Here is a 49,652-nt window from a genome sequence, read left to right as displayed (position 1 = left end):
ACCGTGAATCCAGATGGATCGATCACGACCAGTAACATTGGTGGAACAGGTAAGAACAACATCAATGATGCGATTGGTGCAGTGGGTAAAGCAGCACAAGCTGCGAAAACTACGGTAAGCAAGGCTGATGGTGATGAGAATGTCACTGTTACAAGCCGTCAAAATGCAGATGGCAGTACGGATTATGAAGTTGGCTTATCGAAGGACGTTAAAGTCGATAGCGTGACTGCGGGTGATACGGTCATCAATGGCGATGGTTTAACTATTGCTGGTGGTCCAAGCGTGACTAAAGACGGCATTGATGCAGGTGATAACAAAGTCACGGGTGTCGCCGATGGTACGGTTGCCGCAGGCTCGAAAGAGGCGGTCAATGGTGGTCAATTATACGGTGTTGCAGACAGCGTGAAAAATGTTGTTGGAGGTAATGCCACCGTGAATCCAGATGGCTCAATTACGACCAGTAATGTGGGTGGAACGGGTGAAAACAACATTGATGATGCGATCAACTCAGTCCGAGGTGCGGCTGCTGCAGCCAAATCATCGGTGAGTAACAAAGATGGCAATATTTCAGTCATTCCAACCACCAAAAACGATGGTAGTAAGGACTATGAAGTCGGCCTAGCCAAAGATATTCGAGTGGATAGTGTGACGGCTGCCAATCAGGTCAATGTGGGTGGTGCTGAAGGAACCACGATTGCAGCAGATGGTGTGCGTATCGTAGATGGGCCAAGCATGACCAAGGGTGGCATCAATGCCGGCGACAAGAAAGTCACAGGTGTTGCTGATGGTGCGATTGCAGCAGAGTCAAAAGATGCAATTAACGGTAGCCAACTGCACAAATCTTATGAAAATGTAGGCAATGCCTTAGGTGGTGGTGCGGGCTATGACCCAAGCACTGGCTGGAAGGGGCCAAGCTATGAGGTTGCAGGTGGCACGCATAATAATGTTGGTGATGCGCTCAATGCTTTAAATAGTGCTGATCAGGCATTAGGTGATCGAATCACCAATCTTGGTGACCAAATGCAACAGGCATTCTATGACACCAATCAGCGTATTGATGATGTCAAAAAAATGGCCAATGCAAGTGTTGCAGCAGCAATGGCACTGGAAACTGCGCCGTATATTTCAGGTAAATATACCTATGCGGTTGGGGCTGCTTACCATGGTGGTGAAAATGCCGTGGGGGTTACACTTCGTAAGACAGCGGATAATGGACGTTGGTCGCTTACAACAGGTGTGGCCGCAGCGTCACAGGGTGATCCAAGCTTCCGTGTCGGTCTCAGCGGTGTATTTGACTGATTCTTTATTTAATTTGGGGAGAACCGTTCTGGTTCTCCTTGGTTTAAACAATAATAAAGTGAGAATAGAGATGAAAAAGATCCAGACTTTTATGAGCATGCTTCTGTTCGGTGTTGTATTACAGAGCCAAACACATAGTAAAACAGAAGTTACACAGGCACAGGACGTTACTTTCCCAGACGTCGACAAGAGTTATCTTAAATTGGTTAAACGTTATGAATTAAACGATGTTGCACGCTTAGATGTGGGGATGAATAAAGATCAGTTCCGCCATATTTTGGGAAATCCACATTTCAATGAAGGCTTGATGTTGGTCAAAACATGGAATTATGTTCTGGACATTCGTGTACCCAATACGCAGAACTATAAGCGTTGCCAGTTACGCATTGATTTTGATCAAAAATATAGAGCAGAGCGTTTATTGTGGAAAGGAGATGAATGTCAGAATGGAATTGTTTAAAACGAATTAATGTCATTTTATTATGAAACTGATATGACGGAGTTCTGGCTTGAATTTAAATTAAACAAACAGGAAGATCTTTACCTGTTTGTTTAATTTTCCTAAAGTGGTTATTTAAAAGATATAAAGTGTTAAAAAAATAAGACCAAGGTTTGATAAGCTCTAAAGAATTGAAATATGAGATGGAGAATATGTTTCATACTTTTTCACATTGTGAAAAAAATATAAGACTGCATATTATTGAAGTCGGCAATAAAGATCTAAAGCACGCGGTAATTTTTTTTCTTCTAGAAATTGATAAGTTTTTTTCTTTAATTAATAGTTTGTCTTTGGATCACTTCCGAATTGTTCTGATCTATCGGTGTGAAATATTAGGACAGGACTTTTCGAGTCAGGAGTTGTTAAATGGATTTAAATGCTTAACAGATCACTTAAATATAGAGAATACCCACTTTATATTTGAACCTAGTTTAGAGGATGTCTATAAATATTCTTTATATGCCAGTGATTTATTTGATTCGGTCACAATTTGCAAGAATTTTGATGAGCTTTGTATGCAAGCTTTCTTTGCATCTTGTCCCCGTAAGAGTGAAGCAACGGTAGACTTCATTGAAAAAGTGAAAATTCAAATCAGTAATACCTTATCTGAAGGAGAGCCTTACTTAATCAAAGTCGCAAAAAAAATGAGGTTAACACCACGTGTATTATCCAAAAAAATAAGAAATGAAGGTGAAGAATTTAAACGATTAGTCAAACAAAAAAGACATGAAAAAGCGTTGTTTTTATTAAAAAATGAAGATGTGAGTTTGTCTGATATCGCATATACATTGGGTTATACGGAACATAGTGCTTTTACACGCGCATTTAGAGGATGGACTGGATGTTCGCCTTGCCAGTTTAGAAAGTATTTAAAGTAATTCGATCTGAGGTATAAAGTTTTGGATATTAGGGATTTAAAAACTTTTATATATGTTGCTGATCATCAGTCTATTACTGTCGCTTCTGAAAAATTAGGCGTGAACCAGTCAACTGTGACCAAACGTATTTTTAATATGGAAGAAATTGTTAAAGGTGTTTTATTTAATCGCGGTACTCGACCATTACAATTAACCAAGCTAGGTAAAAAGGTTTATTTTAAAAGCTGTTTTATTTTAAAGCAGTTAGAGTCATTGAGAAACTTTCATAGTGAAGGCCCTGAGGGCGTTAAAAAAAATATTAAGATTGGTATTGCACAGGCATTGATTGATGACTTATTAGATGCTGTGATGAATGAAGCAAAAAAAATTTACCCACACTACGAAATTGATATTTATAGCGGATGGGGCTGTAGTCTGATTCAACAGGTCAATGACGGAGAAATCGATCTCGCTGCACTGATGATCCCATCAAATCTGAGTTTCAGGAATAATATTTCTTTTTTGGAAGTTGGAACACTGCCTTTTGTGATTGTTGCTCGAAAAGGGGACGCATATAAATATAGCAGTTTAGAGAAATGTAGTAAGAGAGGATGGGTACTGCATCCTGAAAGTTGCTGTTTTCGCGAAAGCTTAGCTAAGCTGTTGTATGAAAGAAAGTTAGGCTTTTATCTCAATAAAGAGATTTTCGGACTGGAACTCCAATTACAAAGTATATTAAAGGGTGAGGGCTTGGGTGTTTATCCAAAGTCTTTCTTGGATAAATTTATGTTAGAACATGAGGGACTAGAAATCGTTGAATTAAAAGATTTTCCACTTCATCTGCATGTCGGTGTAGTCAAATCTCAACAAATGAGTATTGAAGATAGCGACGCGTTTATCGAGATCGTAAAAAATCATTATTTTAGTGATTGAGTTTTATGGTTTTGATGCATCTAAGATCGCAAAGCCCTTATTGAAGATAAGGGCTTTTCTCATAGACTTTAGTTTCAGCTTGGACTTCCAATGCCCGTTAATCTTGAAATTTTTAAGCTTCTTTTTGATATTCATTAATCACTTCTAGCGCTGCCCGGAAGGCTTCCTGTGTTGCAGGCGCGCCACAATATGGCAGACTATGCAATAACACCTCTTGGATTTCCTCAACCGTTGCGCCATTATTCAAGGCACCACGAATATGCCCTTTAAGCTCGGTTGGACTTTTCAGCGCTGTTAAAAAAGCAATAGTCACCAGAGAGCGATATTTACGGGGTAACACACCTTCACGTTGCCATGTCGATCCCCAAGCATGTTCGTTGATCCAGTCTTGTAATGGCTGTGTAAAAGGCACTGTATTGTCTTGCGCGCGTTTTACAAAAGATTCACCCATCACTTCGGTGCGAACTTTTAATCCATTTTCATAATCTTGTTGTGACATATTTTGACTCTTATAGCAGTAACAAAAGGTGGGATAGTTTCTTAAATTGTTCTCATAGTAACTAAATAATGATTTTAGCTAAAGCAGTTGATTCTGACATTGAAATTTTTAATTAAGAGCGTACATGTTGTAGTGATGAGCTAATATTCAGCACATTTTTACTTTAGAAAATACCAATATAACTTGCTCATAATGAAAATGGATCATAAAGCGACTTCAATGCTACTGGATGTTCTAGGTTGGATGGTTTTTGATCTTGTTTTTTTTGTGTTGAAGATGACTATGAATTATATTTTTTAATTCTAATATTTTGATAAATAATTATAATTTTTATTGTATTTTACTATTCGGTAAAAAAATAAAAAAAATTTTTAAAAAAAAGGCTACAATTTTAATCCTCTATATTGATGAATTCAGCTAGAATAAAAATAAGGATCAATCTCATTTGTAACGATAAATCTGTCTGTCGTGCTTAATCTTGGAGTTTACATGGGCAAAGACGCATTAGCTCTAACTGTTTCAGAAGACTTGTTGCTGTCTCACGACACTGAAACGACACTAGAGCATGTTGTCAGTATTATGCCTCAGTTGATTCATTGGCTGATAAAGTCAGGGATTGGTTATAGCGAATTTAGTATTGCATTAAAAGCACTGTTTTATAATGAAGCAATCAAAGAATTAGATGCAATCAAGCAAAAGAAAACAGATTCTGCTATCAGCTTACTATCAGGGTTAAATCGCCGTGATGTGCGCAGTTTTTGCCAGACGCATGGTGAATATGTTCCAGTAGATCAATTCAATTTACAATTACCGATCAGCGTACCAGCACGTGTCGTCGGCATGTGGCTTAATCAGAAGCTGCCTCTGCAAATTCCATTTCAGGGCGAGGAAAATAGTTTTGAAAGTATCGTCAAACAAATTTCTTTAGAAAAACACCCGAAATCTATTTTACTGGAATTAAAGCGTCTAGGTATTGTTGCTGAACAGCAAGACCAGGTCATTTTACAAAACTCAAGCTTTACGCCAAACCCTCAAGCAGATGAAAGTAAACAATTATTCACGCAAAATATTTCCGATCATCTTTCAGCTGGGATTAGCAATTTAACCAAGAATAAAAATTTTCTAGAGCAGGCAATTTTTGCGGATGAGTTGACGCAAGAATCTGTTGATAAATTAAATCAATTGAGTATTGATTTATGGAATATGATGTCAAAAGCCATCGTCTCAGCCGCAATCGATTATTGTAAAAATGATGAACAGTCATCCGCTGCAAATAAAAGATTCCGCCTGGGAATTTATCAGTATGATGAATAACAACTGATCACATAAAAATGCACTTTATAGCTTTTTCTCTTTTTTAAGACAGCCGATTTTATTGAGCCCTCTCCATAGAACTGAATAGGAAACGCTATAACCAAATCTTTGTTCAAAAGGTTCAATTAGATCCCGAATCTGATTGAACTTTGTCGTTTTTATAAATTCCTCAAAACTTTCCATATCCTTAATCGAGAAGGGGCGTCCGTGGCGAATTGCGGGTAAAGGAATTAATGCCTGAGTTTTTTTCTCAAGCATAATCCATTTATCCAAGGTAGATCTTGCAATATCAAACTCCTTACAAACCTTGGATTTATGCTCTGTTTGACGATAAGCAGCCATCACTTTTTCACGAAGATCTAATGAATATGCTCGCATAAATTTAGCGCAAGCTCCTTTGCTATTTTTGGGGGATGTTGGATCGATGTGCTTAGAACAAGCTATCCATGTTGGCTTGCATAATAAAAAGATCACGATGCTGAGAAATTTATCATCAAAAATAAAATATGTACATATTGAACATATTTTTTTAAATCATTTTTAATGTATATCCCTTTAAAAATTATTGGTAATATTTATTTGTTTATAAAAATCATAAAATTATATTAATTTTTTCATTATTTATCAGAATTCCATCACCTATTGCACCTCGCTTAAGTCTATGTTAGTTTTTTAAATATGTGCATATTACACATATAAGTTGATTTTATTGAATTGCTTTGCTTAATTGTGAGTTTAAATAAAATCTTCATTAAAACTTATACTTATCAATAAGATATAGATTATTTAGAAGGGAACGTGTAATGAAAAAAACTTTTCAATTATCGGTAATCGCAGCTTCATTATTGGCCGCGAATGTCTACGCAGCCCAAACAAATATCGGGACAGGCAATACGGCAACAGGGGCAGATACAACGGTTGTCGGTACAAATAATGCGGCAGCGAATACAACTGTCGTTGGTACAGACAATACTGGAACGGGTAATGAAGGTTTCACTGGTGGTACAGGAAACACCGTAAATGGACATTGGTCTGCTGTCATCGGAAATGGTAACAGTACAACTGGCATTCGCTCTACGGTGCTTGGAAGTGGTAACACCACAGATAAAGATTATGCTACGGCAGTCGGTAGTGATATTACTGTAAATGGACAAGCATCGCAGGCGGTTGGAAATAAAATCACCATTGCAGATAATAATGGTACGGCAGTCGGTGGCAATATTGATGTTAAAGGGGATCAGGCGAGCGCATTTGGTGATTCTGTCACCGTTAATGGAGATGGTGCGACCGCTGTAGGTTCGACATCACAAGCGATCGGTAAAAAAGCCACTGCTTTAGGATATGGGACACAAGCGACCGCAGAAAATGCGATTGCAACAGGGAGTGGTGCAGCAGCGAGCGGTATTAATTCGATAGCGATTGGTAATGCTACAGAAGCAAGTGCCGAAGGTGCGATTGCTTTAGGAAATGGTGCAAAAGCGACAGCAATGGGTGCAGTCGCAATCGGTGCTGGTACGGTTAATAATGAAGCAAATACTGTTGCACTCGGCAATTCAGGCAGCGAACGTCGAATGACTTGGATGGCAGATGGTATTGGCGATAATGATGCAGTAAACGTGCAACAGTTAAAATCAGAGCTTGCTAAAATTAATAATGCACCTGCACAAGCAGATTTAGATGCAATTAATACGAAGATTGATACTGAAAAAGCGGATCGTATCGCAGGTGATACACTTTTAAACGGTAAAATTGCACAAGAGGCAACAGACCGTACCACGGCAGTGAATAATGAAAAAGCTGCTCGTATCGCAGGTGATGATGCTTTACAAGCGAAGATTGATAATGAAGCAACCTTACGTGCCGATGCGGATACTGCAGAGAAAAATGCTCGTATTGCAGGTGATGCAGCCGAAAAAGCAGAACGTACCGCAGCGATTAATACGGAAAGAGATGCTCGTATCTTAGCAATCAATAATGAAGCAACACTTCGTGCCAATGCAGATGCACAAGAAACAGCCGATCGTATTGCAGGGGATACTGCAGAGAAAAATGCTCGTATTGCAGCAATTACGAATGAAGCAACCTTACGTGCTGATGCGGATACTGCAGAGAGAAATGCTCGTATTGCAGGTGATGCAGCCGAAAAAGCAGAACGTACTGCAGCGATTAATACTGAAAAAACTGAACGTATTGCAGGTGATACGGCATTAGGTAATCGTATTGATGTAGAAACGGCAACCCGTGTCACAGAAGTCAAACGCCTAGATGGTCGTATAGATCAGTTAAATACCCGTTTAGATCATGTTGAAACTACAGCAAATCGTGGTATTGCCATTTCATTGGCAGCTTCACAAGCAATTCCAAGCCTTCAACCAGGTCAAGTTGCCGTGTTTGGTGGCGTTGGTTATTACGAGGGTGAAGCAGCAGGCGCATTGGGTGCTGTGACTTCATTTAGTGACCGTTTCTCAGGCAGTGGAGCATTTGGTGTTGCTGATGGTGGAAAAGTGGGTGGTCGTGCTGGCGTAGCGTATGTCATCGGAGGGAACTAAGTCGTACTTGGTGATACAGACTGGGTGAGATTTAGTCATAATATAAGGATGATGTAATGAAGAAAACTTTTCAATTATCAATAATAGCTACTGCCTTGATGGTAAGCCATGCATATGCAGCACCTGTATGGGAAGGGCCAACAGGAACAGGCTCTGGTTTGAGTAATGCAATAGGTGGGCAAACGAATTATGCCAATGTTCCTTCTACAGCCAACGGTATTATCTTGGGTCAACTCAATGATGTAGATAATACCAGTATTGGTATGGGGTATAACAGTAATGCCATGGGGCAAAATGGTTTTGCTGCGGGTACAAACAATGAAGCCACGGGTGATTCATCTATCGCCATAAGTGCTGAGGCCCATGCCAGAGGTGAAAGTAGTATTGCAGTTGGTTCATGGATCAATGCAAATGATACTCAGAGTACCGCTGTTGGTACGGGAATTAATGTAAACAAAGCAAATAGCGTTGCTGTAGGTAATAGCCAGAATGTCTATGACGAAAATGCGACTGCGGTTGGTGGGCATAGTGAAGTCCGTGGTAACCAATCGAGTTCTTTTGGTGATTGGGCATGGGCGAGTGGTGGTAATGGTGCAACTGCGGTTGGCAGCCAAACATGGGCAAATGCTGAAAATGCAACCACAATTGGTTATAACGCAGAGACAGGTGGTCAAAATGCAGTACGTATGGGGGCTGAATCTGCGGGTTCTGGCTTAAATTCTGTGGTGATTGGCAGTCATGCGACAGGCACTGCTGAGAATGTCGTACAGTTGGGATCTGGCAGTGGCGGCGCAGTTGGTGCAACAGCCGGTGTTCCAGGAACTTCGATTGCGGATGATAAAAATTCTGTAGCGATTGGTTATGGCTCTGATACACAAGGTCAAGGTGCAAGTAGTGAGAATACGGTTAGTGTTGGCGGTTTATTAGGTGGTGCGATTCGTCGTATTACCCAAGTGGCGGATGGTGTAGACAACATGGATGCAATTAACGTCTCACAGCTTAAACGTGAAATTGCTAAAATTGGTGTAGGTGCACAACTGATTGATCATGCAGATACTTTGCTGACGACTGAAAAAACTGAACGAATTGCAGGCGATAAAGATTTAGCCGATAAACTGGCGGTTGAAATTGCAGCACGTCAGCAAGCAGTTGATGATGAAGCTAAAGAGCGTGCTAATGCAGATATTGCCCTTTCAACTGCGATTGGCAATGAAGCAAAACTTCGTGCAGCAGCAGATGATGCCGAAAAAGATGCACGTATTGCAGGCGATGCAGCGACTAAAGCAGAACGTATAGAAGCCGTTAACGCTGAAAGAGATGCTCGTATCTTAGCAATCAATAATGAAGCAACGCTTCGTGCCAATGCCGATGCACAAGAAACAGCAGATCGTATTGCAGGGGATACTGCAGAGAGAGATGCTCGTATTGCAGCGATTACGAATGAAGCAACCTTACGTGCCGATGCGGATACTGCAGAGAAAAATGCTCGTATTGCGGGTGATGCAATGACCAAAGCTGAACGTATTGCAGCGGTCAATGCTGAACGAGATGCACGTATTGCAGGTGATACGGCATTAGCTCAACGTATTGATGCAGAAGCAGCAACGCGTAAAGCAGAAGTCAACCGTCTGGATGGTCGTCTCAATCAAGCAAGTCGTCGTTTGGATGATATTGAGAAGAGTGCTTATCGTGGTGTAGCGATTGCATTGGCTGCTCAACAAGCAGTACCAAACATTCGTTCTGGACAAGTCGCTGTATTTGCAGGGGTAGGTCATTTTGAAGGGGAAACTGCGGGTTCCGTTGGTCTAGTCACTTCATTCTTTGCAAGTCGTGTTTCACTGAGTGGTTCTGTTGGCTATGCGGGTGGAAATGAAGTTGGTAGTCGTATTGGTTTGAGCTATGCCTTTTAACTGATCGCTATAGATAACATGGTAGACAAATAAAAATAATAAAGTAAAGAGAAGCTAAGTTTTCTTGATTGGCAAAACTTCAACTTAGATTCTCTTGTATAGATGTTCCTCTTGGGTTGTTCTTTATCAGCATGGAGACAGCCCTTTTTTTATGAAAAATGACTTAAATAATAGTGGTTTGGAGTAATTAAAATATATTATCTATTTGGGTATCTGTTAAAATATTAAGGCGACAAGAGAACAGGTAATAGGATGTTATTTGTCAAAGATTCATAATAAATTTTAATGAGAAACGTTTATGGGACACGTAAATTTAAAACCTTCCTTAATCTTGGTTGGGGTTTTGATTTTAACAGGGTGCAAAGATGAGAATGGTAATTTTAGTGTAGGGGTGAGTTTGGGGGGGACTGGAACGGGGTCTGGAGGCCTGTCTGTTGGAACTGAAAATCCTGTACCAAAACCTCAGTCAGATGTTAAACCTGATCGTATGGAAGAAGATGGCTTGTTGTATGCGGTTGCATATCCAAACCCGATTACTCAAAACTGCGGTGGAATAGAGCGAACCATTCAGTTTGTACGTCATTATAGTCCACATATTCCCATGGTGATGGGAGATCGGATGGATCTTTTTGCAATGAATGATTCAATCCCTGTACGTTTAAAGCTCCAGGTTATAGTCAAAAATAAGACCTCGTTTCCAATTTATGAATATACCAATAGTTGTAAGGCAGCTTTTCAACTTACGGGTACAAAAACTGTTAAAACAACACAAACAGATTACTGTCTAAATGACGAAACAGTAAATGTGTATCAGCCAAATGAGTCACGAACATATTTCTACACCTTCAATTTGCCGAATATTTTACAGAATTGGACAGCAAGTTATCATGCACAATACGCTAAAAAATTCTATGCAGAGGATCAGGGTGCAAGTTATGACGAGGAAAGTATAAAAGATAGAACGCAATGTGATCCTCTCAGTACAATTTTGTTGTTGGATGAATATCCCTCAACCAGAGATGGCGCCCCACCTACTTCCAATCATGGAACTGAGAACGGCTCGGATTCAGGACAGACTGAAACTGCATCTTCCGAACCACCGATTTTTGGAGGATTTGATTTGGGAGGAGAAGATACAAATTCTCCTTTATTTGGGGGTTTTGGTTTAGGGGATGAGCTTTAAATCCATCAATCATAAAGAAGCCATCTGATGATGGTTTTTTTATTGGAGGGACTTAACAAGAGCCGAAGTTGCGGGGATTAATAGATAAAGTGTTAGGGGAAATGAAGACATATCAACAATCGATAAATCTGCTACAATTGCGCCAATTTTAAATTCTTTCGCATGCCATTCGTTCATGTCTTCGTTTACAGATACGAAATGGGTGCACTAGTGTAGATTTTTCTCATGTTTAAAGATGAATTAGCGGCACAGGTTGCCCAACGTCGCACCTTTGCGATTATTTCCCACCCCGATGCGGGTAAGACCACCATGACAGAAAAACTGTTGTTATGGGGTAAGGCGATTCAAGTTGCAGGTATGGTCAAAAGCCGTAAGTCTGACCGTTCTGCAACGTCGGACTGGATGGAAATGGAAAAAGAACGTGGTATCTCGATTACCACGTCGGTGATGCAGTTCCCTTATAAAAAGCACACCATTAACTTACTCGATACACCGGGACATGAAGACTTTTCGGAAGATACCTATCGTACCTTGACTGCAGTGGATTCTGCCTTAATGGTCATCGATGGCGCAAAAGGTGTCGAGGAACGTACCATTAAACTAATGGAAGTGTGTCGTATGCGCGACACACCAATCATTTCGTTTGTGAACAAAATGGACCGTGAAATTCGTGAGCCTCTAGAGTTGCTCGACGAAATTGAAAATGTCCTGAATATCCGTTGTGTGCCCATTACTTGGCCTTTAGGCATGGGGCGTGATTTTGCGGGTGTTTACAATCTGCTTGAAAACAAACTGTATGTTTATAAAGCAGGTTTTGGTTCAACCATTACCGATATTGAAGTGCGTGATGGTTATGATCATGCTGATATTCGTGAAAAAGTCGGTGAGTTGGCATGGTCATCATTTGAGGAATCACTTGAATTGGTGCAAATGGCCAATGAGCCATTAGACCGTGAGTTATTCTTGCAAGGTAAACAAACCCCTGTATTGTTCGGTACCGCGTTGGGTAACTTTGCGGTTGACCATGTGTTGGATACCTTTATTAATTGGGCGCCAGAGCCGAAAGCACATCCAACACAAGAACGTATTGTTGAAGCCAATGAAGAAGGTTTCACAGGCTTCGTATTTAAAATTCAAGCCAATATGGATCCGAAACACCGTGACCGTATTGCCTTTATGCGTATTTGCTCAGGTAAATATGAAAAAGGTTTGAAAATGAATCATGTACGTATCGGTAAAGATGTGCGTATCAGTGATGCATTAACCTTCCTTGCAGGTGAGCGTGAGCATCTAGAAGAAGCTTGGCCGGGTGATATCATTGGTTTGCATAACCACGGGACCATTCAGATTGGCGATACTTTTACCAGTGGTGAAGATCTGCATTTCACCGGGATTCCACACTTCGCACCTGAAATGTTCCGCCGTGTTCGCTTAAAAGATCCTTTGAAATCGAAGCAGCTACAAAAAGGTCTGAAAGAGTTATCGGAAGAAGGTGCAACTCAGGTCTTCATGCCACAGATCAGTAACGACCTGATTGTGGGTGCAGTTGGTGTGTTACAGTTTGATGTGGTGGCTTACCGCTTAAAAGAAGAATATAAGGTCGATTGTCTTTATGAACCAGTCAGTGTACATACCGTGCGCTGGGTACATTGTGATGATGACAAAATTCTGAATGAATTTAAGAAAAAAGCACATGACCAGCTTTCAGTGGATGGCGGTGGTCATCTGACTTATCTGGCACCAAGTCGTGTAAACTTGCAGTTAATGCAAGAACGCTGGCCAGACATTCAGTTCCGTAACACACGAGAACACTAGAATCTCCCTAAGTCTCTCTTTATGTAAGAGAGACTTTTTCACGAGTTCTATAACTATTTAGATTCGTGATGCTCCTCCCTTTTATAAAGTGAGGTTGGGAGGGATTAAAATAAAGGATGATGCGATGAACACTTTAAAACCACTTTTAGCTATCAGTATGATGATTGGCATGATGGCTTTAACCGCATGTGATCATCCGAATAAAAATGAAAGCACTGCAGAGCAGACCAAAGAACAGGCGGCTTCATCGGTCGAAAAAGCTGATGTTCTTCCTTACTTAAATATGAAAGAAGCCAAGGCCGATTATGCCTTGCCATTCTGTGAAAAAAAGAATTGTATTGATGTCGATATTCAGACCGTCAAAACCCAAGATGAATGGCTGAATGCGTGGATTGCCAAGAATCAGGCCAATGTGATTCAGCAACAAATTGAACAGAATAAGAATCTGACCTTACAGCAAGCCATTAATGCCTATGTGAAAAAGTCAGATGAATGGCAGGATAAATATTCCAAGAATAAAGCCTATGCGCTGCATCTCAGCACGCGTATTGCCTCACAGCGTAATCAATATGTGTTGTTGCAGATCGGGGTGGATACGCAACAAGAAGATATTGCGGTGAAAGATCGCTTCTACTTTTTTGTGGCAGATCGTAAGTTGCAAAAAAGTGTTAGCATTTTGGATGTGATTCAGAAAAATCAGCAAAATGCTTTAAACCAGATTATTCAAAGCCACTATCAAACATGGGTAGACAAGCAATCGGCAGAAGTCAAAAAGCAAGTGCCGAAAAAACTGTATTGGGGACAGGCTGATTGGTTCTTTGATGGAGAAGGCATTGGAGTACATTATCGTGCTAATGAAATCAGTAAAGATGCGCCACAACTAGATATTTATTTGACCACTGAACAAAGCAAGCAGATGCTACAAGCTGAAATTTACCAACAAATGTTCTAATAGAGTCAGAAATTGTTATTCTAAGTTTCGTATAGAAATTGCATGTGCCTGTAGCGGTTTTGCTTTAACTTCGATAGCATTTAAAAATCTTGTGTAATAACAATACTGATAGGTTTTAAATGAAAACAATTTCTAAATTTAGCGTCCTCGCATGTGCAATTCTGCTTGCCGCTTGCCAGCCGAAATCAGAGCCTAAAGAATCACAGGATAAACCGACCGATCCACCAGCGGTACAGCAAACTGCTGAGCCGATTTTGCGTGGTGAAACGGTGAAGCTACAGGTGACTTTACCTGAATGTAAAGGTAATGCCTGTCCAGATTTTACCGTTGAACGATTACAAAGTAATTTCCCATTTATTGACCAGTTACTGGATCAGCAAATTCTTGAGCAATTGGGCAAAATTTTAGATGTGGTTGATGCAGATGCTTCTGCTGCCTCGACACCTAAGACTGCCGAGAATAAATCGAGTTTGGATACTCAGGCACAAGCCTATGCCAACGCCTTTGTAAAAATTGACGAAGAGTTAAAAGCACTCAGTAGTAGTCATCAGATCAGCTTGATGATTAAGCCTAAAATTTTGCAACCTAAAGGAACATTGGCAACCGTGGTATTGAATAGCAGCAGTTATTTGGGGGGAGCGCATGGTTCAACCTCTCAACGTTACTATAACTTTGATTTAGCGAACCAAAAACAGATTCAGTTGCATGACCTATTATTGCCGAAGCAAAAAGCCACTTTAGATAAGTTGGCGCATGAAGCATTTAAAACATGGATTGTCGATTCAAAACTTGCAACTGATCCGAAAGAATATGAACAGGCTTGGCCTTTCCAAGTCACCGATAATTTCCTCTTGGGTGAGCAGGGTTTAATCCTGCAATATGGCGAATACGAGATTGGTCCATATGTGGTCGGGCTACCGCGTTTAGTGATTCCATTTAATGAGTTGCAGGGTGTATTAAAACCTGAATATTTACCAAAAATAGATACAGCGGCAGCGTCTACACCTGCTGCAAGTACGCCTAGTCAAAGTTAATGCAACTGTTTGATACCCATACCCATTTTGATGTTGCCGACTTTGATCATGATCGGCAACATCTGGCTGAACAAGCAAAACAGGTCGGGGTCGAGGCGTTGGTGTTAATCGGTTTTGTTGAGTCACGATTTGATGAACTGATCCACATCTATCAACAATTACACGCTTGGGACAAGGTGCCAATTTCTTATCTGGCACCTGGCTTGCATCCTTTTTATATCGAACAACATCAGCCAGAACATTTACAGCGGCTTGAGCAAGTCTTACAGCAGCAGGATTGTGTGGCAGTAGGTGAAATTGGTTTAGATACTTTTTTAAAACAACATAAACAACCCGAACTGTTTGCCAAGCAACAGCATTATTTTATTGAGCAATTGACATTGGCAACGCAGTATCAAAAACCAGTGTTATTACATATCCGTAAAGCACATGCAGAAAGTATTGCCATTTTAAAAGCACAAAAATTCAAATTAGGCGGAATTGCTCATGCGTTTAGCGGTGGGGTAGAAGAAGCCAAAGCCTTGGTTAAACTGGGCTTCAAAATCGGGGTGACAGGACAAATCACCAATCCAAATGCCAAAAAACTGCATCAAGTGGTGCAGGTGATTGGCAGCGAAAACTTGGTGATCGAAACCGATTGTCCAGATATGACACCGTTGTGTTGCCAAACTTCGACCGAGCACCGCACTCGTAATACCCCAGTCAACCTACCTTATGTTCTGGAAAGTTTGGCTCTGACCCTTGACCAGCCTGAGTTACAGCTGGCTGCACAATTATGGCAAAACTCATTGGCTGCATTGCGGCTCAAATTTTAAGAGAATAAGCAAATAATCTCGTTAAAAATAAGATACTAAAAGGGAACACATGCTTTTCTAAACAGAGGTACATTAAAAGAACAATTTGATAATAAACAAACCAGCCAATACTGGGAGGGCGACCTTATGGCCAGATATAGCAAAATCAATAGTTTCAATGCATTACAAACACTCAGCGTCGGTTCGAGATCCTATCAAATTTTTAGCTTGACGCGAGCAGCTCAAACCCTCGGTAATATTGAACGATTACCGAAGTCTTTAAAGGTTTTGCTAGAAAATTTACTCCGTTTTGAAGATCAAAAAAGTGTAAAAGTGGAGCATATTCAAGCGCTGGTCGATTGGCAAAAAAGCAAACGTTCAGATCAAGAAATTCAATATAGACCCGCACGGGTATTAATGCAGGATTTCACCGGTGTCCCTGCAGTGGTGGATCTGGCGGCGATGCGTGCTGCGATGGCACAGGCAGGCGGTGATCCTAATCTGATTAATCCTTTGTCACCCGTCGATTTAGTCATTGACCATTCGGTGATGGTGGATCATTTTGCTGATGAAAATGCCTTTGCCGAGAACGTTGAAATAGAAATGCAGCGTAATGGTGAGCGTTATCAATTCCTACGTTGGGGCCAATCTGCGTTTAATAATTTTAGTGTGGTGCCACCTGGTACCGGGATTTGTCACCAAGTCAACTTAGAATATTTAGCGCAAGCCGTTTGGTTAGGCGATGATGAAGGTCAGGTGTTTGCCTTTCCAGATACCTTGGTGGGAACAGACTCACATACCACCATGATCAATGGACTGGGAGTTTTAGGTTGGGGTGTGGGGGGGATTGAAGCCGAAGCAGCCATGCTCGGCCAGCCCGTATCGATGCTGATTCCAGAAGTCATCGGTTTTAAACTCACAGGCAAATTGAATGAAGGCATTACTGCAACTGATTTGGTGCTTACCATTACCCAAATGCTGCGTCAAAAAGGCGTGGTGGGTAAATTCGTTGAATTTTATGGCGATGGTTTGGCTGATTTACCATTGGCTGATCGCGCGACCATTGCCAATATGGCACCTGAATATGGGGCAACCTGTGGTTTCTTCCCGATTGATGATGTGACATTGGGATATTTAGCCCTGACGGGACGCAAACAAGAACGTATAGATTTAGTAGAAGCTTATAGTAAGGAGCAAGGGCTATGGCGTCATACAGGGGATGAACCTGTATTTACCGATACCTTGAGTCTGGATATGAGTACCGTACAAGCCAGTCTGGCGGGGCCAAAGCGCCCACAAGATCGGGTTTTGTTGGGCGATGTTCCGAAAACGTTTAATGCGTTGATGGAACTGAATCTCAAACCAGCCAAAGAAGCCAAAGAACGTTTGGAGAATGAAGGTGGTGGAGGTACTGCTGTTGAAGCCAAGAAAGCGAATTTAGCGCATGAAGAACCCTCTTGCATCATTGAAGGTAAATCTTATCCATTGAATCATGGTGATGTGGTGATTTCCGCAATTACCTCTTGTACCAATACCTCGAATCCAAGTGTCATGCTGGCAGCAGGTTTGCTGGCGAAAAAAGCCATTGAAAAAGGCCTGCAACGCAAACCATGGGTGAAAAGTTCATTGGCACCAGGTTCTAAAGTGGTGACTGATTATCTGGATGCGGCAGGTTTAACGCCGTACTTGGATGAGTTGGGCTATAACTTGGTGGGTTATGGTTGTACTACCTGTATTGGTAACTCAGGGCCTTTACCTGAACCGATTGAAGAAGCAATCCAATGCCATGATCTGAATGTGGCTTCGGTGCTTTCAGGTAACCGTAACTTTGAGGGGCGTGTTCATCCTTTAGTGAAAACCAACTGGTTGGCTTCACCGCCACTGGTGGTGGCTTATGGTCTAGCGGGGAATATCCGTACCGATTTAACCACCCAGCCGATTGGGCAAGACCAAAATGGAAAAGATGTCTATTTGAAAGATATTTGGCCGAGTCAGATTGAAATTGATCAGGTCTTGCAAAAAGTGAATACCGACATGTTCCATAAAGAATATGCAGCAGTATTTGATGGTGATGCAACTTGGCAGGCGATTCAGATTCCACAAAGCCAAACCTATGCTTGGCAAGATAACTCGACTTACATTCGCCATCCGCCATTTTTTGAAGAAATTAATCAACCACCCAAAGCCATTAGTAATATTGAACAGGCACGGATCTTGGCAGTATTGGGAGACTCGGTTACAACAGATCATATTTCTCCAGCAGGAAATATCAAGAAAGACAGCCCCGCAGGACGCTATTTACAGCAGCAGGGGGTTGAGCCAAAAGACTTCAACTCCTACGGTTCTCGACGCGGTAACCATGAAGTGATGATGCGCGGGACTTTTGCCAATATCCGAATCAAGAATGAAATGCTGGGTGGTGAAGAAGGTGGCAATACTATCTTTATTCCAACGGGTGAAAAGCAGGCCATCTATGATGCATCCATGCTGTACCAGCAACAGCAAACTCCATTGGTGATTATTGCAGGTAAGGAGTATGGAACGGGTTCGTCACGAGACTGGGCTGCAAAAGGGACCAATCTCTTAGGCGTTAAAGCGGTCATTGCTGAAAGTTTCGAACGGATTCATCGTTCGAATCTGGTCGGGATGGGCGTATTACCTTTGCAGTTTGTAGATGGGCAAACCCGTCAATCCTTGAACCTCACTGGTCGTGAAGTACTGTCGATTCATGGATTATCTGATGATATCCAACCGCATCAAACTTTAGATATTCAGGTACAGCGAGAAGATGGCAGTCAAGAGCAGTTTAAAGTGTTATGCCGCATTGATACCTTGAATGAGGTGGAATACTTTAAAGCAGGTGGTATCTTGCATTATGTATTACGCAATCTGATTGCCGCATAACGGAACACCCATTTAAATCAAAGATGAAAGCTGGTCTTTCATCTTTTTTATTTGAATTTCAAGCATTCAGCGTTAAGGTAGTCAGGCCCGATTAAATTGGATAAAGGCTTTGAATCAGTTACCTCGCTATGTTTATTATCTTTTGGTTGCACAGGCCTTTAACCTCATTGCCGCAGTGTTGTCGGTGACGGTATCTGCAATCGTTGGCTTGAAATTAGCGCCTACTCAGGCACTGGCTACAGTCCCTTATGGTTTACAGTTTTTAGCGATGTTACTGACCACCTTTATTTTTTCATTTTTGATGAAAAAGCTCGGGCGGCATTTGGTATTTCAATTTGGTTGTGTCTGTCTTTTCTTTGCTGGTGTTCTCGGTTATTTAGCCCTACAGCAGCAACAATTTTACTTATTGTGCCTGAGCCATTTTTCACTGGGTTTATTTATTTCTACCGCTAATTTTTATCGCTTTGCTGCCTCTGATCGGCTGGCAACAGATTTAATTTCGAAAGCTACCGCGATGGTGATTTCGGGTGGTGTGATCGCTGCGGTGATTGCACCGATGTTGGCAATTCAATTTCAACAGGTAGCAGGTTTCCCCGATTTCACTGCGATCTATTTCATCTTTAGTGTCTTGGCCTTGTTGCTCTCTCCGATCTTGTATCTATGGAACAAAAAATTCCAACGCCAGCAGATACAGCAAGTGCTGATTGAACCAATTCAGCGTGCCAAATTGCCGAGCACTTTGATTATCGCTGCGGTGATCAGCGGTGCATTTGCCTACTATATTATGAATGTCATGATGATTATGTCCTCCTTGCATCTCAAGGAACATCACTCATTTCATTATGCTTCGATCTCGATTCAGCTACATGTATTGGCGATGTTTATTCCATCCTTCTTTGTCTCTAAACTGATTCAAAAATGGGGCACATACACCACGATTTATCTGGGCTTTGCTTTGCTGATGCTATCGTCCCTGATCCCAATGTTTGGCCAAGTTGGAATCTATATTAATGCTGCCTTGATCGTTCTGGGCGTGGGCTGGAATTTTGCTTATTCAGGCGCATCAACGTTACTAGCTGGTCTTAACGAGCAGCAAAAACATCGTGTCCAAGGCATTAATGAAACAGGAATTGCCTTATTTGCGACCTTAGGGGCATTTTTACCTGCACCGATTTTGAGTAGCCTTGGATGGATCAATGCAAACTTGTTGGCTTTATGCATGAGCCTAATCGTTTTTATCTTGTTGGTGATTTTAATCCGCCGAGATCAGCCATCAAGTAAAGTTTCACTGGGCTAACCTAAAACCAGTTAAACACGTTAAAATAGTGCTTTGAATGAAAAGATAGACCTCGACTGTGATGACCGATGTTCCTGTAAATGATGAATATGAGCGCCGTTTTGCTGGTGTTGCCAAAATTTATGGAGAAAATGCCTTTTCGCATTATGAACATAGTCATGTCATGGTGATTGGGATTGGTGGGGTTGGGAGTTGGGCGGTTGAAGCACTGGCACGTACCGGGATTGGTGAGCTGACCTTAGTCGATATGGATGTGGTGGCTGCATCGAATATTAACCGTCAATTGCCTGCGATGAGTTCGACACTCGGTCAAGAAAAAATCGAAGTGATGGCGGAACGTTGTCGCCAGATCAATCCACGCATGAAAGTGAATGTGATTGATGACTATCTGACGCCTGATAATGTCAAAGAAATTTTAAATCCAGTACCAAGCATTGTTCTGGATTGTATCGATGATGTCAAAGCTAAACTTGCCTTGATGTTGCATTGTCGTTTTAACAAAATCCCGCTGATTGTTTCAGGTGGTGCGGGTGGCAAACTTGACCCACTGAAAATTCGTGTCGCAGATTTGTCCAAGACCGAACAAGATCCCATGTTGGCAAAGTTACGTACCCAACTGCGTTCTATGGGGATTTGCAAAAAGCCAAAAGAGAAATTTGGCATCACTTGCGTGTATTCGATTGATAACCCATTTTCCAGTGCGGATGTTTGTCCAAGTGCGGGTCTGCGCTGCGGAGGATATGGTTCGGCGGTGGTGGTGACTTCTAGTTTTGCCATGGTCGCCGTTGCAGAAGTCCTAAAAAAGCTGGATAAAAAATCAGGGCTGAAATAATTGCCCCAATAAATTAAGCCTGTGGATATTGCGGCGCTAAGCGGTAATAGGTATACGTCACATTTGGGTCTTTATATACGTCATAACTGCTTTGCTTAAAATCAGAAACCCATTGTGAACCTGTAAAGCCAGCAATGTGCCCATAGCGATGCTTTTTAGTGCGGTGGATAATGTAAATATCACCAGGCTGTGGGTTGTTAAATTCAGGTGTAATTTGCTGATAACCAATCTGTTGTAGAGTACGACCCCAGTCTGACGCAGCCACTGGATGCTGAACAATATTCGCACCTGCTGACTGTAGGGCGATTCTGACAAATTTAGCGCATTGTGATGAACTACGATAAGACGCTCTTTTTGCCAATTTCTGAGAGAATTTATCAACATCAATTGCTGGTACTGATGCAGGCTTCGGCATTTCTCGATAAGGAATAACCACCTGTTGCGAGGGTGGGTGAATCATACTGTGATCGACTGAAGGTACATCATAAATCATTGTGCATCTCTACCGCATTTTCAAAACAACTGAACGTGTGCCAGAATTTATTACGGCGCCCATAGTAAGCGATAAATCTTAAAAAAACTAAAATGTAACGTAATAATATAACATTTGAGCGGATATAAAGATCACTTAGCGAAATTGCTATTTAAGAATCTTTTTCATTATCAGTAAGTTGTTGGTTGATTAGTTTAGATAAAATGATTTGTAAGATTATATTTCATTTTTGGTTAAAAAATAGGCATATTGGTGTGGGTATTTGATTTGCTTTGATGCTTGGTTTTTTATGTAAACTAATGTTTTACATCATGATATGTGGTAAATTGTTTGAAGTGATTTGTCCTGCGCAATCTTCTAATCTTCATCAACATAGGGCAATGAATTCAGTGATATATCAAAGATTTTGTTTTGAATAGCTGAGTGTTTAAAATATTCAGTTCAATATTGCGATGCTTAATGGTGAATACTTCAGTATAAATCTTCTTATTTTGAATAAAATCAGAGCCATTTCCTAAGACTGCTTTTTGCATAAAATCTAAAAATATTCCTTTGGCTGACATCCGTATTGCCGCACTTGCTATGACATCATCCCTGAACGTATAGTGATGCGCTGTGTTGTGTTGAAGCTGCGCTGAATGTTAAATATTGAGTTTGAGGGAAATCGTATATGAAAAGGACATTACTGACTTCCTTTGTTTTTGCCAGTATCAGTTTGGGATGTTCACAGTCGAATGAGGCAAAAAATCAAAGCAATACGCAAGCACAAACGCCAGATGTACACTCAAATAAGCAATATTTCGTCAATCATCCTGAGCTTAAGGCATGGGTCGGGCATTATTCTGGTGTGGTTCCATGTGCGACTTGCGTAACCAGTTGTGATGGCTGTTTGGGTACAGGAATTGATCTTAAAATCAAGGTAGATCAAACCTTTGTCTTGGAACAACGCAATAATAATGATAATAGCCCAGCTAAAATTTATGCAGGACAATTTAAGTTTCTGGATAATGATCAATTAAAGATTCAGCTACAAGGTGTTCCCACCCGCAATATGATTATGTTAGGTGATGAACTGACTGAAATCATTGATACAAAAACACAGCTGCCTTTTGATTCTTATGAAGAGTTTCAGTTAGCTAAAAAAGCTTAACTTTGGTTGTTTTTATATTGAAAGGGTGTCTGCATATCGACACTGCACATATTTACATTTTGTAGATCGAAAGAACCTGCCCTCAAGGGACATCAATTTTGGTTGCTTCTGGAAGATGCAATTGCGAAATTACACTTGAGCATAACCATGAGTTTTAGTGATTAAGCTCAAGGGATTGATGAGACCTTTGAATTGATCGCACAGCGATGGTGGAACATAGGGGATTACGCTATGTTCCTATGCAGAAAAGTGATGTTTAGCAGATCAGATTAGTTCTGATGTTCTTTTATATAATCTTCGGTACGTTGCATTGCAGCCTGAATATTTTGAATAGCATTCTCAATATCGGCGATGGTTTTGGCATTCCCACCACTCAGTGCCTGACGCCATTTACGGGCACCTGGTAGGTTTTGAAATAAGCCCAAAATATGACGGGTAATGATTGAAAGCGGTGCACCTTCGGCCACACGTTGATGAATATAAGGCATCATTTGCTGCATGATCTCAAAACGATCAGGTGCTTCCAAATTCCAGAGTTGGCCCATCTCTGCCAATAGATACGGATTGTGATAAGCCTCACGACCAATCATGACCCCATCAACATGCTGTAAATGTTGCTGTGTTTCTTCAAAGGTTTTAATACCGCCATTAATCTCAATGGTGAGGTGCGGGCGTTCTTGTTTAAGGCGATAAACATCGTCATAACGTAAGGGTGGGACTTCACGGTTCTCTTTGGGAGATAAGCCCTGCAAGATGGCAATACGCGCATGCACGATAAAATGGGTACAGCCTGTTGCCGCCACAGTATCAACAAAATGCAACATCTCTTCATAAGACTGCATGTCATCAATCCCGATACGATGTTTCACCGTCACCGGAATTGAAACAGCTTTTTGCATACTGTGAATACATTCGGCAACGAGGTTGGGCTCAGCCATTAGGCATGCACCAATTTTATTATTTTGTACACGATCACTTGGGCAGCCTACGTTTAAATTGACTTCGTTATAACCCCAGTCTTCAGCCATTTTGGTACAGGTGGCCAACTCTTGTGGATTAGAACCACCGAGTTGCAGCACAATGGGCTGTTCTTGTTGATTGAAGTCGAGATGACGATTGGCACCGCCATAAATAATTGCACCCGTGGTCACCATTTCGGTATAGAGCACCACATTCGGATTAAAAAGACGTGCAAAGAAACGATAGTCTTTTGTTGTCCAATCCATCATCGGTGCCACACTGATTCTTGGATTACTAATGGTTTCAAGGTTTTTGTTAATAGTCATTTAAAATCATACCCTTAAATATAGTATTTGAATCTGCGCGAACGCATGGTAACACCAGTGAATGTAGGTTTTGCTGTTTGCATTTACACCAAATTTTACACCATAATGGAAAAAATAGTTCATGGTGTAAATTATGGGGTCTGTTACAGCTAGAAAAGGTGCAGAGGGTAGTGTGACTTACCGTGCTGCTATCCGTATCAATCGAAAGGGATATCCTACCTATTCTGAGAGCAAAACGTTCCATTCGAAGAAAATGGCCGAAAACTGGCTTAAGAAAAGAGAAGTTGAGATTCAAGAAAATCCAGATATTTTGTTAGGTAAAGAACAGCTTATAGACCTAACCTTGGCAGATGCCATTGATAAATATTTGGAAGAAGTTGGGAGCGAGTACGGAAGGACGAAACGCTATTCTCTACTCTTAATTAAGAAATTTCCGATAGCGCGCAATATTATCACAAAAATAAAATCAGTACATTTGGCTGATCATGTCGCATTAAGAAAAGCTGGGATTCCTCACTTGGATTTAGATCCAATTGCAACAAGTACACAGCAACATGAGCTGCTTCATATTCGTGGTGTCTTAGCTCATGCCGCTGTGATGTGGGACATGGATATTGATTTAAATAGTTTTGATAAAGCCACCGCGCAGCTAAGAAAAACCCGCCAAATCTCTTCTAGTAAGAAGAGGGATAGGTTGCCAACCAATGCGGAATTAATAGCTTTAACAAGGTATTTTGTCGAGCGCTGGAAAATTAATAGGTATGGGACGAAGTACCCGATGCATTTAGTTATCTGGTTTGCCATCTTTTCTTGTAGACGTGAAGCAGAATTAACCCGTTTAAGTTTAGATGATTATGATCAGCATCATTCATCTTGGAAAGTTCATGATTTGAAAAATCCTAATGGCTCAAAAGGAAACCACAAGACATTTGATGTCTTAGAACCCTGCAGAACGATGATTGACCGTTTAATGGATCATGAGGTTCGTAGCAGAATGCTTCAATTAGGTCACAATGAAAATTTACTTTTACCTCTGAATGCCAAGAGTTTGGGTAAAGAGTTTAGAGAGGCTTGCAAAATGCTAGGGATTGAAGATCTGCGCTTTCATGATTTAAGACATGAAGGATGTACTAGACTTGCAGAACAAAGCTTTACGATTCCTGAAATTCAAAAAGTAAGTTTGCATGATTCTTGGAGTAGTTTGCAGCGTTATGTTTCCGTAAAGGCAAGAAGAAATGTAATGCAGTTGGAAGAGGTGCTACGCCTCATTGATGAAACGTAGCAAAGTCTTTTGAGGCTTCTGAATATTGTTTATCTAAAACATCAGCAAGATCTTTGACGTGCACGAGAAAAGGTGCACGCTTGCTTTTATCTATTTTGAACACTGAGAAAGGAAATTCACAGTTATTTGCTTTTCTCAAGGCTTCTGCCTTACTCAAATGTGGATAGTAGTCTGAGACAACTGTCATTAGATCAACTGTCATAGAGCGATATTTCATGAATAAGTAGTCAACTGTTTCTAACTTAATTACAGCTCCCATATTTACTATTCCTTCAGCTTTGATTGGTAGAAGTTGCCTGTGTAACTCTTCCAGTCAAAACATATGCCATTTGCTTTATAGCTGTAAAACTCCAAGTGAGTGTGCAGCAAATCGAGTTTCTTCTTCCATTCTTTCAAAGCTAAGCCATTACCCATATAACAGTTTAGTGATGTGATACTTGGCTCGGGATAAAAGCTAGAATTTAAAAGTTCAACTTTGGCCATATCGACCCAAAGTGTTTTTAAATAAGTTTGATAGTCTTCTTCAGTTTTAACCAAATAAACCAAAATTTGTCCAGTTATCTTTCCGTGAATGCTTTTTATTACACGCCACTGTATATCACACAGCTTTTGATGGAAGACAGGCGCTGCATGGATATTTCTTAGGTATGCTTTTAGAGCCTTAATAGCATTTTTTTCATTAGAACTTACAGGCTCCGTGCTGAGTAAAGTGGGGTAGGTCCAAAGCGGTAACTCAAGCTGATAGCAGGCCAGTTCTTGATTCTTGTTCAATAATTGGCTGAAATACTTTTTCTGTTGGTTGGTTTGTTCTCTGATTGGGGTAACTCTTTTAACTAGTCTTAGAGCACATTTGTTGTACGTAAGGGCAAATTTAATGCGAGTAACAGTGTTCAGAAAATATTCAGGACCTAAAAATATGTAATTTCCACAGAGAAATTGTTCATGCACAGGATTGGATACTTCTTCAAAAATTACTTGAATATAATGATTGAATTCCAATGACTGATCGATACTTAAGCGTAGCTGAGCGATAGAAGGTAGTAAATTGAAAAATGCTATACATTCTGGGCTTAGTTTCGTCTGTTTCTTATCCGTAAATGTCTTAAAAGAATCTTGTTCCATGCGGATGAGAGCTTTCTGCACTGAGGTTAAAACTTCAACTTCAGTCTGATCAACTGAGTGATAAAAAGGGCTTAGTTTCAACTGTGGTATGTTGGACCAATTATTAGGTAAAAGAGTAATAGCTTGATTCATTGTGTATTCCTAGAGTATTCGTGAAGTTTAAATTTTGACTGGACGTCCAAGTTTTTTACGGGTACTACGTGTACGGCCTGTATCAAAAGTTTTTTTGTTCAAAATACTTTTATGCACAATAAACTGATCTTTTTTACAGAAATACCTCACAACTACATTCAATAAACGATCATATTTAGTATGGTCATTCCGTTCTAACCGACCAACTACAATGTCTTTGTAGTGCTTCAAATGCTTTGTAGAGTGGCAATTGAAGTAACAGTTCTTACCTCCAATCGTTTTATCCCACATTTCACCGATCATTTGAGCAAGCTTGATGTCATGACTGTGCTTTCTGCCACATAAAAATATGATCAAATGATAGTGGAATGATTTTGCAAAACCATATTCAAGCTTCCAGATATAACCATTGAGTTTCAATAATCTACTTCTTCTCATTTTCTGTGTGAAGCGATCAAAGCAAGACTTCAACTCAGGAACATCTATATTCTTGAGTTCCGGTGAAAGACATAAATCCAAGCGGATAACGACTAAACGTCCGTTATCCTGCCTTAATTCAGAAAGGTATTTTTTAGCACTTTCAAAGTGATTGGCGGCACGCCTAACCCGTATACGAATAGCTTCTTTGAAAACAGGGCCATTAATATTTTTATATACGTCAAAATTTATTTGATTAAGGATGTCGGCAACAGTAACTTGTTTGAAACATCCGTTCTCGTCTTGGAGTGCAATCTTTGCAGATGGTGCATTCCATAGATTGATTAGATCAAATTGGTATGGCCAGAACTTGTTTACAGCTTCCATAACACAATTGTAATGTTCGCTTTTGTAGTCACCTTCACTGATATCTTCAGACATGAAAATTTGCTTATAGTGACTAAGGAGTATTGAATCCGTAACAAAGAATCGTTGTGATGATAAAGAAGATTCGTGTTTGGTATACAAAAAACACTCATCATGACTGCTAACTCTTTGTGTGATCCAATAACAGAAAAAATGTAGAAGCATATGCTTATCCTCAGGTAGCACTAGAGGAGAGCGCTTTTCTTGGTCATGTGTGAACAAGCTATCCGCTAAGGTTAAGGTGTGATGCTTGTCCAAGACATTTGAGGCATTACCATGATTAGCCTCAAAAATGTCTAGATCATCGTCTAAAGACACAATATTGGGTCTTTTCCATGGAGTAATTGGTTTTCTTACTCGAGGATGAGTTGGATGGGCTAATACTCCCATGTATGGTCTCCTTGTATATCTAATATTATTCAGATATAACTCATAGTTAATTGGTGGTTGTAGTTGTAAAATATTGATTAATATTGTTAATTGTATAAGTACCACACAGAGAGACACCCCATTTCAGAACACTTTTAGTAGCGGCGTATGTGTATATACGGGTAAAATTTGCTAGATGGTGTTCAAAAATCATTGAAATGATATTGCCGAAATTTTGGCTTATGGCTAGCGACCAATGTGATAATTTTTTAAGTTGGAGCATCGTACTGTCCTCAAAACTAGAAGTGGGTTGGTTGGTATGAGTTAGTTTGTTGTTTTGATGGTAAAAAATGTATCCATCCAGATTTTTATGTTTTAGTTATTGATTTATATGGGGTTAAAATTGGCTACTGAAAAAACATATACTCATGCAGTTTTTTCTATTGCTGATCCAGTTGTGAAAAGCCATATTGAGCAAGCAATTTATGCCTGTAAATTTAGGATCAGATTTCCTGCTTTTTATTACTTTTTAGTTAATGCAAGAACTGTAATTAAGAATCAGTTGTTTATGGCGGTGGCAGAGAAATATGAGCTTTATAAACCTGAGATTACTGATGAAAATCTTGAACTCGATGTTGAAGCTATTTTGGAAGAAAGAAGGCTCTTGGACAATGCTATTGGTTTCATCCAAACGGGTAATCTCTTATTACCTGATATTTTTCTTGTTTCAAACGAGATCATGACTATAGAAGAAATACGACAGTTATTTTATGAAGTTTCTATGGGCTTCTGGAATGCTGTAGAAATGATTCTTTACCCTGATTCAGGAAGTTTGGGGCGACAAAAGATTTTATCTTATCTGAATGAAAATGGCTTTTATCTTCCGAATCTATTTCCACAGCTTAATATTGAAGATCTTTTTTTGAACTTTTTACCAATCCATTTGTCTTACAGTAAGTTCAATAGTAGTAAGGATCCACACAATCTTACTGGGCTGCCTAGTACTCAAGAATGTAATGAAATTCTACGGCCTTTATTCTCTCACGCGTCGCCATTGTACTTTGATTCTTCATCATATTTGGATTACGAAACTGGAGTAAATCAAAAACTAACATCGACCCACTTTGTACTTCAAATGAGCTTGAATGAAAACCCTGATAATTTGCCTTATATACTGAGAGATTTCTTAATTGGTTATCAGTCAAGACGTTTTGACTTTATGAGAGGTGGAACTAACAATGAATATGATGTTGCTGATATTGATGAAATAAATAATCTAACTGCGGTAGCGAATGAGGTTTTATCCATTTTAGATAAATTTTCAAATCAGCGAATTGGAAATCGTAAAGAAATCTATTCTCTCGGCTACGATGCAGTTCTAAATGCTATCCTTGCTCTCTGTTTTATTAACTATCATTTTGACCTGATTTTTGAAGATCATGACTTAACTGTTATTGATCTTCAAGATACTGTCAGTTTGGTCAATGAGACCTCAGGCGAGAGGCAGAAAGATGACCACTTGAACAATGAGTGCCTTCATGGTGAACCTTTAGCTTTTGGTAAAAGCTATGAGTCATTCATTAATAAATTAGAGAAAGATTTTCTAGATTTAGAAACATGTCACGTATCGGTTTCACCTCCCAATAGAGGTAAGCGTAAGATATCGGGTATTCAAATTACGCTTAAAGAAAGTATTTCGCCCTCTTTAAAATCCTCTAAAAAAAGAAAACCTGTGCCCATAGATTTAAACATCAATAGTCTGAAAAAGACAATACGTGAATTTTTAAAGAAAAGAGTTCCAGAGGTTGAAAAATACATACAGTTCTAGGCTTCGGAGTCATATTTTCAACTGCCTCGCACCTAGTGAAGATGTCAATTTTGACCTCAATTGGTGATGTGTAATTCCTTACAGCACTACACATCGTATGTAGAAATTAACCTATACGAAAAGCATAAGTACCATTGGCAGTACTGATACTGACCTCACGAATATACTCAGCCTTACAGCGTGGGTAGGCGAGTGCTACCGAGCCATAACGCATGTTGCTATAGTCGTACATTCTGGTTATCCCGCAATTACCACGATTGACTTGAATGCCTGTGATGGTCGTCGGAGCATCATTAAGTGAGATGATGTCAATTTTGTCAATATAACCAGTCATTGAACCTTGAGATTCAGCACGATAGACCTTGATGTCGAATTCTTCCAGTACTGGTCGATTCTCTGCAATCGGTTCAAGGGTAGGATCATTATATTCTTGTTCATTGGTTTCTGCTTGAGGCACACTGACCTCTAACTCACTGAGATCAGTCTCAAGGATACGTTTGGTTTCTGGATCAACTTCAGTTTGTTCTTGTTGAGCTGATTTGGCTTGTTCCGATTTGTGGGAAGGGCTACATCCATTCAATAAGGATATCAATACAGCTGAAAGTAAAAAGGGCTTCATGTTCGGCATGACAACCTCCTAAAAAGTTTTCTGCTCTTTAATCCAAAGGAACTTTGATATTTTGCGCTGATCAAGATGCTGGATCGAAGAGCAGAAGTTTAAGCGTAATGGGATTGACCTTTATCGAGCTGACTTATTCTCGAGATAGAGTAAAACAGCCATACCTTCTGCATAGATGCGCTCATCTGCCTTAGAGCTATCACCGCCTTTGAAAAAAACTGCATCACCTGCATTTGCTAAAGCAATGGCGCGATTAGAATTCAACGTAAAACCTTTCCAGAGACCATAACCATCGCCATCTTTGGCATAAGATTTGACATTGATACCATCAAGCTTGAAGTTATTTGGGATAGATTGCCAATCTTTTGCTAGGGCATAAAAGGCATTGCATTTAGTATTGCCTTTACAGCGCTGTACTTGGGGTGCTGATTCAGGTTTGTTGTAGACTTTGCTCATACTCCCCACATCTGCATAACTCAGTGTTGCACTGAACAGACCGATGACGAGTGTCCCACCTTGTAAAAAATGATTGATACGTTTGTTCATAAAAAAGAATCCTGATTATTGTTGTTGAATCGGTTATTGCTTTATTACGGTTAATTAAACATTGAGATCGGCCAGACAATGGCTTTACCTAGGTTATAGGCATAACTACGATCTGCTGTAGCACTGCAACCTTTTAAGTAGGCTGAGAACAACAGGGTAATCACGATATAAATTCCAATGAGATAATGTTTGATTTGCATGCTGTACTCCTAGCGTGACTGGCAGGTTTGAGCAGCACGAAGCATTTGCTCCGTAAAGTCACGTGGTAGATCGAGTTGGCTCACATTCTGTTGACCCAACTTTTCCATTACTTCAGGTGAATAATGTGCTTCCAACTTGTCATAGACACAGGAGCAAGTTGAACGGTCTGTGCCGCCAGACTGACAGCCGGCATTAAAGTCACGTTTGGATTTGCTTTCACAGCCTGTCATAGCAACAGCCGTCAGCAATACAACACCCATAAAGGGCAGATGATAAAAAAGAGACATGATGATTCTCGTCATTAAAGAGGATGATCGATGCCTGACATTAATAGGTGTAACTATGGATTGACTGGTTTATTGCGGTGGTTGTTTATTCCAACCGGCTAATGCCATCAATATATAGAACAGGATCACTAAGGCCACAAAACCCAGAAAAGCAGGGCCAAGCCAGATCACGACACCAATAATTAAAATCAGACGTGCAAAAATCTTCACAGCCGAAGCAAAGGAATGCCTGACGACTTGAATGAACGAGATGAAATTGGAATAAAGCTAAACGCTAAAAAAGAAACAGTCATGATTGACTCCTATATGCATAAGAAGTTCTACCGAATCACTGTCAATTGATTATGGTGGCAGAACGAAAAGGGGTTGACAGACTGGGCATATAGAACCAGCACGCGCGGACGCGTCCCCCTCCCGTTCTACCGCAAAGGGGGACGAGAAGGTTTCACATAGGACTTACCCTCAGAGAGAATAAGTCTGATGCGCTATATACCACGGCCTGTCAAAACCGACTGACCATGAGGGTCAGCAAGTCCATCATAATCATAACGATTTAACAGGTCAATTCGATTTGTCCTGATGTTTTGTATGACTCAGTAAAAAATGAACAAGCATACGATTCCAAATTATTTCAAATACATATTACTGAAATGAAGTAACGCCAAGCAGTGTCCTAATGAGGTCTGCAACGGCGTTTTAAACAGTCATTTCAAACATTGGAGAAACACCATGTCGTATCTGGATAACGAGGAAGAAATCTATAACCCACGCTTTCGTGAAGCCCAACCTCTGCAACTGAGCCTTGCTAGTGCGCCCACAAATTTGGCAGTGCTAGGCATGAGCTTAGCCAAGTCGATGGGATTCTCACCACTGATTGGTGGAGTTGCAGGTGCTGCTCTGGGGGGCGTGATTTTAGTGCTGGCAGATCAAACCCGATCCAACATCAGCACAGCTAAATACTGAGTACGCAATTAACAACAGAATTAAAGGACATATCTTATGGCACATTTAGTTGAAACATTGGCATTCACAGGACAAACCCCTTGGCATGGTTTAGGTAATCAACTGACACCAAACCAACCGCTAGAGGTGTGGGCACAGCAGGCAGGCATGGACTGGCAGATTGAATCTTCTGATGTCAGTTATATGGCACAGAACCATCGAGGGCAGAGCATCATTATGCCTTTTGAAGAACAGCGCGTTTTATACCGTTCCGATACCCATGCACCTTTATCTGTGGTGAGCCAGCGCTTTCAGGAAGTCCAGCCGATGGAGATTTTAGAATTCTATAGAGACCTCACTGAACAATCTGGCTTTGAACTGGAAACAGCGGGGGTACTCAAAGGTGGTAAGAAATTCTGGGCACTGGCGAAGACTGGACAAAGTTCAGCACTCAAGGGTAAGGATGTCAGTAATGGCTATATTCTCTTAGCAACAGCCTGTGACGGCACATTGGCAACCACAGCTCAGTTCACATCCATTCGAGTAGTGTGTAACAACACTTTGGCCATCGCTTTACGTGGACAGCAAGGGAATACGGGTGTGGTCAAGGTTCCGCACAGTACTCGTTTTGATGCTGAGAAAGTGAAACAGCAACTTGGGATTTCAGTGCGTACATGGGATGAGCACATGTACGAAATGAAGCAACTGAGTCAGCGTAAGGTGACTCAACAAGAAGCCGCTGCTTATTTTGATGCTGTGTTTAACAATACCTCTTTGAGCATTGCGGAACAGGATGAAAGTATCATTCAGTTCTATCGGAATGCTGCTATGCCGAATCAAACAAACTTATCTCGATCAGACAATAAGACTGAGCCGAATGGACGTGCCATGTCTAAAGTCATGACCATGTTTAACGGACATGGACGTGGGGCAGAGCTGAGTTCAGCCAAGGACACTGCCTATGGTTTGCTGTGCTCTATAACGGAATTTGTCGATCATGAGCGACGAGCCATGAGTACAGATCATCGACTCGATTCAGCATGGTTTGGTATGGGAGCAGCAATCAAGCAACGAGGTCTTGAACAAGCTTTAAGAATGGTGGCTTAAGTCAAGGCATCTATTCAGCTTGAATTAAGCTTAACGTCCTAATCAAAAACTACGGTAACAACCGTAGCAAGCAAAGCAATACCCTTTTGGCCACATCCTCAGATGTGGCTTTTTTTATGCCCGAAATTCAGCTTTTACAATTTTACCGATACAGGAATATTCTCTATGAATAGTCATACCCAAATTCAGAACACCCTAAATCATCCACCTTTACAACCGTATCCCATCAAGATTGAAACTGAACATAAGGTTGAGGTGGGTACAAGAAGTAAGAAAACACCAAAGAAAACCAGTCAACTACCTTCAGCAAAACGCCTTGCCAACACCAAAAAACTGAATTACCAACAATGGTTGGAAGTCCGAAAGCAGGGCATTGGCAGCAGTGATGCAGCAACGGCATGTGGACTCAATCCCTATATGTCGATGCTAGAATTATGGATGATCAAGACGGGTCGAATGCAGCAAAATATTGAAGACGAAAGTGCAGGCTATGCACCTTTATATTGGGGTAAGCAGCTTGAGCCTTTGGTGGCACAATACTACAGCATGCATACCAATCACAAAGTCCGTCGCGTCAATGCAGTACTACAGCACCCAGACGAAGACAAACATTTCATGTTGGCTAATTTAGACTATGCCGTGGTCGGCCATGAAGAAGTCCAAATCTTAGAATGTAAAACAGTAGGTGAGTACGGTTCAAAGCTATGGCGGGATGGTGTGCCGCTTTATGTTTTATGTCAGGTACAACATCAACTGGCAGTCACAGGCAAACAGGCCGCTCATATTTGTGCTTTGATCTGTGGACATGAAACCAGAATCTTTAAAGTAACGCGCAGTGAAACGGTGATCAAATACATTGTGGATGCAGAACGTTACTTCTGGGAATGTGTGGAAAAAGATGTACCACCTGATGTCGATGCATCAGAGTCAGCAGCTAAAGCACTACAACTTTTATATCCTGCATATATCCCCCTGAGTACTACTGATCTGTCTGAGGATGTCACAGCCAATCAGTATTTTGAGCAATTACTGCAACAACGTCATTTGCTGGAACAACACCAGACCAGTTTTGATCAACTGAAGCATCGAATCCAAATCAAGATGCAGGACTCAGAAAGAGCCATATTTAAGGCAGGTTCTGTCACGTGGAAGAAATCGAAAGATTCAGTTAGTTTAGACAGTAAAACCTTACTGCAACAGCATCCCGAGTTTCTACAACAGTTCCCACAAAACAAACAGGGTACACGTCGTTTCCAGATTTACACCAATGATGATTAGGCCAAGTTAATTAGCCTAAGCGGTTTCTATCTAATTTCCCTATCACTTCTCAAATACATTTCACCAAAAAAGCGCAAAACAGCCCCCGTCGCCAGCAAGTACCGTGAAGTACTTACTGACGACTAAATGGACTGTTCTGCGCTGAATTTATGCATTTAAAAAATGTTTGCTTCTTACACATATCAAAGGGGCAATCGTCAAAAATTACCGCAGAGGAAAACATAATGATTAAAGGTTTAGCAATCACGCCACCCGTATTAGGACGTATCAGTATTGGTAAGATCGTCGAGAAAAATGGCAAGCGTATCCCTGAAAAGGATGACCAATTTACCATTACCAGTCAAATCCAGAATAAAGATGGCTGGGTGAAACATCCACTCGATGAACAACTCCGAGCCACGACCCAAAACCAAAAACTCAGAATTATTCCTGTTCGGATGATCTTTAATGATCCTGAACTGAACCTACGAGCTGAGTACACCTTGTTTGACCGACAAACAGGCCGACCAATCTGCACCGGTAATGGTGAAATCTGTCAGCGGCTTGGACAAAACGGGGTTGAACAACATCCATGTCCATCACCTGATTTATGCCCTTTGGCTCAAGGTGGGCTTTGCAAACCTTATGGACGACTTTATGTCAATCTGGACGAATCGGATGAGTTGGGTACTTTCATCTTTAGAACCACAGGCTTTAACAGCATCCGTACTTTGGCAGCAAGGTTGCGTTATTACCATGCCGCTTCAGGTGACTTACTCTCATGTCTGCCATTGCAACTGACCTTACGTGGGAAAAGCACGACGCAAAGTTATCGAACACCAATTTACTATGTGGACTTAACCTTACGTGATGGTGTGAATTTGCAAGAAGCGATTACCTCTGCCAAGCAAATTGATGAACGAAGTAAGGCAGCAGGTTTTTATCAGGAGGCTTTAGATCATGTGGCAAGGCAAGGTTATGGCAACGCCAGTTTTGAGATAGGAGCAGAGGAAGGGCTAGATATTGTTGAAGAGTTTTATAATTCAAATGAGAAAGAGGAGCCTCACCAATGCGGCACTTTATCGTGTGTAACGACAATGAGACAAGAGTTAGCTCGTAATGTTAAAGCACTAAATTAAAAGCTAAGGGAACTTTTAAGTTCCCTTAGCTATAAATAGCTCAAGCTAAATTTTTTAATACGCCACATTTATCAGCAGTACATAAACCGTCACAGGTTTTCCGAATTTCTAACAACTGCTCAATGAGTTTCTGTTGGTTTCTAATACTATCTTGTACATCTCTGATATGAGAATCAATAAGTTCGTTTACTTCAGAACAATTTTGGGCAGGAGTATCTTTATAAGTTAATAATTTCTTGATTTCACTAAGATTCATGTTCAATGTTCGACAATTGACAATAAATTTTAGTCTATCAATATAGTTTTCAGAATACAGTCGATAGTTACCCTGATTTCTTTCAGGTGGTGGGATTAAACCTTCTTTTTCATAGAACCTGATTGTTAATACTGAACAAGAGGTCTTCTCAGATAACTCACCTATTTTTAAGAACATGGTAATCAACAAAAACTAGCTTGACTCTATAGTAGCTATAGGGATTTTAATATGCAATAAGTAAAGATATGACTATAGGCACATCAATGAGTGGTTGCGGTTGTAATAAAGAAAGTTCTTGTGACGATACCAAGCAAAAACAAAATGAATCAGAAACAGATTCTTGTAAAGGTAAAGATTCAGCTACTGAAGTAACTAAAAGCTCTTGTTGTGGTAATGAGTTACAGCAAGGTGCTAACTCTGATGAAAAAGATACTTGCGGTAGTAACCAGCCGTGTTCTACGCAGTCGAGTTTATGTTGTGGTTCGGATTCGATAACTTCACCTGAAACGATTCGGGGGAGTAAAGATACAGCGACTTTCATCAGTGACTATAACATCCCGAAAATGGATTGCTCCGCAGAGGAACAAATGGTTCGGATGACTTTATCTTCATTAGTAGATGTTAAGAGGCTGGTATTTGATTTGCCAAACCGAAACCTAAAAGTTCTGCATAATGGTGAAAATAATGAAATCACTGCAAAACTTGAAGCTCTTGGATTTGGAGCAAAATTAAATAAGACTGAAGCTTATGAAAATAAAGAGCACGCACAAGAAGCCAGTACTTTTCTGATTCCAAAGATGGATTGTTCGGCAGAAGAGCAAATGGTCAGAATGGCTCTTTCTCCCTTGCATGAAGTTAAAGGTTTATCATTTGATTTGGCACAAAGACAGTTAGTTGTTTTCCATACAAATGGGATTAATGAAATTACCACAAAACTTGAAGCCCTCGGTTTTGGTGCAAAGCTTGTGGAAACAGTAAAAGCCACTGGGGAATTGCCTGAAACACCAGATCCGACTAAGCAGGCGAAAGTCCTTAAATTATTACTAGCGATTAATGGTGTTCTTTTTTTTATTGAGTTCATAAGTGGAATTATTGCCGCATCGACGGGGCTCATTGCGGACTCTCTTGATATGTTTGCTGATGCGGCCGTTTACGGTATAGCACTTTACGCGGTAGGGAAAGCGGCTAAATACCAATTAAAAGCAGCTCATTTTGCAGGATGGATTCAACTTTTATTAGCTTTGATCGTTATTATTGATGTTGTCAGACGTTTCATGTTTGGTAGTGAACCAGAGTCAGATTTGATGATCATTATTGGCTTCTTAGCACTTATTGCCAATGTGACGTGCTTGTATCTCATTTCTGGGCATAGAGATGGCGGAGCCCATATGAAAGCGAGTTGGATCTTTTCAGCTAATGACGTAATAGTAAATATGGGGGTTATTTTAGCAGGTGTACTTGTCGCATGGACTGGTTCAGCTTACCCAGATTTGGTTATTGGTATTCTTGTTTCACTGTTTGTACTGAATGGCGCTCGAAAAATTTTGGCGTTGAAATAGGGTGCTGACAATGAATTTATTTCAAGTAAAGCAAGACCAGACTGTAAAAATCATTGATCTTAAAAAGGGTGAACAGTATCAAGATAAAAATGATCCTGTTCTGGAGCGTTTAGAACTGCTGGGCTTTAGAGTAGGTGAATCCTTACAAGTGCTTGCGAAAGGGCTTTTTGGTGGTGATCCTGTGTTGGTTCAAATCGAAACCTCACGTTTCGCCTTAAGAAAAAATGAAGCAGAACGAATTTTTGTAGAGATTACCAATGGAAACTAAAAATATTGCACTGGTTGGTAATCCTAATTGCGGTAAAACATCACTTTTTAACACCCTCACAGGGACTCGTCAAAAAGTTGCAAATTATGCTGGGGTTACGGTAGAACGGAAAGAGGGATTTTTTAAACTACCTTCTGGTGATACCGTTCGAGTATTGGATTTGCCTGGGACTTATAGTTTAAAACCGAGCAGTTTAGATGAGGAAGTAACTAGAGCAGTATGCTTTGGTGAATTAAAAGGTGAAGTCATACCTGATATTTTTGTATGTGTTGTCGATGCTACGAATCTTCATCTTCATTTAAGTCTTGTACTTGAAGTCAGGGCTTTAAACAGACCAATGTTACTTGTCCTTAACATGATGGATGAGGTTAGAAAGCGTGGGATTGCAATTGATACAACGAAGCTATCTCAGCTTTTAGGTATTCCTGTTGTTGAGTCAGTAGCTGTAAAAACAAAAGGCATTCAGGGGCTATTGACCCAATTGGATCAAAAGAATTTGTTTGTTGCCCCTTATCATTCTGATCTGAGTCACTTTGACCAAATCAAATATATTACAAAACAAGTCATCTTGAAAAATGATAATGGTGATAAACGAACGGCTTTCTTGGACAAAATATTCTTACATCCAGTTTTTGGATTATTAATATTGACCTTTACCATGTTTGTAATGTTTCAGGCTGTCTTTATTTGGGCTCAACCGTTAATTTCCTTTGTTGAGGATTCGATTTCATGGTTTGGTGGGGCGATAGGACCTCTGATTACTCATCCACTTTTAAGAAGTTTGGTCGTTGATGGTGTAATTGCAGGTGCTGGTAGTGTACTCGCGTACATGCCTCAAATTCTGATCTTATTTTTCTTTATTTTAATTTTAGAAGAATCGGGATACTTACCTAGAGCTGCTTTTTTGTTAGATAAGCTGATGTCTAAAGCTGGTTTAAGTGGGCGTTCATTTATTCCACTACTTTCGAGCTTTGCTTGTGCAATTCCCGGAGTCATGGCGACTAGAAGTATTAGCTCTGAAAGAGATCGTTTAGCAACGATTATGATTGCACCTTTAATGACGTGTTCTGCACGATTACCTGTATATGCTTTGCTGATCGCTGCATTCATTCCAAACAAGTTGGTTTATGGTTGGCTCAGTTTACAAGGTCTAGTTCTGCTCGGGCTTTACATGTCAGGAATCGTATCCGCTTTATTGGTTTCTTTATTCCTGAAATTAATCAGAAAAGATAAAACTGAAAGTATTTTCATTTTTGAATTACCTACATACCGTATTCCAGATGTTCGAAATGTAGCTTTGGGGCTTTATGATAGAGCAACTATATTCTTAAAAAGAGTTGGTGGAATTATTGTCGCACTTTCTATTTTATTATGGTTCTTGGTAACGTTCCCTTTACCACCTGATAATCCAACAATGCCACCAATCAATTATAGTATTGCTGGACAGTTAGGACATCTAATCCATCCAATATTTGCTCCGATTGGATTTACTTGGGAAATTTGTATTGCTTTGATTCCTGCAATGGCAGCTCGTGAAGTGATTATTGCTGCATTAGGAGTGATTTATGCAATGTCTGGTGATGAAGATGCAGTTACCCAGACCTTATTATCTCAAATATCTGGACCAGATGGATGGGGGCTAGCGACAGGTATGTCATTGTTAGTTTGGTTTATCTTTGCCCCGCATTGTTTAGCAACACTAGCAACTATTCGAAGAGAAACAGGGAGTTGGAAACAACCAGTCGTAATGGCTGTTTATCTATTTTCGTTGGCTTACCTATTCTCTTTTATAACTTATCAAGTCATAAGTCGATTTTAATTTAAAAGGCGGCTGTTGACATAAATCAATAGTCGCCTTCTAAAGAGGCTTTTAATTTAGTTGTATTATTGCCATTCAATTGATAGTGAAAAGCTTTTTTAGATGGTATTTATTTTCTAAGACATTATTAAAAATTTAATATATGGTATTGCATATATATGGAGTTTCGTATATAAAGGTGTTATAAAATCTTAAAAGAGCTTAATTCGATGACAACTTCATCAACAGTGAAGATTTATCACAACCCAGCTTGTGGAACATCTAGAAATACTTTGGCTTTGATCCGTAATACAGGGATCGAGCCAACTGTGATTGAATATCTCATTACACCACCTAGTCATGACGAATTAGTTAAATTGATTCAGGATGCAAAATTAACAGTAAGAGAGGCTATTCGCCAGAATGTAGATCCTTATCGGGATTTAGACCTTGATCGTAGTGATTTGAGTGATGAGCAGTTACTCGGTTTTATGCTTGATCATCCAATATTGATTAATCGACCATTTGTTGTTACTGAATTAGGCACTCGCTTAAGCCGTCCCTCAGAAGTTGTTTTAGATATTTTACCATTACCTCAGAAGGGTACTTTTACGAAAGAGGATGGTGAAAAAGTGATTGATGAAAATGGTCAACGAGTGAATTAAAAATTTTACTTTTTGTATATGATTATCCGTATATCCAAATAAATGAATAGGAATTAAGAATGGATCAAGTTAATTTTTTTAAATGCTTATCAGATGAAACTCGACTCAATATCGTGACTTTAGTCGCTGAGAATAAAGAATTATGTGTTTGTGATTTGACTGAAAAGTTGCAATTGAGTCAGCCAAAGATTTCTAGGCATTTAGCCTTACTGCGTTCTTCTGGTCTCTTACAGGACAGAAGACAAAGCCAATGGGTGTATTACAGCATTAATCCGCAGTTACCAATGTGGTGCCATGACGTTCTTAATCTTTTGGTAAGCAGTCAAACCATAGCGAATAAAGATTCCCAAAATATCCAAATAAATAGTTATTGTGAGTAATAGAATATGAAATTTCTTTTTTTGTGTACTGGAAATAGTTGCCGTAGCATCCTGTCAGAAGTTCTTTTTAACAGCCGTGCGCCTGAAGGGTGGAAAGCATACAGTGCAGGAAGTAAGCCATCCGGGCAAGTACATCCATTGACCATAGAAACTTTGCAAAACTTAGGTCTTTCAACAGATGGCTTGTGGAGCAAAACCATTGATGACTGCGAACAATATCAACCTGACGTCGTGATTACTGTTTGCGATTCAGCAGCTCAAGAAGCGTGTCCACTTTATTTAGGTGGAGCGATTAAGGCACATTGGGGCTTGGCTGATCCTTCACATTTAGATTTGCCGAAAGAAGAAAAATTAAAAGCATTCCAAGTTACTGTTGACCATATCAACCGTCGTTTAGATGCATTATTTGCACTGGATACAGCGCACATGTCTCGTCCTGAATTGATTGCTTCAATCAATCACATCTCAGATATTGAATGAGAACATCATGGCTCAACAAAGACTGTCATTTTTAGATCGTAACCTCACGCTATGGATTTTCATTGCAATGGGGTTGGGAATAGCGATCGGTGTGTTCTTTCCACAAGCTTCAGTGGCTTTGGATAAAATGAGTGTGGATTCCGTCAATATCCCAATTGCGATTGGTTTGATTTTGATGATGTATCCACCGTTAGCCAAAGTGGATTATGCAGCCCTACCACAAGTGTTTAAAGACAAAAAAACCTTAACTTTGTCTTTGGTACAGAACTGGGTGATAGCACCAGTACTAATGTTTGCATTAGCCATTATTTTTTTGCATAGCTATCCAGAATATATGACAGGCCTAATCCTGATTGGGTTAGCTCGTTGTATTGCGATGGTCTTGGTGTGGAACGGTTTGGCCTGTGGGGATAACCAATATGTTGCTGCATTGGTGGCTTTTAACAGTATCTTCCAAATTTTATTTTTCAGTACCTATGCTTGGTTATTCTTGACCTTCTTACCGCCTTATTTTGGTGTTGCAGGGCAAGTGATCAATGTCGATTTCTGGACGATTACCCATGCGGTATTAGTGTATTTGGGAATTCCATTTTTCCTTGGCTTTATTACGCGATTCACTCTAGTGAAAGCCAAAGGTCTTGATTGGTATCAAAATGTCTTCTTACCTAAGATCAGTCCACTGAGTTTGTTAGCTTTATTGTTCACGATTGTGGCGATGTTTAGCCTAAAAGGTAACGATGTGGTTAGCTTACCGATGGATGTCTTGCGTATTGCCATTCCATTGACGATTTACTTTATCGTGATGTTCTTCATTAGCTTCTTTATGAGCAAATGGATGGGGAATGACTATCCTAAAACAACAGCAATTTCGTTTACTGCTGCTGGGAATAATTTTGAACTGGCTTTGGCTGTCGCAATTGCAACCTTTGGTTTAGCTTCACCTGTGGCATTTACCACAGTGATTGGTCCATTGGTTGAAGTGCCAGTATTGATTGCTTTAGTTAGCGTGTCTTTATGGCTCAGAAAAAAGTTTTTTAAAGAAGAGGTGTAATTTCTATGACTCTCCCGAATGTAGATATGAATCTTTTGGATCAACCTACTTTAGAAAAAGTACAAGCTAAAGAGCTGGATCATCCACCGCGTATTTTACTGCTGTATGGCTCTAACCGCGAACGTTCATACAGCCGATTGGCGGTGATGGAAGCAGGGCGTATCTTGGAGCAGTTTGGAGCTGAAGTAAAAATTTTTCATCCGAAAGGCTTGCCCTTACCAGAGGATGCGGACACTGAGCATCCAAAGGTGAAAGAGTTGCATGATTTACTCGCTTGGGCAGAAGGGATGGTGTGGTGCTCACCTGAACGTCATGGCTCAATGAGTTCGATTTTTAAATCACAAATTGACTGGATACCATTGGCAGGCGGTGCAATTCGAGCAACGCAAGGAAAAACTTTGGCATTGATGCAGGTTAGTGGCGGTTCGCAGTCCTTTAACAGCTTAAACCAGATGCGTATTTTAGGCCGTTGGATGCGCATGATCACCATTCCTAACCAATCATCTATTCCAAAAGCTTTTTTAGAGTTTGAAGAAGATGGAAGGATGAAACCTTCATCCTTCTATGATCGAATTGTCGATGTAATGGAAGAACTATATAAGTTCACCTTGCTCACTCGTGGACAAAGTCAGTACCTCACAGATCGTTATTCAGAGCGAAAAGAGTCGGCAGAAGAATTATCTAAGCGTGTCAATCAACGTAGCTTATAAACTTTAGGTGATTAGAAATGCAAAAGAGACATTCTAAATTAGTGATCTTAGGTTCAGGACCTGCGGGTTATAGTGCTGCTGTATATGCAGCACGCGCAAACTTAAAACCCACATTGATTGCGGGTATACAACTTGGTGGTCAATTAACAACGACCACTGAGGTAGATAACTGGCCGGGTGACTCAGAAGGTTTAACTGGTCCTGTACTTATGGAGCGAATGCAAGCCCATGCTGAACGCTTTGGCACAGAGATTGTGTATGACCACATCAATGAAGTTGATTTAAGTGTCCGTCCATTTGTGCTTAAAGGCGACATGGAAGAATTCACTTGTGATGCACTGATTATTGCTACAGGTGCGACAGCACAATACTTGGGGCTTGAATCAGAAGCTAAATTCATGGGTCAAGGTGTCAGTGCTTGTGCGACTTGTGATGGTTTCTTCTATAAGAACCAAAAAGTTATGGTCGTGGGTGGTGGTAACACCGCAGTTGAAGAAGCGCTTTATCTTTCTAATATTACTGAACATGTCACCTTAGTTCATCGTAGAGACAGTTTGCGTTCAGAGAAAATTCTACAAGATCATCTTTTTGCCAAAGAAAAAGAAGGCAAAATTAGTATTCTTTGGAACAATCAAGTTGATGAAGTCTTAGGTGATAATACTGGTGTTACTTCAGTTCGCTTGAAGTCAACTTTGGACGGAAGCACACAAGACGTTGAAGTTCAGGGCTTATTTGTTGCTATTGGTCACAAACCAAATACAGGCATGTTTGACGGTCAACTTAACCTACGTGATGGCTACATTCAAGTACAAAGTGGCACTTCAGGTAATGCAACAGCAACCTCTGTGGCAGGTGTGTTTGCTGCGGGTGACGTTGCTGATAGCATTTATCGTCAAGCAATTACCTCGGCAGGCTCAGGCTGTATGGCAGCTTTGGATGCCGAAAAGTATCTTGATCAGTTGGGCAATTGAAAGACTCATTTAAGCGCTTGAAAATTGTATGAAATACGCCCAGTCTGTTGCAGACTGGGCGTTAAATTTTGATTATGACAATAAATAATAGGAGAGATGCTTTGACTCAATTACAAGCTGAAGTCGATGTAGTCATTATTGGTGGTGGTCAGGCAGCACTTGCTACAGCTTATTTCCTCAAACGTAAGAAAATTCCATTTATTATTTTAGATGATCAATCTCAGGCGGGCGGTGCGTGGTCACATGCTTGGGAATCGCTTCGTCTTTTTTCTCCAAATACTTGGAGCTCGTTGTCAGGTTGGATGATGCCAACAACTGAACAAACCTACCCAACGCGAAATGAAGTGATTGACTACTTGTCGGCATATGAGCAACGCTATCAATTTACGATTATTCGACCAGTTCATGTCGATCATATCGAACAAAAAGCTGGTTACTTAGATGTTTATGCTGGTGATCAATATTGGCGAGCAAAAGCGGTGGTCAGCGCTACTGGGACATGGAGTCAGCCTTATATTCCGCGTTATGACGGATATGAGCGATTTGAAGGAATACAAACGCATTCAGCACATTATGTAAATTCAGAGCCTTTTATTAATAAAAAAGTGATCGTAGTTGGTGGTGGCAACTCAGGTGCACAAATTCTTGCCGAAGTCTCAAAAGTTGCAGATACCACTTGGGTCACAGTAACTCCACCTCAATTTTTATCTGATGATGTTGATGGGCGTGTTTTATTTCTTCGAGCAACTGAACGTTTAAAAGCCCAACAGGAAGGTCGTGTGATTGATCAGCCCGTTGGTGGTCTAGGTGATATTGTCATGATTGACAGTGTAAAAGAGGCACGCGAACGTGGCGTATTGCATAGCCGAGAACCTTTTACTGCATTTGAAGAGAATTCAGTTATATGGGCTGATGGTTCAACACAAGCTGTAGATGCTGTGATTTGGTGTACAGGGTTTAAAGCTTCATTGAATCACTTAAGAAGTCTTGATGTGGTAGAACTTGATCAGACAGTTGCTGTGAATGATGGGCGCTCAATAAAAGTAAATAACCTTTGGTTGGTCGGCTATGGGGAATGGACAGGCATGGCATCTGCAACATTAATTGGGGTTTCTAGAACAGCAAGAGCGACGGTAGATGAAATAGATGCTTATTTGGCTAATGTTTAAGAGCTATGCATTTTAAGACAGTGTATAGAAAGGTTTGCATTGCCCCTCAATACTTTATGGATATTTCTTTATTGTGATGCTACTTCATTCAAAAAAATACAAACTTATTGCTGTCATGGGCTTCACGCAGATTCTTGCGTGGAGTTCCACTTTTTATTTACCCGCAGTACTAGCTAATCTTATTGCCAAAGACACAGGGTGGTCTCTAACTTTAGTGATTGCTGGGTTGTCTTGGGGATTTATAGTTACAGGTATTTGTTCTCCAAAAGTTGGGCGGTTTATCGAGCAATTTGGTGGAAGAAAAGCACTGTCTATTGGTTCAATATTCTTTGCTGTCGGGCTGATATGTTTAGGGCTTTCTACTCATCTACTTATTTATTATTTTGCGTGGACAATGCTCGGTATTGGTATGGCATTTGGCCTGTATGATGCCGCATTTTCAACATTGGGTCGATTACTTGGTAAAGATGCAAAAACGGCGATTGTTGGTGTGACATTATTAGGCGGTTTAGCCAGTACCATCGGTTGGGCGCTAATTGTATTTTTAGAAGGCTTATACGGTTGGAGAATCAGTTGTTTTATTCTGGCATTGTTTCATCTACTTCTAGGTCTACCGTTGCATTACTTTTTACTTCCTAGAGAAGAGCAAGGCACGGAAACTCATGCTAAAGAGCTCAATAACCAAACCACGGTACACAAAGAAGATAATCGACTATTTATGTTGGTGGCCGCTATTTTGACGGTACAATCTTTTGTAGTGGCGACAATTTCAGTCCATCTATTATCGATGCTAAAAACAATTGGCTTTAGTGTATCAACAGCCCTTGCGATTGGGATGATGATTGGTCCCGCGCAGATCATAGCGAGATTGCTGGAGTTTTCTTTGTTTAGAAACTTACATCCTAGTTTGTCAAGTCGTTTGGGTGTATTGATTAGCTTCTTTGGTCTCTTTTTTTTGTTCGCGGATGGATATGTTTTAGCTTTGCTTGGTGCAGCTTTATACGGCGCAGGGAATGGTATTCTTACAATTATTCGAGGCACATTACCTCTAGCACTATTTGGACAGGAGGGGTATGCAATTAGAATGGGTCTATTGGGGCGGCCTATCATGATTGCTTTGGCTTTCGGACCTCTCATCTCTGCGTTTATTCTTGAAAAGTGGGGAATCAATATCTTATTAATAATTTTAACTGCTTTAGTTTTTATCACCTTGCTTGGCACGTTGAAATTACCTATCCATCAACAAGGCTAAATAGAGCAAGTTTATTTTTTTGAATCTAATTCTAAAGATTATAATATTTTATACTCTAGTTGTATTTTCTGTTTTTAAATAAATAATAGTATCTTAGCTATTAGGTTAAACTCTTAGTGAAAGCTTTTAAAGCTTACAATAAAATAAATAGTTGGGGGTAATAATGCTCATTGAAAAAATTAAAGTAGAAGGTTTTAGGCTTCTTGAGAGCGTTGAATTTGGATTAGAAGAGAATTCAACTGTAATTGTTGGGCGTAATAATAGTGGAAAGACATCTTTTACCAGTATTTTTGATTGTTTTTGTGGTGAGTCTGGAGCACGATTTCGGCTAGAGGATTTTTCAGTTTTATCACGAGAGAAATTTCTAAAAGCCAAAGAATTAAGAGAGGAAGGGGGAAGTCCAGAAAAGATACTAGAAGCACTTCCTCGAATCTCACTTACGCTTACATTTCGATATAATAAATTTTCGCCTGATTTAGGCTCTCTATCCCCTTTTGTTATTGATTTAGATGAAGATTCTACAACAGCTATTGTTCGAATTGAGTATCGCCCTATTTTGAAAAATATGCATTTATTATTCGACCTTACTCTATCTTCAGCAACAGTTGAACCTCGTACACATTTTTATAAAAATTTGAAGAGTAATTTGTCTAAGGCTTATGGGGTTCATGTAAGTGCAATTGATCCTACTGATAGTACAAATATAAGAGATTTTGAAGGGACATCTGCGTTAACAGCGTTGTTGCAATGTAACTTTGTTTTGGCTCAAAGGAATCTTGATAAAACAAAATTAGGAGATGCTGATGTAATAGGTAAACTGCTGAGTGAGTTATTTAAAACAGCTACAGCACCGTCTGCGGCCGAGGCTGATCAAGATTTAGCTATAAGATTAAAGCAATCTGTTGAAAGTATTGAGCATAATGTCCAACTTGACTTTGATGGCATGCTTAAAGAATTACTGCCAGTTATGAACGTAATGGGATTTCCAAGTCTTAATGATACTGAGATAAGACCAGAGACATCATTAAACGTGGAATCATTATTATCAGGACATACTAAGGTCGTTTATAGCGGAGTTGATGGAGTCCATTTACCTGAAGGGTATAATGGTCTAGGGACTCGTAATTTGATTTACATGTTGCTACAGCTAGCAAGTTACCACAAAATTTACAGATCCAAATCAATTAGACCGGCTACTCATTTAATATTTATTGAAGAACCAGAAGCTCATTTACATCCTCAAATGCAGGAAGTTTTTATTAATCAATTAAATGTGGCTGTTCAGAAATTATCTGATAGTTATTCTAACGAAGATAAATGGAATATCCAGTTCATTATCACTACACACTCTCCACATGTTGCCAATGCAGCAACATTTGATGCTGTTAGATATTTTTATAATGAAAGGGATAAAGTAGAAAACATACGCCATACAAAGGTTAAAGATTTTAAGAAAGGCTTGAGTAGTGTTTCGGATACAGATCAAAAATTTCTACATCAATATATGACCTTAACGAAGTGTGATCTTTACTTTGCTGATAAAGCTATTTTAGTTGAAGGAACAACAGAACGTTTGTTAATGCCAAGGTTATGCCAATTAGTCGATGAAACTCTTGATGAATCACAAAAACTGGCCAGACAATATGTTACTTGTGTTGAAGTAGGGGGAGCATATGCTCATATTTTTTATCCACTTCTTGACTTTCTCGAGTTGAAAACTTTGGTAATCACTGATCTAGACTCAACAAAAAAAGAGATGATAACTAAGAATGGAAAACAGGTAGAAGCATGGGTGAAATGTCCTGTAGCTGATGGTGAGAATATATCAAATGCTGCTATTAAAAATTGGTTTTATCCTAAAGACGTTGATGATACTGGTAAGGTTAAGAAAAAGGCAGAAAGTGATGATAGTCAAATTTCCCCTTCAGTCTTGATTGCTAAGACAGCTGAAGAGAAACAAGTTAAATTTCGTAGAATTGCATATCAAATACCAGAAGATCCTGAAAGTAATATTTGTGGTAGAAGTTATGAGGATGCTTTCATATTAGCCAATCTATCTAAATTTAAACTGCCAATAGAACAAGATATTGCTATTGCGGCTTGGGAAAAAGCAAAGGGACTTAAGAAAGCTGATTTCGCCTTAGAATATGCAATTCAAATAAAAGATTGGTTGGCACCAAGATATATCAAGGAAGGTTTAATTTGGTTATCTGAAATGGACACCATAGAAAACTCAAATTTTGAATTAATTACAGGCGAAAAAGTAGCATGAGTGAGATTCTAAACAATCCAGCAATAATTGCTGCTCAAGTAGCTGAAGCAAAAATTAATGCAGCTATAAAAGAAGGGAGAAGCTTTCGGCTAGAAGCTGGTGCAGGTGCAGGGAAAACATTTTCTTTAGTTCATGCCCTAAAATCAATTATTAAAGAACGTGGTACATCACTAATGCAAGCAGGTAAAAAAGTAGCTTGTATTACTTATACCGAAGTTGCAAGAAATGAGATTGCTCAGGAAATTGAAGATCATCCAGCAATTTTAGTCGATACTATCCATGGATTCTCATGGGCTTTTATGCGCCAATTTCAAAAAGCTATAAGAGAGATTCTTATTGAAGATCATTTAAGAAAAGAAAAAGTTGAACAAGGTGGTGGCATTGGATCTAAATCAGTGGAATATGAGTTGGGCTTCTTTGGTGTTAATGATCAGAAAATTACACTGAGTCATGATGATATTCCAATGATGATGGCCAAATTACTAAGTAAAGAAAAGTTTAGGCAAATATTTAGCAATCAGTTTCCAGTAGTTTTTATTGATGAATATCAAGATACAAATCGCCAATTTATGGAGGCTATTACAGAGTATTTCTTAAAACCAAAAGTGGGTCCGCTGTTTGGTCTTTTTGGGGATCATTGGCAGACTATTTATGGTAATGAATATGGGTTAGCAGAGTATCCAATTGAAGAGATTGCTAAAGGATCAAATTTTCGATCAGTTCCAGCAATTGTAAATATATTGAATAATTTAAGACCAGACTTACCGCAAGCTGTAAGCTTACCAGATGCAAAAGGTGAGGCTAGATTCTTTCATACAAATTCTTATAGGGGGACACGGACTAATGAGAGGCATTCAAAAGAGGATTTGCCAATAAATATAGCTCGATCTACTCGTGCAAGTTTGATACAGAGACTAAAAAATGAGGGTTGGGATATTGAAAAAACTAAAATATTGATGTTAAGCCATAATGTTTTAGCTTCTGAACAAGGATATCCTCAATTAATTAAAGTGTTTGAAGGACGTAATGATCAATTTGCTAAAAAAGAAGACCCAGTAATAAAATTTTTTGCAGAAATAGTTGAACCAATGAGTGCCAACTATGGCTTATCAAATTATGGAGAGATGTTTAAAATCTTTGGCTCAAAGCCAGCAATAACTAAGCATGAAGATAAATCTTGTTGGCGCCGAGATATGGATCAATTATTAAAACTAAGGCAAGAAGGGACAATAGGGCAAGTTATAGACCATTTAAAGCATACAAAACGTCCATCTCCTCCAGATAGAGTACTTAGACGAGACGATGAGCTTATTTCATTTAGGAACTCGCCTGACACGGAAATGTCTTCAAAACTATTACGTTATAATAAATTAAGAGAAATCCCATATAAGGAAGTAATTGAGGTTACAAAGTTTATTGAAAAGCAGACTCCATTTGCAACGCAGCATAGTGTTAAGGGCGCTGAGTTTGAGAATGTATTAGTGATTTTAGGTGGCGGATGGAATAATTATAAGTGGCCACAGCTCTTTGAGTTGCTTGAGACTAAA

The 49,652-nt window shown here is 40.0% G+C and carries 48 protein-coding genes (1 of these 48 running past the window's edge); 35 read left to right on the top strand and 13 right to left on the bottom strand.

Annotated features, from left to right (window positions below):
* The 4 genes from F993_RS05855 to F993_RS05870 all read left to right on the top strand — a co-directional run.
* Window positions 1–1,299, top strand: a 1,299-nt coding sequence (locus F993_RS05855; protein WP_004655812.1) for a YadA-like family protein, incomplete at its 5' end; no start/stop codon positions are given.
* Between the two features lie 70 nt (window positions 1,300–1,369).
* Window positions 1,370–1,759, top strand: a complete 390-nt coding sequence (locus F993_RS05860; protein ID WP_004655810.1) for an outer membrane protein assembly factor BamE — start codon at window positions 1,370–1,372, stop codon at window positions 1,757–1,759.
* Between the two features lie 191 nt (window positions 1,760–1,950).
* Entirely contained in the window at window positions 1,951–2,676 is a 726-nt protein-coding gene (locus F993_RS05865; RefSeq protein WP_004655809.1) for a helix-turn-helix domain-containing protein, read from the top strand.
* Between the two features lie 21 nt (window positions 2,677–2,697).
* Entirely contained in the window at window positions 2,698–3,588 is an 891-nt protein-coding gene (locus tag F993_RS05870; protein ID WP_004655806.1) for a LysR family transcriptional regulator, read from the top strand.
* 112 nt (window positions 3,589–3,700) lie between these two features.
* Here the strand turns inward: F993_RS05870 and F993_RS05875 are convergent, their stop codons facing one another.
* Window positions 3,701–4,087 carry a carboxymuconolactone decarboxylase family protein gene (locus tag F993_RS05875; RefSeq protein WP_004655805.1) on the bottom strand — a complete coding sequence of 129 codons (387 nt, stop codon included), beginning with the start codon at window positions 4,085–4,087 and terminating at the stop codon, window positions 3,701–3,703.
* Window positions 4,088–4,576: 489 nt separating this feature from the next.
* Here F993_RS05875 and F993_RS05880 point away from each other — a divergent pair, with 489 nt between their 5' ends.
* Window positions 4,577–5,401, top strand: a complete 825-nt coding sequence (locus F993_RS05880; RefSeq protein WP_004655803.1) for a hypothetical protein — start codon at window positions 4,577–4,579, stop codon at window positions 5,399–5,401.
* A 24-nt stretch (window positions 5,402–5,425) separates the two neighbouring features.
* On the opposite strand, the gene F993_RS05885 is transcribed toward F993_RS05880, so the two are convergent.
* Entirely contained in the window at window positions 5,426–5,779 is a 354-nt protein-coding gene (locus F993_RS05885; protein WP_004655801.1) for an IS630 transposase-related protein, read from the bottom strand.
* Window positions 5,780–6,204: 425 nt separating this feature from the next.
* On the opposite strand from F993_RS05885, the gene F993_RS05890 reads away from it, so the two are divergent.
* From F993_RS05890 to F993_RS05935, 10 genes are all read left to right on the top strand, one after another.
* Window positions 6,205–7,950, top strand: coding sequence for a YadA-like family protein (locus F993_RS05890; protein WP_004655799.1), 1,746 nt, complete (start codon window positions 6,205–6,207; stop codon window positions 7,948–7,950).
* Window positions 7,951–8,006: 56 nt separating this feature from the next.
* Window positions 8,007–9,860: a YadA-like family protein gene (locus F993_RS05895; RefSeq protein ID WP_004655798.1), complete on the top strand. Its 1,854-nt coding sequence runs from the start codon at window positions 8,007–8,009 to the stop codon at window positions 9,858–9,860.
* Between the two features lie 298 nt (window positions 9,861–10,158).
* Complete coding sequence (locus F993_RS05900) at window positions 10,159–11,043, top strand: hypothetical protein (RefSeq protein ID WP_004655796.1); 885 nt, start codon at window positions 10,159–10,161, stop codon at window positions 11,041–11,043.
* Window positions 11,044–11,268: 225 nt separating this feature from the next.
* A complete protein-coding gene (locus tag F993_RS05905; protein ID WP_004655793.1) occupies window positions 11,269–12,858 on the top strand; it encodes a peptide chain release factor 3 in 1,590 nt (529 codons plus the stop codon).
* Window positions 12,859–12,982: 124 nt separating this feature from the next.
* Window positions 12,983–13,810, top strand: a complete 828-nt coding sequence (locus F993_RS05910; protein ID WP_004655791.1) for a hypothetical protein — start codon at window positions 12,983–12,985, stop codon at window positions 13,808–13,810.
* 119 nt (window positions 13,811–13,929) lie between these two features.
* Window positions 13,930–14,844 (top strand): RsiV family protein, encoded by a 915-nt coding sequence (locus tag F993_RS05915; RefSeq protein ID WP_004655789.1) that lies wholly within the window; start codon window positions 13,930–13,932, stop codon window positions 14,842–14,844.
* Window positions 14,844–15,659, top strand: a complete 816-nt coding sequence (locus F993_RS05920; RefSeq protein ID WP_004655787.1) for a TatD family hydrolase — start codon at window positions 14,844–14,846, stop codon at window positions 15,657–15,659. The genes F993_RS05915 and F993_RS05920 overlap by 1 nt, the downstream gene beginning before the upstream one ends.
* A 126-nt stretch (window positions 15,660–15,785) precedes the next feature.
* On the top strand, window positions 15,786–18,542 hold the full coding sequence (gene acnA / locus F993_RS05925; RefSeq protein WP_004655786.1) for an aconitate hydratase AcnA: 2,757 nt from the start codon (window positions 15,786–15,788) through the stop codon (window positions 18,540–18,542).
* A gap of 109 nt (window positions 18,543–18,651) precedes the next feature.
* On the top strand, window positions 18,652–19,839 hold the full coding sequence (locus tag F993_RS05930) for an MFS transporter (RefSeq protein WP_004655784.1): 1,188 nt from the start codon (window positions 18,652–18,654) through the stop codon (window positions 19,837–19,839).
* A gap of 61 nt (window positions 19,840–19,900) precedes the next feature.
* Window positions 19,901–20,671, top strand: coding sequence for a tRNA threonylcarbamoyladenosine dehydratase (locus F993_RS05935; protein ID WP_004655782.1), 771 nt, complete (start codon window positions 19,901–19,903; stop codon window positions 20,669–20,671).
* 13 nt (window positions 20,672–20,684) lie between these two features.
* Here F993_RS05935 and F993_RS05940 read toward each other — a convergent pair whose 3' ends face one another.
* Window positions 20,685–21,164 (bottom strand): CHAP domain-containing protein, encoded by a 480-nt coding sequence (locus F993_RS05940; protein WP_004655781.1) that lies wholly within the window; start codon window positions 21,162–21,164, stop codon window positions 20,685–20,687.
* Window positions 21,165–21,834: 670 nt separating this feature from the next.
* Here F993_RS05940 and F993_RS05945 point away from each other — a divergent pair.
* Window positions 21,835–22,314, top strand: a complete 480-nt coding sequence (locus tag F993_RS05945; protein ID WP_004655778.1) for a copper resistance protein NlpE N-terminal domain-containing protein — start codon at window positions 21,835–21,837, stop codon at window positions 22,312–22,314.
* A gap of 269 nt (window positions 22,315–22,583) precedes the next feature.
* Here F993_RS05945 and dusA read toward each other — a convergent pair whose 3' ends face one another.
* Window positions 22,584–23,600, bottom strand: coding sequence for a tRNA dihydrouridine(20/20a) synthase DusA (dusA, locus tag F993_RS05950; protein WP_004655777.1), 1,017 nt, complete (start codon window positions 23,598–23,600; stop codon window positions 22,584–22,586).
* 133 nt (window positions 23,601–23,733) lie between these two features.
* Between dusA and F993_RS05955 the strand changes: the two genes are divergently transcribed.
* Window positions 23,734–24,882, top strand: coding sequence for a tyrosine-type recombinase/integrase (locus F993_RS05955; RefSeq protein ID WP_004655775.1), 1,149 nt, complete (start codon window positions 23,734–23,736; stop codon window positions 24,880–24,882).
* On the opposite strand, the gene F993_RS05960 is transcribed toward F993_RS05955, so the two are convergent.
* From F993_RS05960 to F993_RS05970, 3 genes are read right to left on the bottom strand one after another with little or no spacing between them, the layout of a single operon-like run.
* The gene (locus F993_RS05960) at window positions 24,866–25,141 is read right to left on the bottom strand and encodes a pyocin activator PrtN family protein (RefSeq protein WP_004655773.1); all 276 of its coding nucleotides are present in this window, start codon (window positions 25,139–25,141) and stop codon (window positions 24,866–24,868) included. The two genes, F993_RS05955 and F993_RS05960, sit on opposite strands and share 17 nt — an antisense overlap.
* Window positions 25,142–25,146: 5 nt before the next feature.
* Window positions 25,147–26,136, bottom strand: coding sequence for a hypothetical protein (locus F993_RS05965; protein WP_004655772.1), 990 nt, complete (start codon window positions 26,134–26,136; stop codon window positions 25,147–25,149).
* A gap of 27 nt (window positions 26,137–26,163) precedes the next feature.
* Window positions 26,164–27,369: a YagK/YfjJ domain-containing protein gene (locus F993_RS05970; protein ID WP_004655769.1), complete on the bottom strand. Its 1,206-nt coding sequence runs from the start codon at window positions 27,367–27,369 to the stop codon at window positions 26,164–26,166.
* 382 nt (window positions 27,370–27,751) lie between these two features.
* Here F993_RS05970 and F993_RS05975 point away from each other — a divergent pair, with 382 nt between their 5' ends.
* On the top strand, window positions 27,752–29,176 hold the full coding sequence (locus tag F993_RS05975) for a hypothetical protein (RefSeq protein WP_155767340.1): 1,425 nt from the start codon (window positions 27,752–27,754) through the stop codon (window positions 29,174–29,176).
* Between the two features lie 106 nt (window positions 29,177–29,282).
* On the opposite strand, the gene F993_RS05980 is transcribed toward F993_RS05975, so the two are convergent.
* The 5 genes from F993_RS05980 to F993_RS20545 form a co-directional block, all read right to left on the bottom strand.
* Window positions 29,283–29,804 (bottom strand): hypothetical protein, encoded by a 522-nt coding sequence (locus F993_RS05980; protein WP_004655763.1) that lies wholly within the window; start codon window positions 29,802–29,804, stop codon window positions 29,283–29,285.
* A 111-nt stretch (window positions 29,805–29,915) separates the two neighbouring features.
* The gene (locus tag F993_RS05985; protein WP_004655762.1) at window positions 29,916–30,341 is read right to left on the bottom strand and encodes a hypothetical protein; all 426 of its coding nucleotides are present in this window, start codon (window positions 30,339–30,341) and stop codon (window positions 29,916–29,918) included.
* 50 nt (window positions 30,342–30,391) lie between these two features.
* Complete coding sequence (locus F993_RS20550; protein WP_004655760.1) at window positions 30,392–30,541, bottom strand: hypothetical protein; 150 nt, start codon at window positions 30,539–30,541, stop codon at window positions 30,392–30,394.
* Window positions 30,542–30,550: 9 nt separating this feature from the next.
* Window positions 30,551–30,829, bottom strand: a complete 279-nt coding sequence (locus F993_RS05990) for a hypothetical protein (protein WP_004655758.1) — start codon at window positions 30,827–30,829, stop codon at window positions 30,551–30,553.
* Between the two features lie 69 nt (window positions 30,830–30,898).
* Window positions 30,899–31,039 carry a hypothetical protein gene (locus F993_RS20545; protein WP_167539955.1) on the bottom strand — a complete coding sequence of 47 codons (141 nt, stop codon included), beginning with the start codon at window positions 31,037–31,039 and terminating at the stop codon, window positions 30,899–30,901.
* 519 nt (window positions 31,040–31,558) lie between these two features.
* Here F993_RS20545 and F993_RS05995 point away from each other — a divergent pair.
* The 4 genes from F993_RS05995 to F993_RS06010 all read left to right on the top strand — a co-directional run bounded on the left by F993_RS05995 (window position 31,559) and on the right by F993_RS06010 (window position 35,274).
* The gene (locus F993_RS05995) at window positions 31,559–31,792 is read left to right on the top strand and encodes a hypothetical protein (RefSeq protein ID WP_004655756.1); all 234 of its coding nucleotides are present in this window, start codon (window positions 31,559–31,561) and stop codon (window positions 31,790–31,792) included.
* 36 nt (window positions 31,793–31,828) lie between these two features.
* Window positions 31,829–32,878: a DUF932 domain-containing protein gene (locus tag F993_RS06000; protein ID WP_004655755.1), complete on the top strand. Its 1,050-nt coding sequence runs from the start codon at window positions 31,829–31,831 to the stop codon at window positions 32,876–32,878.
* A 165-nt stretch (window positions 32,879–33,043) separates the two neighbouring features.
* A complete protein-coding gene (locus tag F993_RS06005) occupies window positions 33,044–34,156 on the top strand; it encodes a YqaJ viral recombinase family nuclease (protein WP_004655753.1) in 1,113 nt (370 codons plus the stop codon).
* 224 nt (window positions 34,157–34,380) lie between these two features.
* The gene (locus tag F993_RS06010; RefSeq protein ID WP_004655751.1) at window positions 34,381–35,274 is read left to right on the top strand and encodes a recombination directionality factor; all 894 of its coding nucleotides are present in this window, start codon (window positions 34,381–34,383) and stop codon (window positions 35,272–35,274) included.
* A gap of 40 nt (window positions 35,275–35,314) precedes the next feature.
* Here the strand turns inward: F993_RS06010 and cadR are convergent, their stop codons facing one another.
* Window positions 35,315–35,707 carry a Cd(II)/Pb(II)-responsive transcriptional regulator gene (cadR, locus tag F993_RS06015; protein WP_004655749.1) on the bottom strand — a complete coding sequence of 131 codons (393 nt, stop codon included), beginning with the start codon at window positions 35,705–35,707 and terminating at the stop codon, window positions 35,315–35,317.
* Window positions 35,708–35,793: 86 nt separating this feature from the next.
* On the opposite strand from cadR, the gene F993_RS06020 reads away from it, so the two are divergent.
* From F993_RS06020 to F993_RS06080, 13 genes are all read left to right on the top strand, one after another.
* A complete protein-coding gene (locus tag F993_RS06020; RefSeq protein WP_004655747.1) occupies window positions 35,794–37,089 on the top strand; it encodes a cation efflux transmembrane domain-containing protein in 1,296 nt (431 codons plus the stop codon).
* Window positions 37,090–37,099: 10 nt separating this feature from the next.
* Window positions 37,100–37,357, top strand: a complete 258-nt coding sequence (locus F993_RS06025) for a FeoA family protein (RefSeq protein WP_004655745.1) — start codon at window positions 37,100–37,102, stop codon at window positions 37,355–37,357.
* Window positions 37,347–39,176 (top strand): ferrous iron transporter B, encoded by a 1,830-nt coding sequence (gene feoB / locus F993_RS06030; RefSeq protein WP_004655743.1) that lies wholly within the window; start codon window positions 37,347–37,349, stop codon window positions 39,174–39,176. The genes F993_RS06025 and feoB overlap by 11 nt, the downstream gene beginning before the upstream one ends.
* A gap of 209 nt (window positions 39,177–39,385) precedes the next feature.
* Complete coding sequence (gene arsC, locus F993_RS06035; RefSeq protein WP_004655740.1) at window positions 39,386–39,820, top strand: arsenate reductase (glutaredoxin); 435 nt, start codon at window positions 39,386–39,388, stop codon at window positions 39,818–39,820.
* A gap of 59 nt (window positions 39,821–39,879) precedes the next feature.
* Window positions 39,880–40,200 (top strand): metalloregulator ArsR/SmtB family transcription factor, encoded by a 321-nt coding sequence (locus tag F993_RS06040; RefSeq protein WP_004655738.1) that lies wholly within the window; start codon window positions 39,880–39,882, stop codon window positions 40,198–40,200.
* A 6-nt stretch (window positions 40,201–40,206) separates the two neighbouring features.
* Window positions 40,207–40,680 (top strand): arsenate reductase ArsC, encoded by a 474-nt coding sequence (locus F993_RS06045; RefSeq protein ID WP_004655737.1) that lies wholly within the window; start codon window positions 40,207–40,209, stop codon window positions 40,678–40,680.
* A gap of 7 nt (window positions 40,681–40,687) precedes the next feature.
* Window positions 40,688–41,731, top strand: a complete 1,044-nt coding sequence (gene arsB / locus F993_RS06050; RefSeq protein ID WP_004655735.1) for an ACR3 family arsenite efflux transporter — start codon at window positions 40,688–40,690, stop codon at window positions 41,729–41,731.
* 5 nt (window positions 41,732–41,736) lie between these two features.
* Complete coding sequence (arsH, locus tag F993_RS06055; RefSeq protein WP_000174605.1) at window positions 41,737–42,441, top strand: arsenical resistance protein ArsH; 705 nt, start codon at window positions 41,737–41,739, stop codon at window positions 42,439–42,441.
* 17 nt (window positions 42,442–42,458) lie between these two features.
* A complete protein-coding gene (trxB, locus tag F993_RS06060; RefSeq protein WP_004655733.1) occupies window positions 42,459–43,412 on the top strand; it encodes a thioredoxin-disulfide reductase in 954 nt (317 codons plus the stop codon).
* A gap of 101 nt (window positions 43,413–43,513) precedes the next feature.
* Window positions 43,514–44,581, top strand: a complete 1,068-nt coding sequence (locus F993_RS06065; protein WP_004655731.1) for an ArsO family NAD(P)H-dependent flavin-containing monooxygenase — start codon at window positions 43,514–43,516, stop codon at window positions 44,579–44,581.
* A 76-nt stretch (window positions 44,582–44,657) separates the two neighbouring features.
* Complete coding sequence (locus tag F993_RS06070) at window positions 44,658–45,833, top strand: MFS transporter (protein ID WP_050560258.1); 1,176 nt, start codon at window positions 44,658–44,660, stop codon at window positions 45,831–45,833.
* Between the two features lie 163 nt (window positions 45,834–45,996).
* Window positions 45,997–48,105, top strand: a complete 2,109-nt coding sequence (locus F993_RS06075) for an ATP-dependent nuclease (protein ID WP_004655727.1) — start codon at window positions 45,997–45,999, stop codon at window positions 48,103–48,105.
* Window positions 48,102–49,652: the 5' portion of a UvrD-helicase domain-containing protein gene (locus F993_RS06080; RefSeq protein ID WP_004655725.1), read on the top strand. It continues 189 nt past the right edge of the window; the window shows 1,551 of its 1,740 coding nt (coding positions 1–1,551); the start codon lies at window positions 48,102–48,104; its stop codon lies beyond the right edge, outside the window. Before F993_RS06075 ends, F993_RS06080 begins: the two co-directional genes overlap by 4 nt.

The organism is Acinetobacter proteolyticus, from assembly GCF_000367945.1.
Classification (GTDB): domain Bacteria; phylum Pseudomonadota; class Gammaproteobacteria; order Pseudomonadales; family Moraxellaceae; genus Acinetobacter; species Acinetobacter proteolyticus.
This window is presented reverse-complemented; position numbering and strand designations above follow the sequence as displayed.

Excerpts from the sequence above, each read along its gene's own strand:
- F993_RS05860 (WP_004655810.1), top strand. The coding sequence starts at position 1,370 with ATGAAAAAGATCCAGACTTTTATGAGCATGCTTCTGTTCGGTGTTGTA.
- F993_RS05865 (WP_004655809.1), top strand. The coding sequence starts at position 1,951 with ATGTTTCATACTTTTTCACATTGTGAAAAAAATATAAGACTGCATATT.
- F993_RS05875 (WP_004655805.1), bottom strand. The coding sequence starts at position 4,087 with ATGTCACAACAAGATTATGAAAATGGATTAAAAGTTCGCACCGAAGTG.
- F993_RS05880 (WP_004655803.1), top strand. The coding sequence starts at position 4,577 with ATGGGCAAAGACGCATTAGCTCTAACTGTTTCAGAAGACTTGTTGCTG.
- F993_RS05885 (WP_004655801.1), bottom strand. The coding sequence starts at position 5,779 with ATGCGAGCATATTCATTAGATCTTCGTGAAAAAGTGATGGCTGCTTAT.
- F993_RS05890 (WP_004655799.1), top strand. The coding sequence starts at position 6,205 with ATGAAAAAAACTTTTCAATTATCGGTAATCGCAGCTTCATTATTGGCC.
- F993_RS05895 (WP_004655798.1), top strand. The coding sequence starts at position 8,007 with ATGAAGAAAACTTTTCAATTATCAATAATAGCTACTGCCTTGATGGTA.
- F993_RS05900 (WP_004655796.1), top strand. The coding sequence starts at position 10,159 with ATGGGACACGTAAATTTAAAACCTTCCTTAATCTTGGTTGGGGTTTTG.
- F993_RS05905 (WP_004655793.1), top strand. The coding sequence starts at position 11,269 with ATGTTTAAAGATGAATTAGCGGCACAGGTTGCCCAACGTCGCACCTTT.
- F993_RS05910 (WP_004655791.1), top strand. The coding sequence starts at position 12,983 with ATGAACACTTTAAAACCACTTTTAGCTATCAGTATGATGATTGGCATG.
- F993_RS05915 (WP_004655789.1), top strand. The coding sequence starts at position 13,930 with ATGAAAACAATTTCTAAATTTAGCGTCCTCGCATGTGCAATTCTGCTT.
- F993_RS05920 (WP_004655787.1), top strand. The coding sequence starts at position 14,844 with ATGCAACTGTTTGATACCCATACCCATTTTGATGTTGCCGACTTTGAT.
- acnA (WP_004655786.1), top strand. The coding sequence starts at position 15,786 with ATGGCCAGATATAGCAAAATCAATAGTTTCAATGCATTACAAACACTC.
- F993_RS05935 (WP_004655782.1), top strand. The coding sequence starts at position 19,901 with ATGACCGATGTTCCTGTAAATGATGAATATGAGCGCCGTTTTGCTGGT.
- F993_RS05940 (WP_004655781.1), bottom strand. The coding sequence starts at position 21,164 with ATGATTTATGATGTACCTTCAGTCGATCACAGTATGATTCACCCACCC.
- F993_RS05945 (WP_004655778.1), top strand. The coding sequence starts at position 21,835 with ATGAAAAGGACATTACTGACTTCCTTTGTTTTTGCCAGTATCAGTTTG.
- dusA (WP_004655777.1), bottom strand. The coding sequence starts at position 23,600 with ATGACTATTAACAAAAACCTTGAAACCATTAGTAATCCAAGAATCAGT.
- F993_RS05955 (WP_004655775.1), top strand. The coding sequence starts at position 23,734 with ATGGGGTCTGTTACAGCTAGAAAAGGTGCAGAGGGTAGTGTGACTTAC.
- F993_RS05960 (WP_004655773.1), bottom strand. The coding sequence starts at position 25,141 with ATGGGAGCTGTAATTAAGTTAGAAACAGTTGACTACTTATTCATGAAA.
- F993_RS05965 (WP_004655772.1), bottom strand. The coding sequence starts at position 26,136 with ATGAATCAAGCTATTACTCTTTTACCTAATAATTGGTCCAACATACCA.
- F993_RS05970 (WP_004655769.1), bottom strand. The coding sequence starts at position 27,369 with ATGGGAGTATTAGCCCATCCAACTCATCCTCGAGTAAGAAAACCAATT.
- F993_RS05980 (WP_004655763.1), bottom strand. The coding sequence starts at position 29,804 with ATGCCGAACATGAAGCCCTTTTTACTTTCAGCTGTATTGATATCCTTA.
- F993_RS05985 (WP_004655762.1), bottom strand. The coding sequence starts at position 30,341 with ATGAACAAACGTATCAATCATTTTTTACAAGGTGGGACACTCGTCATC.
- F993_RS20550 (WP_004655760.1), bottom strand. The coding sequence starts at position 30,541 with ATGCAAATCAAACATTATCTCATTGGAATTTATATCGTGATTACCCTG.
- F993_RS05990 (WP_004655758.1), bottom strand. The coding sequence starts at position 30,829 with ATGTCTCTTTTTTATCATCTGCCCTTTATGGGTGTTGTATTGCTGACG.
- F993_RS05995 (WP_004655756.1), top strand. The coding sequence starts at position 31,559 with ATGTCGTATCTGGATAACGAGGAAGAAATCTATAACCCACGCTTTCGT.
- F993_RS06000 (WP_004655755.1), top strand. The coding sequence starts at position 31,829 with ATGGCACATTTAGTTGAAACATTGGCATTCACAGGACAAACCCCTTGG.
- F993_RS06005 (WP_004655753.1), top strand. The coding sequence starts at position 33,044 with ATGAATAGTCATACCCAAATTCAGAACACCCTAAATCATCCACCTTTA.
- F993_RS06010 (WP_004655751.1), top strand. The coding sequence starts at position 34,381 with ATGATTAAAGGTTTAGCAATCACGCCACCCGTATTAGGACGTATCAGT.
- cadR (WP_004655749.1), bottom strand. The coding sequence starts at position 35,707 with ATGTTCTTAAAAATAGGTGAGTTATCTGAGAAGACCTCTTGTTCAGTA.
- F993_RS06020 (WP_004655747.1), top strand. The coding sequence starts at position 35,794 with ATGAGTGGTTGCGGTTGTAATAAAGAAAGTTCTTGTGACGATACCAAG.
- F993_RS06025 (WP_004655745.1), top strand. The coding sequence starts at position 37,100 with ATGAATTTATTTCAAGTAAAGCAAGACCAGACTGTAAAAATCATTGAT.
- feoB (WP_004655743.1), top strand. The coding sequence starts at position 37,347 with ATGGAAACTAAAAATATTGCACTGGTTGGTAATCCTAATTGCGGTAAA.
- arsC (WP_004655740.1), top strand. The coding sequence starts at position 39,386 with ATGACAACTTCATCAACAGTGAAGATTTATCACAACCCAGCTTGTGGA.
- F993_RS06040 (WP_004655738.1), top strand. The coding sequence starts at position 39,880 with ATGGATCAAGTTAATTTTTTTAAATGCTTATCAGATGAAACTCGACTC.
- F993_RS06045 (WP_004655737.1), top strand. The coding sequence starts at position 40,207 with ATGAAATTTCTTTTTTTGTGTACTGGAAATAGTTGCCGTAGCATCCTG.
- arsB (WP_004655735.1), top strand. The coding sequence starts at position 40,688 with ATGGCTCAACAAAGACTGTCATTTTTAGATCGTAACCTCACGCTATGG.
- arsH (WP_000174605.1), top strand. The coding sequence starts at position 41,737 with ATGACTCTCCCGAATGTAGATATGAATCTTTTGGATCAACCTACTTTA.
- trxB (WP_004655733.1), top strand. The coding sequence starts at position 42,459 with ATGCAAAAGAGACATTCTAAATTAGTGATCTTAGGTTCAGGACCTGCG.
- F993_RS06070 (WP_050560258.1), top strand. The coding sequence starts at position 44,658 with ATGCTACTTCATTCAAAAAAATACAAACTTATTGCTGTCATGGGCTTC.
- F993_RS06075 (WP_004655727.1), top strand. The coding sequence starts at position 45,997 with ATGCTCATTGAAAAAATTAAAGTAGAAGGTTTTAGGCTTCTTGAGAGC.